General features: G+C 39.7%; 41 protein-coding genes (1 of these 41 running past the window's edge). 3 read left to right on the top strand and 38 right to left on the bottom strand.

Going from position 1 to position 46309, the window contains the following annotated elements:
* Positions 1-604: 604 nt before the first annotated feature.
* On the bottom strand, positions 605-1345 hold the full coding sequence (locus tag EO116_RS05520; RefSeq protein ID WP_127160981.1) for an NADPH-dependent oxidoreductase: 741 nt from the start codon (positions 1343-1345) through the stop codon (positions 605-607).
* A 140-nt stretch (positions 1346-1485) separates the two neighbouring features.
* Here EO116_RS05520 and EO116_RS05515 point away from each other — a divergent pair, with 140 nt between their 5' ends.
* A complete protein-coding gene (locus EO116_RS05515; protein WP_126940692.1) occupies positions 1486-2217 on the top strand; it encodes an SIMPL domain-containing protein in 732 nt (243 codons plus the stop codon).
* A gap of 181 nt (positions 2218-2398) precedes the next feature.
* On the opposite strand, the gene EO116_RS08475 is transcribed toward EO116_RS05515, so the two are convergent.
* The 23 genes from EO116_RS08475 to EO116_RS05405 form a co-directional block, all read right to left on the bottom strand.
* On the bottom strand, positions 2399-2560 hold the full coding sequence (locus EO116_RS08475) for a hypothetical protein (protein ID WP_164726081.1): 162 nt from the start codon (positions 2558-2560) through the stop codon (positions 2399-2401).
* A gap of 196 nt (positions 2561-2756) precedes the next feature.
* Positions 2757-4667, bottom strand: a complete 1911-nt coding sequence (thrS, locus tag EO116_RS05510; protein ID WP_127062078.1) for a threonine--tRNA ligase — start codon at positions 4665-4667, stop codon at positions 2757-2759.
* Positions 4668-5127: 460 nt separating this feature from the next.
* Positions 5128-5763: a sigma-70 family RNA polymerase sigma factor gene (locus tag EO116_RS05505; RefSeq protein WP_127160980.1), complete on the bottom strand. Its 636-nt coding sequence runs from the start codon at positions 5761-5763 to the stop codon at positions 5128-5130.
* 13 nt (positions 5764-5776) lie between these two features.
* Complete coding sequence (locus EO116_RS05500) at positions 5777-10057, bottom strand: translocation/assembly module TamB domain-containing protein (RefSeq protein ID WP_127160979.1); 4281 nt, start codon at positions 10055-10057, stop codon at positions 5777-5779.
* A gap of 25 nt (positions 10058-10082) precedes the next feature.
* Positions 10083-11498: a TolC family protein gene (locus tag EO116_RS05495; RefSeq protein ID WP_127160978.1), complete on the bottom strand. Its 1416-nt coding sequence runs from the start codon at positions 11496-11498 to the stop codon at positions 10083-10085.
* 9 nt (positions 11499-11507) lie between these two features.
* Positions 11508-12812 (bottom strand): MlaD family protein, encoded by a 1305-nt coding sequence (locus EO116_RS05490; RefSeq protein WP_127160977.1) that lies wholly within the window; start codon positions 12810-12812, stop codon positions 11508-11510.
* Positions 12809-13573 carry an ABC transporter ATP-binding protein gene (locus tag EO116_RS05485; protein ID WP_127160976.1) on the bottom strand — a complete coding sequence of 255 codons (765 nt, stop codon included), beginning with the start codon at positions 13571-13573 and terminating at the stop codon, positions 12809-12811. The genes EO116_RS05490 and EO116_RS05485 overlap by 4 nt, the downstream gene beginning before the upstream one ends.
* An 8-nt stretch (positions 13574-13581) precedes the next feature.
* Positions 13582-14343, bottom strand: coding sequence for an ABC transporter permease (locus EO116_RS05480; protein ID WP_127160975.1), 762 nt, complete (start codon positions 14341-14343; stop codon positions 13582-13584).
* A gap of 133 nt (positions 14344-14476) precedes the next feature.
* A complete protein-coding gene (locus EO116_RS05475; protein WP_127160974.1) occupies positions 14477-16366 on the bottom strand; it encodes a SpoIVB peptidase S55 domain-containing protein in 1890 nt (629 codons plus the stop codon).
* Positions 16367-16398: 32 nt separating this feature from the next.
* On the bottom strand, positions 16399-16689 hold the full coding sequence (locus EO116_RS05470) for a biotin/lipoyl-containing protein (protein WP_127160973.1): 291 nt from the start codon (positions 16687-16689) through the stop codon (positions 16399-16401).
* Positions 16690-16849: 160 nt separating this feature from the next.
* Positions 16850-17866, bottom strand: a complete 1017-nt coding sequence (locus tag EO116_RS05465; protein ID WP_164726080.1) for a rod shape-determining protein — start codon at positions 17864-17866, stop codon at positions 16850-16852.
* Positions 17867-17993: 127 nt separating this feature from the next.
* Positions 17994-19250: a UDP-N-acetylglucosamine 1-carboxyvinyltransferase gene (murA, locus tag EO116_RS05460; RefSeq protein WP_062401434.1), complete on the bottom strand. Its 1257-nt coding sequence runs from the start codon at positions 19248-19250 to the stop codon at positions 17994-17996.
* Between the two features lie 174 nt (positions 19251-19424).
* Complete coding sequence (glpX, locus tag EO116_RS05455) at positions 19425-20387, bottom strand: class II fructose-bisphosphatase (protein ID WP_062401433.1); 963 nt, start codon at positions 20385-20387, stop codon at positions 19425-19427.
* A 23-nt stretch (positions 20388-20410) separates the two neighbouring features.
* Entirely contained in the window at positions 20411-21055 is a 645-nt protein-coding gene (gene fsa, locus EO116_RS05450; protein ID WP_127160971.1) for a fructose-6-phosphate aldolase, read from the bottom strand.
* 13 nt (positions 21056-21068) lie between these two features.
* Positions 21069-22346: a serine--tRNA ligase gene (serS, locus tag EO116_RS05445; RefSeq protein ID WP_009353820.1), complete on the bottom strand. Its 1278-nt coding sequence runs from the start codon at positions 22344-22346 to the stop codon at positions 21069-21071.
* Between the two features lie 217 nt (positions 22347-22563).
* Complete coding sequence (lysS, locus tag EO116_RS05440; RefSeq protein ID WP_009353797.1) at positions 22564-24084, bottom strand: lysine--tRNA ligase; 1521 nt, start codon at positions 24082-24084, stop codon at positions 22564-22566.
* A 27-nt stretch (positions 24085-24111) separates the two neighbouring features.
* The gene (gene greA / locus EO116_RS05435; protein ID WP_062401428.1) at positions 24112-24585 is read right to left on the bottom strand and encodes a transcription elongation factor GreA; all 474 of its coding nucleotides are present in this window, start codon (positions 24583-24585) and stop codon (positions 24112-24114) included.
* A 172-nt stretch (positions 24586-24757) separates the two neighbouring features.
* Positions 24758-25933 carry an iron-containing alcohol dehydrogenase gene (locus EO116_RS05430; RefSeq protein WP_127160970.1) on the bottom strand — a complete coding sequence of 392 codons (1176 nt, stop codon included), beginning with the start codon at positions 25931-25933 and terminating at the stop codon, positions 24758-24760.
* Between the two features lie 31 nt (positions 25934-25964).
* Positions 25965-26987 carry an aldose epimerase family protein gene (locus EO116_RS05425; protein WP_164726079.1) on the bottom strand — a complete coding sequence of 341 codons (1023 nt, stop codon included), beginning with the start codon at positions 26985-26987 and terminating at the stop codon, positions 25965-25967.
* A gap of 8 nt (positions 26988-26995) precedes the next feature.
* The gene (locus EO116_RS05420) at positions 26996-27958 is read right to left on the bottom strand and encodes a GTP 3',8-cyclase MoaA (protein ID WP_127160968.1); all 963 of its coding nucleotides are present in this window, start codon (positions 27956-27958) and stop codon (positions 26996-26998) included.
* The gene (locus EO116_RS05415; protein WP_127160967.1) at positions 27951-28403 is read right to left on the bottom strand and encodes an MOSC domain-containing protein; all 453 of its coding nucleotides are present in this window, start codon (positions 28401-28403) and stop codon (positions 27951-27953) included. The genes EO116_RS05420 and EO116_RS05415 overlap by 8 nt, the downstream gene beginning before the upstream one ends.
* A gap of 161 nt (positions 28404-28564) precedes the next feature.
* Positions 28565-29884, bottom strand: coding sequence for a nucleobase:cation symporter-2 family protein (locus EO116_RS05410; RefSeq protein WP_127160966.1), 1320 nt, complete (start codon positions 29882-29884; stop codon positions 28565-28567).
* Between the two features lie 125 nt (positions 29885-30009).
* Entirely contained in the window at positions 30010-30600 is a 591-nt protein-coding gene (locus tag EO116_RS05405) for a hypothetical protein (RefSeq protein ID WP_127160965.1), read from the bottom strand.
* Between the two features lie 212 nt (positions 30601-30812).
* Between EO116_RS05405 and EO116_RS05400 the strand changes: the two genes are divergently transcribed.
* The gene (locus tag EO116_RS05400) at positions 30813-31445 is read left to right on the top strand and encodes a superoxide dismutase (RefSeq protein ID WP_164726078.1); all 633 of its coding nucleotides are present in this window, start codon (positions 30813-30815) and stop codon (positions 31443-31445) included.
* A 46-nt stretch (positions 31446-31491) separates the two neighbouring features.
* Here EO116_RS05400 and EO116_RS05395 read toward each other — a convergent pair whose 3' ends face one another.
* A complete protein-coding gene (locus EO116_RS05395) occupies positions 31492-32244 on the bottom strand; it encodes a class I SAM-dependent methyltransferase (RefSeq protein WP_127160963.1) in 753 nt (250 codons plus the stop codon).
* A gap of 145 nt (positions 32245-32389) precedes the next feature.
* Here EO116_RS05395 and sstT point away from each other — a divergent pair, with 145 nt between their 5' ends.
* Positions 32390-33610 (top strand): serine/threonine transporter SstT, encoded by a 1221-nt coding sequence (gene sstT / locus EO116_RS05390; protein WP_127160962.1) that lies wholly within the window; start codon positions 32390-32392, stop codon positions 33608-33610.
* 388 nt (positions 33611-33998) lie between these two features.
* Here sstT and EO116_RS05385 read toward each other — a convergent pair whose 3' ends face one another.
* From EO116_RS05385 to EO116_RS05325, 13 genes are all read right to left on the bottom strand, one after another.
* Positions 33999-35162, bottom strand: a complete 1164-nt coding sequence (locus EO116_RS05385; RefSeq protein ID WP_240629140.1) for a cation diffusion facilitator family transporter — start codon at positions 35160-35162, stop codon at positions 33999-34001.
* A 397-nt stretch (positions 35163-35559) separates the two neighbouring features.
* Entirely contained in the window at positions 35560-37077 is a 1518-nt protein-coding gene (locus EO116_RS05380; protein ID WP_127160961.1) for an NAD(P)/FAD-dependent oxidoreductase, read from the bottom strand.
* Between the two features lie 89 nt (positions 37078-37166).
* Positions 37167-38486, bottom strand: coding sequence for an amidohydrolase (locus EO116_RS05375; RefSeq protein ID WP_127160960.1), 1320 nt, complete (start codon positions 38484-38486; stop codon positions 37167-37169).
* 162 nt (positions 38487-38648) lie between these two features.
* Entirely contained in the window at positions 38649-39110 is a 462-nt protein-coding gene (locus EO116_RS05370) for a hypothetical protein (RefSeq protein ID WP_038144458.1), read from the bottom strand.
* A gap of 1 nt (position 39111) precedes the next feature.
* Entirely contained in the window at positions 39112-39906 is a 795-nt protein-coding gene (locus tag EO116_RS05365) for a DUF3100 domain-containing protein (protein WP_009353070.1), read from the bottom strand.
* A 191-nt stretch (positions 39907-40097) separates the two neighbouring features.
* Entirely contained in the window at positions 40098-40514 is a 417-nt protein-coding gene (locus EO116_RS05360) for a flavodoxin domain-containing protein (protein ID WP_009353092.1), read from the bottom strand.
* Between the two features lie 11 nt (positions 40515-40525).
* Positions 40526-41092 carry a DUF3793 family protein gene (locus EO116_RS05355; protein WP_127160959.1) on the bottom strand — a complete coding sequence of 189 codons (567 nt, stop codon included), beginning with the start codon at positions 41090-41092 and terminating at the stop codon, positions 40526-40528.
* A gap of 258 nt (positions 41093-41350) precedes the next feature.
* Positions 41351-41893, bottom strand: coding sequence for a hypothetical protein (locus tag EO116_RS05350; protein WP_127160958.1), 543 nt, complete (start codon positions 41891-41893; stop codon positions 41351-41353).
* A 72-nt stretch (positions 41894-41965) separates the two neighbouring features.
* Positions 41966-43669 (bottom strand): glutamine--tRNA ligase/YqeY domain fusion protein, encoded by a 1704-nt coding sequence (locus tag EO116_RS05345; RefSeq protein ID WP_127160957.1) that lies wholly within the window; start codon positions 43667-43669, stop codon positions 41966-41968.
* A gap of 140 nt (positions 43670-43809) precedes the next feature.
* Positions 43810-44796, bottom strand: a complete 987-nt coding sequence (locus EO116_RS05340) for a D-glycerate dehydrogenase (RefSeq protein ID WP_127160956.1) — start codon at positions 44794-44796, stop codon at positions 43810-43812.
* A 278-nt stretch (positions 44797-45074) separates the two neighbouring features.
* Complete coding sequence (locus EO116_RS05335; protein ID WP_009353094.1) at positions 45075-45434, bottom strand: helix-turn-helix domain-containing protein; 360 nt, start codon at positions 45432-45434, stop codon at positions 45075-45077.
* A 262-nt stretch (positions 45435-45696) separates the two neighbouring features.
* Positions 45697-46161, bottom strand: coding sequence for a hypothetical protein (locus EO116_RS05330; RefSeq protein ID WP_127148323.1), 465 nt, complete (start codon positions 46159-46161; stop codon positions 45697-45699).
* 71 nt (positions 46162-46232) lie between these two features.
* Positions 46233-46309, bottom strand: partial view of a hypothetical protein gene (locus tag EO116_RS05325; protein ID WP_127160955.1) — the final stretch only. Its footprint extends 463 nt past the window's final position; only the last 77 of its 540 coding nucleotides appear in the window; the start codon falls outside the window, past its right edge — the gene reads right to left on this strand; the stop codon is at positions 46233-46235.

The following is a 46309-nucleotide window of genomic DNA, read 5'->3' as shown; positions in this document are numbered from 1 at the left end:
CAACACTGTGTTGTGGCGACTAGATTATAATAACAGATTCACAATTTCGTGTCAACAGTTATTTTAATCTTTTTTAATTTTCTTAGTTAATAACTTTTGAGAAAATTAAAAGTGCTTGTGTCTCAAGCACTAAAAGTATTATATGCTATTTACCAATAATTTGCAACCCCACTTTTTTGTATTTATATATATTTTTTCTATAGAATTCTCCTATATAATCTAGCCCTTCTTAAAACAACTAAATTAAGTACACCTAATCTAAAGCACAATGTACACCTCTTGCTTGTAATTATAATCGTTTTTTTATACCCTCATGTGACGGGACTACTTATGTTTCTTCTGATTAACGTAGTTATACACAGAACAGTTTGTTTGGCTCCTTACTACCTAAATTCCCCAAACATCATAAGAGCACAGCATCCCCCACACTAGAATGCAGTCATGCGTAGTAGTCTTATGACGGTCTTATATCAGTCATATAAACAAAAATATAGAAACGAGCAACATGTTCCTGAACAAACATTACGTAGTGCCGTTTGTGAAGGAATGTGTTGCTCGTTTTCTTTTGCTATATACAGATGAAACCGTCAAAGACTACATAGCATTACAAATGAAACCCTTGAGTTTTTGCCATTTCCACCAAAGCACTGCGTTTCTCATCTTTCATCTGTAATCGTCCCACTACTTGATCTGTAAATTTTGGCAATGGGTAATTCGGGCTACGAAGATCATAATATTGGTTCATTTCTTCATCATAATCTTCTAGTAGTTCATGATAATTATCAAATGTGCTATACGCATCGTCAAACACATTTGCTTCTCTTGGCATACGCGGTTTCAACGCTGGTTTTTGATCTGCCATACCTAAGCCAAGTCCTACCACAGGGAATGTTAATTCAGGTAATTTCAAAATTTCAATCATCTTCTCTGCATCATTTAACACACTACCTAAATATACTGTACCATATCCTGCCAATTCTGCTGCGGTCACCATATTTTGTGCCGCTAGGCAAGCATCAGTCCACCCTTGAAAGAATCGATCCGCATCACTTGCCGTATCAAGGTTTAGCCCTTTTTCTTTCATAATTTGTGCATTGCGATAGGCATCCACCACAAATACAAACAATTCAGGCATATCTTTCACATAGTCTTGTTTACATACTTCTGCAATGGCTGCTTTAATTTCTGGGTTCACAATACGGATGATACTGAATGTTTGCATCCCCATGCTTGTAGCAGTCCGTTTCGCTACATCTAACAAAATACTTAAATGTTGCGGAGATACTCGCATCGGTTTATATTGTCGAATACTTTTATGATCTAACATAATATCAATAGGGTTCATAGTTTTACTCCTAACCTTCATCATACTTTCACATAGTTTATGTAGTATAATAACAAATACTAGATGTACTGTATATATACCATTGTAGGGTACTTATTTTTTCTTTGTCAACAGGTACATCATATAGAAAGGACGATTTTATGAAACATTCATTGCTTTTGAAAGCTTTCACTATCGGCGCACTGATGACATCTGCCACAGTGGGCACTATGGCTGCAGATATGACTGCAAATATGTCCGCTGGAGAAATATCCGTCACAGGCCAAGCTGTTCGCCAAGTGGCACCATCCTATGCATTACTTAACCTTGGGGTATCTAGCAAAAATACGTCTGTTCAATCTGCAAAATCTCAAAATGATGCGATTATGTCTAAACTTATCTCATCCCTACAACATTTAGGCGTATCTAGAAATAATATCCAAACATCTAACATTACTATCAACCCTAATTACGATTACATTGATGGGAACTCAAAATTAAATGGTTATAATGTAAACAACACTGTTGTTGTAAGGGTCTATGACACATCCTCTATTGGAAAAGCCATCGACGCAGCTATTGCTAGTGGCGCTTCTGATATCAATTCCCTTACCTTCCAAACCGATGTATCCCAAGAGATAGAAGATCAATTATCTGCATCTGCCATTAGTGATGCACGCCACCAAGCGGAAGTGATTGCAAAATCTCTTGGCCGCGAACTAGGTCCTGTTAAATCCGCAAGCTTAGGAACTACACGCACACAGACTATGGAGGTAAACCCTAGATATGCTATGCTTGCAGTAAAATCTATGGATTTATCTAGCTCTACACCTATAGAGAAGGGAGATATGTCCGCTAACAAAACAGCAAATGTAGTATTCTATCTGCAATAGAATCTATATCTCTTGATACAACTATCTGATTGCCAAAATATGTGCATTCACATACACCTCTAATGATGCAGTTGTACATATCACTTACTATATAAATATAGCCCCCACAAGAAACGTCATCCTATGTATGGCGTTTCTTCATTTTTCTAAAAAAAGCTGTAGCGAACCTAATCATCGGTCGCTACGGCTTTTTCTTAGGCACAACTTTAAAGCTATCATGCATTTGCTTTTTCATATCATCTGATAATGGACACGGCCATTCATTGATATCATTATGCTTCTTTAATTTTTTTAAATCCTCAGGACTTAATTTTTGCTTTTCTGCATCGTCAAATGTAATCATGATTCCATCACCTCTACTTGGAATACTAGAAAAGGAAAGACCAATTTCTTTCTAATTGTATTATATGATGAAAAGCACCTTCTTGTGAAGATGCTTTTCATATGTATACACAATACTTATATCATCAAAAATCCACTAGGATCCATGTATCAGATTCACGCAAAGTGCCTCCATACTATCCTGTTTATTTTAGTGATTATGCACGATCTTTAATTTCTTGTTGGATATTTGCCAAGAATTCTTCCCAAGGAATCGCCCCTTGTTCACCAACACCACGTTTACGAACAGCTACTTTTCCTTCTTCCACTTCTTTGTCACCTACCACAAGCATGTAGGATACTTTTTCCATTTGTGCTTGACGGATTTTGTAACCGATCTTTTCGCTGCGATCATCTAGTTCCACACGCACATAGGCATCTTTAAATGCTTTGCGTAATTTTTCAGCATATTCGACATGTTTTTCACTGATTGGAAGGATTTTCACTTGTACTGGTGCCATCCAAGTTGGGAACGCCCCTGCAAAGTGTTCAATCAAGATACCAATGAAACGTTCCATAGAACCAAAGCATGCACGGTGAATCATGATTGGACGATGTTTTTGACCATCTTCTGCGATATATTCCAAGTTAAAACGTTCTGGCAAGTTCATATCCAATTGGATAGTACCACATTGCCATGTACGGCCGATAGAATCGCGAATATGGAAATCTAGTTTAGGGCCATAGAACGCACCATCACCTTCGTTGATACGATATGGAATACCTTTTGCTTCAATCGCTTCACGCAATGCTTCTGTTGCTAATTCCCAGATTGCATCGTCGCCAATAGCGCCTTCTGGTTTTGTACTTAACTCTACATGATAGGACAAGCCAAATTGAGAGTAGATACGACCGAATAAGTCGATAACGCTCATTAACTCTTCTTTAATTTGAGATGGAGTCATGAATACATGGGCATCATCTTGTGTAAAGCTACGTACACGGAATAAACCATGTAAAGCACCGCTCAATTCATGGCGATGCACTAAACCAAGTTCTGCCATACGAATCGGCAAATCACGATAGGAATGCATATCGTTTGCATACACCAAGATACCGCCTGGGCAGTTCATTGGTTTTATGGCATATTCTGCTCCGTCGATTTGTGTTGTGTACATATTTTCACGGTAATGGAACCAGTGACCAGATGTTTCCCACAAATGTTGGCTTAAGATGATTGGAGTACGAACCTCTTCATAATCATAGTCATGATGTACTTCACGCCAGAAATCTTCTAAGGCATTTCGTACTGCCATACCTTTTGGCAAGAAGAATGGGAATCCTGGTCCTTCTTCTTTGATAACGAATAAGCCAAGCTCTTTGCCTAATTTACGATGATCACGACGAGCTGCTTCTTCTAATAAGTGTAAGTATTCCTCTAGTTCTTCTTTCTTTTCAAAAGCAGTACCATAAATACGTTGCAACATTTTATTTTTTTCATCGCCACGCCAGTATGCACCTGCAATACTTTGTAATTTGAAAGCCTTTACTTTACCAGTGCTTGCTAAGTGTGGACCTGCGCAAAGGTCAGTGAACTCACCTTGTTTGTACGCAGAAATCACTGCATCAGCAGGCAAATCATTGATTAACTCTACTTTATAATTTTCATGTTTAGCTGCGAAGAAATCTAGTGCCTCTTGGCGTTCCATCAATACTTTTTCGATAGGTAAGTTTTCTTTTACAATACGGCTCATTTCCGCTTCGATTTTCGGTAAATCTTCTGGCACTAATTTATGTTCCATATCGATGTCATAGTAGAAACCGTTCTCGATAGCTGGTCCAATGGCCAATTGCGCATCAGGCCACAAACGTTTTACTGCTTGCGCCATCACATGAGATGCTGTATGACGGAATGCATGTTTACCACCATCTTCTGCAAATGTTAAAAAGCTTACCTTAGAACCTTCCACCAATACTTCACGAAGGTCTGTTAATTCTCCATTTACATCAGCGGCTAATACTTTTTTTGCTAAGCTGTTTGATAGTTGTTTTACTGCTTCACCCAATGTAGTTCCCGCTGCAAAGGCTTTAGAACTTCCATCAGGTAAAATGATATTTACTTCACTCATAGGTTACCTCCCTAGGTCTAATACTACTATGCCATTGGGGATGGCAATACTTTTTACCAACAAAAAAAGACCTTCTCCCACACAAGGGACGAAGATCTTCGCGGTTCCACCCTAGTTAGCCCCTATTGATAGGACTCACTCTTACGGACGATAACGGGTCCACACGGATTTGATTACAAGCTAAGCCTTCACCAAACCAGTTTGAAGGTGGTAACGTCTAAGTCTACACTAGATACTCACAGCCAAGGTATCTTTCTCTGAAAGTATAGATGGTTAGGGTCATGTCCTTCGCATCACTGTTGCTTATATAATAATATAATTATAATAAACAAAAACCCTATCTATGTCAAGGGAGTTTTTTCGATATATCCTTGTAGACAAAAAGCACTGCCCTTGTCATCAACGAATCAGTTGACACTTAGGTAGTGCTTTATAGTCAGATAGTCTCTATTCACCAAAATTAACTTTTATCCCATGTCTCTTTAGCTGTTTCTAATAAACCTTTGAGCCGGGCTAATCCTTTTCTTCGCAATCGATGGATATAACTATGACTGCATTCCAAGGTATCTGCAATAGAGGCTACACTATGGTCCTTGTAATACACTTCTTCCACTACGTGCTGCTCCGCCAAGGGCAACTGTTTCATAGCTGATGTGACCATATCACCATACATGCGTTCCTCACAAACGCTTTCTGTAGAAGGGCCCTCAGCAGGTAATTGTTCCCACCAAGTTTCACCATCTTCCGTTTCCGATTGTAGCACAATCCCTTCCTTACCTTCCTTACGAAGATAGTCCAAGATACGTCCTCGAATACGATGTACTGCATAGAGGGAGAAGGCTACACCTTTCTTAGAATCATATCGCTCTACCGCTTCAATGAGCCCAATGGTCCCCTCTTGAATGCAATCCATCCTATCTACCTTAGAAGATTGGTACACATTAGCTTCTTTCAATACTAAAGGTTGGTAATGCTCAATGATCGTCATACGAGCCTCCAAGTCTCCTTCTTCTTCATAAGCCTTCCAGAGCCTCTGTTCTTCTTCCCAGGTCAATAAATCAATTGTATCCACACTGGCGATATAATCATTGAGCATACTTTCACCTCCTTTAGAATCGATAGCGCCACTGCGCCCCTAAATAGTGTTTATTTTCATTATTAATCCACCCTGTAGCACTAATACTACGATTGATATCATACTGAAAGCCATACGACACATGGTCGTTCTTAAGACCTCTAGTTAAGGTGATCATCAAATCCGGTACTACATATTTACCGATGGTAACGTTAAAATTATTTTTTTCCTGCAAATCACGAGAGTCTTTTCCGTCTAAAGAACCTGTGGTAAAATTCACCAAATCTAATCCCAGTGTATCTTGCAACACATCTTCGATATAGCCAAATGCCAAAGACTGTAAACTAGATGTCAGTAAAGCATTGGCATCTTCTGATGTAACTCCACTAGCATTGCCCACATTCCGACCAAATGTCAACAGTGAAATAATTTGACGTTCCGACAAATTAGGTTCAGACGTTAATTTTAATTTCATCTGCGTAGCAGGTCCTTCCGCTTGTAGAGATATGCGATAATTTTTCACATTTGCCATACTCCGTACATTGAGTTCAGGAATGATACTACCTGTAACAAACTTTGCCTGTCCTTCTGTGATTTTAAAACGATTTTTTAAATATTTCACATGCCCTTTGTTGACGGATAACTTACCACTCGCCTTCGGTTCTCCTACCGTTCCTTCAAATTTAACCTTACCTTGCAAGAACATATCGTAGAGCAATGGATTATAAAGACGTACATTATCTTTCGCATCAATGGTTAAGTCTAAGCCTAATGGAATGGATGTATCTGAACTTTCAAAGCTCAATGGAATCGAAGCTACCACATCATGCAGTGTAATACCCCCCACCAATGTCGGCATATCCTGTTTGTCGACGATGTACAGTTCTCCATCTAACGGGCCTGTATAGAAGGCATGACCAATTTCGATGCCTTTCATCTGCAACGCACCGTAGTAGGACGTAATGCCAGAGCCCATCCAACCAATATTCCCAGATAGACCTGCATTACCCTTACCCATTGTGGTGCTACCTGTAATATCTACATGATTGCCTCGGAACAACAGCTGTCCTTTTAATTGGGTCACCGGCTTTTTCAAAGATTGTAATTGCATAGATCCATTAGCGAGCTCTACAGTACCATTGGCTAAAATATTCGACGAATTACCTGTCACATGAACAACACCATGAATAGCGCCGTCAGCAGACTGCACTTCTTTAAACATCAGTGGTAGAACAGACAAGTTTGCCTCATTCATGTCCACGTACACATCAAACTGTTTCGTCATATCATCGGTTACGTATTCATTGGTTACAAAAGCCCCCAATGGTATCTTGCCGCGAACTTTAATAGAAGAGTCTGATTTTTTAATCATTCCTTGTTGGATATTCACTACTTGGTCTTCCATGGTTCCTAAGATACTCAACTGATCTAGGCTAATACCATTGATGACTGCTTGTTCCACTTCACTGGAAAATTCTACCTTTGGTGATTTCGTAAGTCCATGCACATTGATGATAAAATTCCAATTTCCCTGTGCATTTACATTTTTGGTTACTAGAGGCAGTACGGTTTGTACCGGCACTTTCGATGCCACCAACTGAATATCCGTAGAGCCATCCAAATCGGCTTTCCCTTTGCCCACAATAAGGCCTTCTTTAATAGGTAATTTGAAGGTCCGAATATCAATCGTCCGCCCACCATAACCTAGGTCTAGCGTAGCCGTCCCTACCACTTCATCGCGAATAGTCGTATCCTCAAGAGTTCCTTTTACGTCCAGTCTCGGACTGTCACTAGTACCACCTAACTCAATGGTAGCCTGCAACTTTCCATTCACATCTGGTACTTGTGCGTTGGTTAACGCCAATAATTGATGTAAATCTCCATCTTTGACATGCACATACCCAAATAAGCGTTTTGGATTCTCTAATTGAACTCCACCTTTCACTTCATAGCGACTAGTGCCACTGCCTGTGAAAGTCAACCCTTGTAGATGCACTACCTGTGGTGTAATGTACACAGAACCTGTTATATCATGCAAGGTAGTATCTTTCACCTGCATCGTATCGGACTGCACATTTCCTTCAAAGATTGGGGCATCTACAGTACCACCGAGATGACCTTCTGCACCAACATAGCCAACTATGTCAAGACCCGCATCACGAACGAATGGTTCAATGGGTACCGCATCGCCTACAAAATTAATATCTAGCTGCTTATCTTGTATATCTCCATCTACAATGATAGAGGAGCCATAGGTACTGATATCTAACCTTGGCAAATGGAGATGACCATTATGATATGTATAGGCCCCTTCAATGGATGAAAAGAGTTTACCGTATGCGGAACCATCCCAAGCTTTCAGATGCCCTTCTATTTGCGGGCGTTGTACTGTTCCTTGTACATGAACATCCGTATTAAGCCATCCTGTCATAGGAATATCTGTAAAGTTTGGCAACACATCTTCGATACGCACATCCTTTGCAGAACCTTTGATATCTATCGTTTGTTCACCGTCTAATCGGATAAATCCGTCTAGATCATAGGTGCTTTTTCTATATTCCAAATCACCTTCAAGAATATGGAGGATAGTATCCTCTAACTTAGTCTTAACAAAAGCACGGTCAAACTTGGTTGTTCCATAGGAAAGCGTTTCACCAGCAATCATAACCGTTCCCGTCGGATTTTCTAGGGACCCTTGTAAGTTAGCCTCTAAAGAAACAGTGCCGCCCAACGGTTTAGAGCTCCACTCATTGAATTGTTCTAATCCAATATTAATGCCATGCAAATTAATACCAAATATACCATTGCCGAATCGACCACTACCCGTGAAAGTACCTCGACCCCAAGTACCATTCATATACGGCACCACTAGCTGTGTACCATCCCAAGATACACTAGCATCCAAGGCCTCTACTAAGATAGATTGATACTCAATATGGTGTCCATGTACAGATCCGTTTATATTGGAAATCGCCCCTTGTTTCCCTTCAATGGTTAAGGACCCACTCACTGTGCCATGTACAGAAGGTAGTCCCTCAAGAGGCATTCCATACAAGGATACATCTTGTACTTCCAATTGTGCTGAGAAATCTTCTGTATCCATATGATAAGAGCCAGCACCCCTCACGGCTCCCCCTTGGGTACTCAGTTCTGCATCTTCCACATGAATCACTTGGTCTCCATAGGAAAGATGTCCTTTCCCTCGATTCACTGTGATTCCTTCATAGGTCACATCTCGCAACTCTACATCGGCACTGGCTTTTACATTCGACACAGGACCTGTTAGGAGTGCATCTGCCGTAATAGTTCCTGTGAGTGGCAGTTGACTAAAGGAGGCTAGATTCCATCCTTTTAATCCTACGTTGACATGTAATGTAGGATCCTCATCAAAGACATGGTGTACAGTACCATTCATACGGAGGTGTTCGTCATTCACATTTGCCTCGATTCCGTCCAAGAACAACACATCTCCATGGATTTGAAGTGTTCCTTTCCCAGATGTTAACCGATAGTCTTGAAGCGTTGTTCCTACGTTTTGGAAGGAAAGACCCCCTTCACCATACCAGAAGCCGCCACGTTGTGTTACTGTCAACGCCATATCTGTCAGCTCACCCGTCATAGAGCTTACTGCATTTGGCAGAGAAATGCGACTTACTATAGGAGCTATATCTAAATGTGGTGTTTCCACATAAAACAAACGATTACCGCTGTCATCCAACGCCCATTGTATCTTGGAATGGATGTGATCCTTTCCTAATTGGGCATCTACAACTCCATCTAGCATATGTCCACCATCCCCTAAGACAGTGACATTCACATCTGATAGTTGCAATGGTTCTGCCTGCGGCAAGAATAAGGATAGAGATCCTTTTTCTAATCGCAACAGTCCACTAAATTGACTAGGACTATCTGACTCTCGCTCCTTTACTAACTGTAGTACATTCCATTGTCCCTGCTCATCTTGCACCACATTCACATGTGGTGAGATAACAGTAATGGTACCTAGCAGTGCATCTGGTGATACCTGCCCAAAAGGATATTGTAATACTTTTAGCCATTGAATGGATACCGTCAACGCATCTGCAGTAAGCACAGGTTGCCCCTTCGCATCATTTACGACAAGGTCTTTCATTTGAACGGACCCATCCCAACCAATGTGAAATGATGAATAGGAAACAGTTCCATTCAGTGCTGTATGTAATTGTTCTTGCACATAGGGTCCTACATAGGTTTCACTCAGTGGTTGTAAGCCAAATCCAATGCCTGCTACACATCCACTCAGTACAACACCTAGTAGCCAGTGTTTCCTCTTCATGATTCACCTCATATCGGTATGATCACTATCCTTGATTCACAATAGTTGCGCCACTTCCCACTGTGGCTTCTACAGGAATTCCCATTGCTTTTTCTAAAGTAGCCATGCTTAAGTTATAGTTATATAGAGCATCTACATAATTATTACGCGCTGTAGCTAAGGCCGTTTCTGCGTCAAGCACATCCACATTAGTGCCTACTCCAGAACGATAACGCAATGTTTTAATGCGGAAGTCCTCTTGTCCTGCTTCTACTGCTGCATGCGTACTTTGAATTTTTTGTTCTGCTGCTTTTAAATTTAAATATGCCTCTTGCACTTGTAACTCCACCGTATCAATCGTTTGTGCGTAGGCTTCTTTTGCCTTCTCTAAGTTTGCTTTGGCAGCGTTCACATTGGCTTTAGATTGTCCACCATCCCATAGATTCCAAGATAAGGTAGCGCCTACAGACCAGTCTTTGCTATCGTTTCCAGACCATTGAGCTCCTTTCATTCCACGGCTAGCGCTTGCATTCACTGTAGGAATATCTGATGCATCCGCACGGCTCACATTTTCTTCTGCTGATTTCACTACCATTGCGGCTTGTACAATACTACCACGATGTGCTACTCCATAGGATTTAGCTGATTTCAATGAAATACCATATGGTGCATAGGTTAATTCTTTATCTGCCGTTACAATTGGTGTAGATACAGGTAGGCTTACATGGTTATTAAACTTTGCCTCTGCCAAACTAGCCGCATTTTTCGCTTCTACTAAGGCTGTTTTGGCATTGGCTAATCTCGTATTCGTTGCTAATACATCTGATTTAGAGACAATACCTACTTCATATTGTAAGTTTGCATTTTTCAAATGTTCTTCATAATCACGAACGGTTTGTTCCGCTACACTTACTTTATTACGAGACATAATTAAGGATAAATAATTCGTTGTGGCTGTTAACTTTGCCGTTTGTGCCGCTTCGGTCAAAGCAGCACCACTACCATCACGGCTATATTTAGCCGCTTCAATTTGTGCATCCAAGGCGCGATTAAATAGGGATAATCCTACCCCTAATTGATGATAAAAAGCATTGCCAGTTTTGCTAACACCATTCGTTTCACTTCCTGTATGGTTAGCTCTATATTGATAGGTTACTGCTGGATTTTTGCCGCTTCTTGCAACCCCTACTTGTGCTACTGCCACTTCATAATCCCATTGGGATTGATGTAAGGTTCTATTATTTTGCAATGCTAATGCGATGGATTGTGGCAATGTAACCGACACTGATTGACCTTTTGTTTGCACTTGATTTTTATAATCCTTCGTCATCATTGCTGCTTGAGCCGTCGCTTTTTGTTGATACTCCACTAATTTCACTGTATCTGTTTGTGGCGCTGCCGCTCCTACTGTGCATGCATAGGCTGCTAACATCGCTGCTACTGTCATTATTTTTGTATTCATTAGGTCCTCCTAAAATGTCTTTCTTAACCCAAAATAATTCACACGATGATGATCACGACCATACCAAGTCCATTGACCTACCGCATAAGTATCTTTCCATAATTGAATGTCCGAACGAATCCGATAGGAACCATGGTGGATATCAAATAGCGCACCTGATAGTGAAAGTGATTTTCCAAAGCCCACATTGGCTCCTACACCTAATTTTCCATCAAATAGTCCACCTCGTAAGTATACTTGATCTAACACTTGTTTCCCATAGGTGAGATCCAAATTTGATCCATTTCCTAGATTGGAAATCCCCAAAGTATACATGGCATCATTATGCATAAGGCGCACATCCGCATCGGTACGAACCTTTTTATCGTCTGGATTATATAGTACCTCTGCTCCTATTTGCGTCTTAAGATCCGACTTTTTTCCATCAGAACCTGCTTTCACATCTCCTCCTGTGAGACGATTTAACTTAGTCGTCAATTGTGCTGTATTATGTAAGGTTTCCTTAATATCGGCGGCACTCTTAGGGTCTGTCACAACCCCTTCCATAGCACCTGCCATTTTCGAAATGCTATCTGTAGTCGTTTTTAAATTATTTACAATTTGGCGCATCTCTGTTCCAGCTTGACCATCTGCATTAAATTGCTTCATATTCGTATCCATTTGGTTCGTCAAGGATTCCATATTTCGCGTAATACCCACCATATTTGCTGTTAAGGCAGAAATATTATCACTATTATTCGCTAACATAGCATTCATTTGGGCCGTTAAATTCGCTGTATTTTGAGCAATCAGTTCTGTAGATTGCAAAGCATTCCGCAAGGCGCTTTGTGTTTTTTCATCTCCAATGATACCGTTCATAGATTGTAACGTAGTAGTGGCCGCTTCCATTAATTTCGTGGCTTGTGCCATCGTTTTATCAATTTCACTTTTTCCATCCCCTGTAATGAAAGCCCCGTCATCTAAATACAAAGTACTACGACCCGGTGTAATTTGTATGAATTTATCCCCTAAAATACCATCACTTTCCATGGTAAACGCAGAATCTGTAGGAATTTTTACATCTTTGTCAATGTCCATAGACACTGTAATCCCTTTATCAGTCACTTGCATGGATTTAACTTTTCCAACTTTCACTCCTGAAAATCGTACTGTATTTCCTTCTTTCAAACCAGTCACAGATTGAAAGTTTCCTGCAATATGCATGGTAGGAGCTGCAAATATATCAAATCGTCCTAAGAACACAATGCAAACAGCAAATAGGACTACTCCCACCACAGTAAATAGACCTACTTTCGCTTCTGTTGTCCACTTCATGGCATATCTCCTTCTTCTTGTATCTCTGTTTTTACAGATTTACGTCCCTCTATAAATTGCTGCACCTTCGGATTCTTTGAATGTCTAAATTCTTCCGTTGGTGACACTTCAATAAATTTTCCTTTATCTAATAAAGCAATGCGATCCGCCACAAAAAAGGCTGAATTCATATCGTGAGTGACCACGATAGAGCTACATTGCAAATGAGATTGCATACTTCGTATTAAACGACTAATAGTTCCCGATGTAATAGGATCCAATCCTGAAGTCGGTTCATCATAGAGAATGATATTTGGATCTAATGCAATAGCACGAGCCAGACTAATCCGTTTTTTCATACCTCCCGACAGTTCGCTAGGCATATAATGCTCCGTTTTTGGTAATCCTACCATGCGTAGTTTTCTAGCTACGGTACGCTGAATTTCCTCTTCACTCATAGTAGTATGTTGACGTAATCCAAATGCTACATTCTCTCCTACATTCATAGAATCGAATAAGGCAGAGTATTGAAAGACCATTCCCATAGTTTGCCGTAATTTGTCGAACTCATTTTCATCAATTTGCGTAATATCTACGCCATTGACCAAAATGGTGCCACTAGTAGGACGTAACAAACCGATAATCAACTTGAGCAATGTACTTTTACCCGCTCCAGAGCCCCCTAAAATAGCAAGGGTTTCTCCATCATGGATGGTTAAATCTACATGGTCTAAAATCGTTCTATTCTCATAGGCTAGGACCACATTTTGTAATTCAATCATAGGTCCTCCTAGAATAATAAGACTGATAAAAAGTAATTTAATATAAACACTAAGATAATACTAGTTACGACAGAACTAGTAGTAGCATACCCAACAGCAGTCGCCCCCATATCTGTGTACATTCCTTTATAGGATCCCACTAAGGCAATCACCGCTCCGAACACACAGGATTTAATTAATCCGTACGTCAAATCAGATAGGATAGCAAAAATTTGTATGGAATCTAAGTAGGTAGAACCGGCTAGTCCTTTCACCATGGTAGCTACTAAGTAACCTCCGCCAGTTCCAATGAGAACTCCATAAAATGTCAGGATTGGTACCATAATCATACAAGCCACGACACGAGGCACTACAAGATATCCGATAGGGTTCACTGCCATCACCTTAAGCGCATCAATTTGTTCTGTCACTTTCATCGTTCCTAGCTCTGCCGTTATAGCTGCACCCACACGACCTGCTAAGACAACGCCCACTAAAACGGGACCCAATTCACGCCCCATGGCAATGGCCATAATACCGCCTACGGTTCCCTGTGCTCCATAACGAATCAGTACATCCGCTACTTGTAATGTCATAACAGCGCCTGCAAAAAACATAGTCAGTGATAAAATCGGCAAGGAATGCACTCCTAAGTGCGCCATTTGTTCAATTGTCAGCTTCCAATTTATTTTTGGTAATTGTCCTATGGTCCTCCATAGTAACAGCATGGCCTCTCCTATTTGCGATAGGAAAAAGATTATTTGCTTACCAATCCATGTTAACCAAATCATAATTCCTCCTGAGTATTTGTATCAACTTTCAGTATATCACAAAACTCTTTGAATGTGCAGTAGTACCATAAGAGTTTTCAAAAATAAGAGCAGGAAATGATGAGGTATCACTTCCTGCTCTCTTCAGATGAGACTATTTAGTTTTCTTTTTGTCTGACTCTTCTGCTTTTACTTTTTCTTTTAACTTTGAAAGTTTTTCTTTGATACGTTGTTTACGTAAATGATCTCGATCTTTTTTATCTACCACTTGTACCGTAAACTGTCCATCACCTAAGACAACATAATCCACTACTACTCTTGTAGCTTCATTATTTTCTTTTTCGTCGTCATCAGATGCTTTCAACCCTTTTTTATGTTTTCCCCCATTTGGCAACTCATCATCGTCCACATCTTCCTCATCTGCTTCTAAGCGTTGCTTTTTCGCCTTGTCCCCAGACTCTTCCACCATACTGATATCGTCGGCTAAAAACTCTACCACAATTTGGTTATTCTGATCATCTTCACTGAGATCTTTGAAGTATTCATCAAAGTTTTTATGCACTTTCAATCGCTCTACAATTTCATCAGTCAAATTATATTTTTGTTTTTCAAACAAATATGGCAAAGGAATAACGCCACCGCCACGCACTTCAAGCGTATAGCTTCCTAGCTTTTGATCGTCTGGCACTTTAAAGATAATTTCTCGTTGAATCTTTCCTTCACGGTAAGCTTGTAAGTTTGCAGTAATTACAATATTATCACCAGGAGATACAATAACTTGGTCTGCACTAGCATCGATAATCGTAGCTGTACGTTTTGCTTCTTCCACTTGTACATCCACTTGAATATCACGGATTTCATAGTCTTTGAAAGCATTGTTCATTAAGCTTTCTACAATATCGAATAATTCATCGATGGATTTTTCAGACACGGAATTACTAGAATACACCATATTGCGGCGTTCTAAAGTAGGTAACTTTGGATCTACTGGTGTGATCTTAATATTGATCTTAGCCGTACCACCACCGACACGGTCTAATGTTTTATTCAGTAAACTATACACAGAGGTAGCCACTAAGGTTGGTGTCAATTTAGAAGATTCCACCACAGTCACAGCTGCATTTCGCTCTACTCCACGATCTAAATCCCGAAGCTGCATGCGCACAGGAACACCTTTCCCAAATACCCCAACAGTACCCGCAATACCTGCCCCACGGTCTTCTGTAATGACACCTACTTCTCGACCTAAGGACCCCAATTTAAAACCAGAGTCCATACTTTTTACGACAGTAAAGATACTAGAATTATTCATGAAGTATCCAGTAGAGCCCCGTTTGTCAAATGGATGACCAAAGGCAACCACTTTATCCTTATCTACATAAGTAACGGTGCCTACTGCACCCATCTTCAAATCACCTTTTACAAGCAACGCTGCTATGGAGCCACCAGGCACCATTGGTTTCACAATGTCATCTGTACTATCACTAGCCGTAGCATATCCTTTATAACCAAAATCCTTAAATTTTGTACCTAGATACGATAGGGAGGCTTCATCATAGCCATCCGCCATCAATGGTGTTCCCAATGGAATCAACTGTGTATCTTTCCAAGGATTTGGTAAATCTTTTTGGTACTTCTCATCCCATAGTTTTACCATTTGATCGATCGGTGTGACCATTCCCAAAGTACCATCTGTAAATCCCCAGCCATAAGCAACGGCACCTACCAATTTTCCATCAATGTATACAGGGCTACCGCTCATACCATGAACAATACCACCAGATGCATCAATGATAGGACCTGATACTTTTACCAAGATTAAATCTCCTGAAGGACCACGTTGTTTCATCACCCCTAGAACTTCAACTTGGAAGGAATCAATCTTGTCACCTTGTACTACTGTATCCGCATGTCCTACCATGCCACGATGTAAATCTTCTACTTTCATAAATTCTATTGCATGAGCACTTGTAAAAGTAGCCCCACACAATAAGAGCGCCAGCACACCCTTCGTGTACCGACGCCAAAAACGATGTAATTGCATCTATATCGCCTCTTCTTATTGATTATTAATGATTAGTTATTGATCACTGTTATAATTTGACCACGTTCCACTGTAGCACCTGGCTCCACAGAGACTGTTTGTACCACACCATTCACAGTGGCACGGGATGCTACCATAGGTCCCCCTAATGTTTGCACTGTAAGCAAAGGATCTCCTTCTTTCACAGAAGTTCCTACACTGACCACAGACACTACTTCACCAGATAACACTGTTTCATGATTCACTGGTGCTGCTTCTGCCGTAGCTGTCACAAATAATGCTGCTAACAATACCCCCAAACTATATAGAAAAACTTTTTTCATATATATACACCTCCTACATTTTTCTTCCATGTATAGTATATCATATTTTCAAGAGTTCGAACAATTAATTCCTAGTAAAACAGTGCACTTTGCACATTATCACTTTTACTAGCTATAGTATATACCCCTTATATGAAAGAATCATGAATACAAGCATATACTATCGCAATTCTTCCAAGGTATCTCGCAACTGATTCAACTCTGATAAAGCTTTTCCTGTACCTAAAATGACAGAATATCTAGGATGCTCCACCACATAAGCAGGACGCCCCGTTTTTTCTGTAATCATACGATCTAAGCCACGAAGCAAAGAGCCTCCTCCGGTCAAGATAATACCATGATCATTAATTTGCGCTAATAACTCTGGCGGTGTTTTTTCTAAAATACCAATAATCCCTTCAATAATATCTTGCACAGGTCTATCCAAAGCAAACTTCATATCTTTTGAGGTAATTTCCACAGCACGCGGTAATCCTGTCACACTGTGCCGACCTCTAACGATAGCACGTTCCTCTCCAGATCTTGGATCTACGGTACCCACTTCAATTTTTAGATCTTCTGCCGTCAAGGGACCTATAAGAAGCTTTTTCTTCCGCTTCATGTATTGTAGTAACGCTTCATCAAAGGTATCGCTACCGATGCGTAAACTTTCACTGACTACCACGCCAGAATCACAAATGACAGCAATATCTGTGGTACCACCGCCTATATCGACCACCATAGCGCCCACTTGTTCAGCCTTATCTAAGCCAGTGCCAATAGCCGCTGCTAAGGGTTCTTCCATAAGCACTATTTTACGAGCTCCTGCTTGTAAGAGCACTTCTAAAACAGCCCGCTTTTCCACGGGTGTAATACTGGAGGGAACACAAGCAATCATACGGGATCGAATTAGCCCAGATACAGGCACTACACGACGAATAAAGTAACGCAACATATAAGCCGTTGTATCATAATCGGCAATGACGCCCCCTTTTAAGGGCTGAATCACTTCAATGCCCTCTGGCGTCCTACCTAAAATGGCTCGCGCTTCATGACCTACGGCAATCACTTCTCTAGTCTTTGTATCACAAGCCACAAACCCTGGCTCATCTAAAACTATACCTCGGCCTTTGACATACATCACTACGTTAGTGGTACCCAAATCGATACCAATATCAGTAGTCCATAGAAGGCTCATTTTTTCAAGAAATGATAGAGAGCGACTTTCGCGCTTAAAGGACGTTTGCTTGGTAGTCGTTCCTATTGGTTTTCTACGTACACGACGTTGTTTCCGTCTATCCTCTCTAGTTTGAGGCTGTTTTGGCTTACTCGTCCACCCGAACAATGTTAGCACCTATTCCTTTTAATTTTGTAACTAAATTATCATAGCCACGATCAATATGCGTCAATTGCCCCACTTTGGTCACCCCAGAAGCAGCTAAGCCTGCGCACACAAGAGCCGCACCACAACGTAAATCAGTCGCTTCTACTTCAGCACCTACCAATTGTTCAACACCGGTTACGATAGCTTTACGATCATCTACCTCAATGGAAGCACCCATTTTTTTCAACTCATCCACATGCATAAAACGATTTTCAAAGACTGTTTCCATCACAGTACTTGTACCTTTGGCAATCGTCGTCATAGCCATAAATTGAGCCTGCATATCTGTAGGGAATCCAGGGTATGGCAAGGTTTTAATAGATGTTGCTTTCAACTGTCCATTACTGATAACACGAATACCATCAATATCTTCTTCTACCGTAACACCAGCTTCTTTTAACTTAGCTACCACTGGCTTTAAATGCTCCGAAAGGGCATTTTCTACATATACATCGCCACCAGCCATAGCTGCAGCAATTAAATAAGTACCCGCTTCAATGCGGTCTGGAATCACTGTATGCACAGCACCTTTTAATTCTTTGACGCCTTCAATACGAATCACATCTGTACCAGCACCGCGAATATTAGCACCCATACTATTTAAGAAGGTAGCTAAATCAACAATTTCTGGTTCTTCTGCAGCATTTTCAATGATTGTTTTGCCTTCTGCAAAAGTCGCTGCCATAATTACATTTTCAGTGGCCCCTACACTTGGGAAGTCTAAATAAATTAAATTACCTTTTAATCCTTCTGGAGCCTTTGCTTCTACAAAACCTTCTCCCATAGTGATAGTCGCACCTAGTGCTTCAAAAGCTTTTAAATGCAAATCGATTGGACGACTACCAATCGCACAACCACCTGGTAAGGCAATACGAGCTTCTCCTTTGCGCGCCAATAAAGGTCCCATCACTAAAAAGGAAGCACGCATACGACGCACTAGATCATAAGGCGCCTCAGTAGCAGAAATTGTAGACGCATCAAAAGTAATATTTTCTCCATCTTTTGTTACTTTCACACCAAGGGATGCAATCACATCGCAAATAGTATGAACATCTTCCAAATCTGGAATTTCAAGCAGGGTGCTTGGAGTAGACGCCAATAAAGTCGCTGCAATAATTGGTAGTACCGCATTTTTTGCACTACTTACTCGAATACGACCTTCTAAAGGTGTACCTCCTTGAATAATAAGCTTTTCCAACTGAATTCCTCCTAATCTTATTTATAGTTATCGTTTAACGGTGATACCCTATCACCTTTCAAACATGTTTTGACTGACAAACATTCATACTCTAGTATACTAAATCTTTCCTCTATACGCAAGAAAAAGACCGCCTTTAGACGGTCCTTTCTATAACAGTTATGTGTATTCTATTTATTTTACTTTCATAGATAATTTTTTATCCAATCGATGGATAGTATCTACAAAACGAACGGTTCCCGTTTTATACCGCATCACTACGGAGTGAGTACGAGCACCACCAGGGAAGTATTTAATAGAAGATAATACATTGCCTTCTGTAATGGCTGTGGCAGAGAAGATAACATCATCACCACTTACTAAATCATCGATGGTCAATACTTTGTTAAGGTCAGTAATACCCATTTCATGACAACGACGAATTTCTTCATCTGTAGCTGGTTTTAAACGAGCTTGCATGTCCCCACCTGTACATTTTAAAGCAGCCGCTGCCAGTACCCCTTCTGGAGCTCCACCAGTACCTACAACCATGTGAATACCAGAGCCTTCTAAACCACATTCCATAGCTGGGTTTACATCACCGTCTGTAATTAAACGAATACGAGCTCCGACAGCACGACATTCATCCATCAACCCTTGGTGACGTTCACGATCCAACATAACGACTGTTAAATCATCGATAGCACGTTCCATTTTTGCGGCAACACGGCGCAAGTTTTCAGTCATGGATTCATTCAAGTCGATTACACCTTTGGCGCGTGGTCCTACACACAATTTTTCCATATACATATCTGGAGCATGCAATAAACCGCCTTTTGGTGCAATGGCCAATACAGCAATGGCACCATTTTGACCTTTTGCAATTAGATTCGTGCCTTCAATAGGGTCTACGGCGATATCTACTTCTTCTCCGCCTGCCCCAACACGTTCACCAATATATAACATTGGTGCTTCATCAATTTCACCTTCTCCAATCACAACAGTACCAGAAATTGGCACTGTATCGAAGGTTTGTCGCATGCCATCAACAGCTAATTGATCCGCTGCATCTTTGGCTCCACGACCACATAAACGACCACTTTTTAATGCCGCTGCTTCTGTAACACGAACAAACTCTAAGGCTAATGTGCGATCCATTTTGACCCTCCCACTTGTGTCTACTATTTATTGGCTGCTTCCCAGTCCGCTAGAAAACGTTCTAATCCTGCATCTGTTAATGGATGTTTTAAAGATTGTTGTAACACATTAAACGGTACTGTAGCAATATGTGCACCTGCTTTGGCACATTGTGTCATATGCATAGGCGTACGAACGCTAGCCGCAATGATTTCTGTTGAAATATTATGAATCATAAAAATTTCAGCAATATCTTCGATTAATTGGATTCCGTCCATAGAAATATCATCTACTCGACCAACGAAAGGGCTTACATAGGTAGCACCTGCACGGGCTGCCAACAAAGCTTGGTTAGCGGAGAAAATTAATGTTACATTCGTTTTAATTCCCTCTTTAGAAAGCACAGCTACTGCTTTTAACCCCTCTGCTGTCATTGGCACTTTAATCACTACATTATCACCCAACTTAATTAATTCATGGGCTTCTTTCACCATTTCTGGTGCTGTTGTAGCAATGACCTCTGCGCTCACTGGTCCCTCTACAAGATCAGCAATTTGTTGAATCACTTCGTGTAAGTCACGTTTTTCTTTCACGATTAAAGACGGGTTTGTTGTTACCCCTGCAATAAAGCCCATTTCATAGGCTGCTTTAATATCATCAAAATTAGCTGTATCAATGAAGAATTTCATAGCGGACTCCTTTCTAAGCCTCTGGATGAATATGAGTTAAACCACCCATATATGGTTGAAGCGCTGTTGGAATGCGTACAGAGCCATCTGCTTCTTGATTATTTTCCAAAATCGCAGCCACTGTACGACCTACAGCTAAACCAGATCCATTTAATGTATGTACAAATTCTGGTTTACCTTTTTGTTCACGACGGAATTTAATATTACCACGACGTGCTTGAAAATCCGTCATGTTTGAGCAAGAAGAAATTTCACGATATACCCCTTGGCTTGGCATCCAAACTTCGATATCGTACGTTTTAGCAGAACCAAATCCCATATCACCTGTGCACAATGTAATAACACGATGTGGTAATTCTAACACTTGCAAAATACTTTCTGCTTGCGCTGTTAACGTTTCTAATTCTGCAAAAGATTCTTCTGGTTTTGCAAATTTCACTAATTCTACTTTATTAAATTGATGCTGGCGGATTAAGCCACGTGTATCACGGCCAGCAGACCCTGCTTCGGCACGGAAACAAGCTGTAAATGCTGTATAATATTTAGGCAATTCATCAGCTGACAAAATTTCATTGGCATGATAGTTTGTCAATGTAACTTCTGCGGTCGGAATGAGGAAGTAATTTTCCCCTTCCACTTTATACATATCTTCAGCAAATTTTGGCAACTGACCTGTATTCGTCAAAGTTTCACGAGTGACAATGTAAGGCGTCATCATCTCTGTGAAGCCAGCACTACCATGCATATCTAACATAAAGTTAATCAATGCACGTTCTAATCGTGCACCAATCCCTTTGTAAATAGTGAAACGAGCACCACTTTCTTTAGCAGCTCTTTCAAAATCTAAAATTCCTAAGGATTCTCCTAGGTCCCAATGCGCTTTTACGTCAAAGTCAAAAGAGCGAGGCGTACCCCAACGGCGTTGTTCGATATTTTCGTTTTCATCAGCCCCTACTGGTACAGAAGCATCACACATATTAGGTAACATCAAAGCCACTTGTTGTAATTCTGTTTCCACGTCACGCAATTTAGTATCCAATGCACCGATTTCATCACCTACACGTTGCATTTCTGCAATTTTATCATCTGCATTTTCTTTATTGCGTTTTAATTGGCTGATTTCTGCCGTTACTGCATTACGCACTGCTTTCAATTGTTCTACTTCTTGGATGATAGCGCGTCTTTCATCGTAGAACTTCACAAAGCTAGCTAGGTCGCCTGTTGTATGACGACGATCTAAGTTTTCTTGTACCGTTTCAATATTCTCACGGACAAATTTTAAATCCAACATAATCATGACCTCATAGAATTCATTTAAGTACTTAATTAATCTACCTTTAATATTAGCACATTTGCTATTACTTTTCTACCTTAATAGGCATTTACTTGGGCAATTTCCCCTTACCCTTTCTCCATCTCTGAAAGGATAACAAAACAGCGACCAAACTCATTTCTGTTTAGTCGCTGTCCATCTACGCACCTCACAACATCCTGTGCGTATACATATATTATTCTTCTGCTGTTTCTTCCTCTTCTACTTTCACCGCTTCTGGTTTCATGAGAGGGAATAACAATACATCACGAATGGATGCAGAGTCCGTTAAGAACATGACTAGACGGTCGATACCGATACCCAAACCTGCAGTTGGCGGCAAACCGTATTCCAAAGCTGTGACAAAGTCTTCATCCATACGATGGGCTTCATCATCACCCGCTTCACGTTCTTTTAATTGATTTTCAAAACGTTGTTTTTGATCGATTGGGTCATTTAACTCGGAATAGCCATTTGCCAATTCACGACCATAAATAAAGATTTCAAAACGTTCTGTAGTCAATGGTTTCTCACGATTTTGTTTTGCTAGTGGGGAAATTTCAACTGGATGTCCATATACTACAGTTGGTTGCATCAAGTTTTCTTCTACATATTCTTCAAAACACAAATTCATGATTTTACCAATACCATCGGCTTCACCATATTCTACATTTAAGCGATCTGCAATTGCACGTGCTTCACTCAAGGTTTCAATAGCATCAAAGTCTTCCCCAGTGTATTGTTTAATACCTTCTTGCATAGTGATGCGATTCCATGGTGGAGTCAAATCAATATCCATGCCTTGGTAGTTAATTTTTGTTGTACCAAGTACTTCTTGTGCACAGTAGGAAACAACCCCTTCTGTCAATGCAATAGCATCTTCAAAGTTACCATAGGCCTGGTAGGATTCCATCATAGTAAATTCTGGGTTATGACGAATAGATACGCCTTCATTACGGAAAGAACGGTTAATTTCATATACGCGCTCTAAACCGCCAACGATCAAACGTTTTAAGTATAATTCAGGGGAAATACGCATATAGATATCAATGTCTAAGGCATTATGATGCGTAATGAATGGGCGTGCTGCCGCACCGCCCGGAATAGCATGCATCATAGGAGTTTCTACTTCCATGAATTGCTTGCTGTTTAAATACTCTCTAATTTTCGCTACGATTTTCGTACGTTTTACAAATGTATCACGAACGCTTGGATTTACAATTAAATCCACATAGCGTTGGCGATAGCGAAGTTCTGTATCTTTCAACCCATGCCATTTTTCTGGTAATGGACGAAGGGATTTAGACAATAAAGTCAATTTGTTGACTTTCACTGTAATTTCGCCTTTTTGTGTTTTAAACACATGGCCCTCGATACCTACAATATCTCCCATATCAAGCATTTTTACATATTTGTAATCCTCTTCTCCCATAACATCTTTACGGAAGTATACTTGAATATCGCCAGATAAATCGCGCAAATTAGCGAAGGCTGTTTTACCATGAGAACGAATTGTCATCAATCGACCAGCAATCACTACTGGTTGACCATCAAAATCACGGAATTCATCCTTAATTTGGAGTGCCTTATGTTGAACAACAAATCGTTGTCCAAATGGATAGATATTATCCTCTTCATATTGCGCCAACTTTTCGCGGCGTACCAACATTTGATCGTTTAAATCCAATTGTTCTGGCACATGTTTTTCTTCGCTCATGAGGGGCCTCCTTATACTTCTTTACCCTTATTGAATGCTTAATATTTTGAAACTCACCATACCATCTGGTGTATTCACTTCTACTTTGTCACCTTTCGCTTTTCCTAAAATCGCCACGCCTACAGGGGATTCATTAGAAATACGATTGTTGAAAGGATCTGCTTCAGAAGAACCTACAATAGTGTAGTCTAATTCTTCATTAAACTCTTCGTCTAACAAAGTTACTTTACTACCTACTGTCACTGTATCGCCTTTTACATTTTCATCAATGATTTTAGCCGTATTAATTTTATTTTCCAATTCAATAATGTGACCTTCGATGAAAGCTTGTTCATTTTTCGCATCATCATATTCAGAGTTCTCTGAAATATCACCGTAGGAAATAGCAATTTTAATACGCTCTGCCACTTCGATTCGACGTACAGATTTATAATAATTTAATTCTTCTTCCAGCTTCTTCAACCCTTCGGCTGTAAGTAAGGTTTCTTTTACCTCTGCCATGTATGTCTCTCCATTTCTATTCCTCATATACAGAAAACAGTGCCACATGACACTGCCTCCCTTATGAAAAAGTTACTTAAATTTCTTATTAACAATAGCTATAATTATACTGACTTCTCTTGTAAATGTCAATGTGAAAGCCTATACTTGTACGACACACATGGAGTTTACCCTATTTTTTATAGACACTTTCATAGATAGCTAACGCATCCTTAGGTGTAAGATTACTATATGCTGTAGGATAACGAACACAACTATTAGCAATATCCGATAAGGATTCTTTTGGAATCCCTACTTCTTCCAAAGTAGATGGCACCCCTATTTCTTTGAAATATGCTTCTAAGGCTTCGATACCAGCTAATGCATAGTCTGTATCACTCATAGTGCCTTGTTCAATGCCCCACACTTCCTTAGCAAAACGCATCAACCGCGCTGTAGCATTGGGCAAAATCCAACGCAAATACGCTGGATGCATAATCGCCAGACCTGCGCCATGAGGAATATCATAAAAAGCTGACAGGGCATGCTCTAAGGCATGCGTCATCCAGTCTTGATCTTTGCCTAATCCTAAGGAACGATTCAAGGCTAAGGTAGCCCCCCACATAATGTTAGAACGAGCTTCATAATCTTCTAAGTGTTCCATGGATTTTCTGCCATTGCGCACGATATTTTTAAAAATTCCCTCGATGGCAGAATCTGTCAAATTATCATCATCAGGTGTAGATACATATTGTTCCAATAAATGGGACAACATATCTACGATGCCATAGGCAACTTGCTCTCTCGGTAACGTGTAGGTATAGGTAGGGTCTAACATAGAAAATTGTGGAAACAAAGCCGGTCCATAACCGCTTAATTTTTTCTGTGTTTCCCAATCTGTAATAACACCACCATTATTCATTTCACTGCCAGTAGCTGCCATAGTTAATACTACACCAAATGGCAATGCCTCCATCACAGGCTGATGGTCTAAAAAGAAAGTTTGCCAAAAGTCAACCGTATCTGGTAAGGTAGCACCACCTGCAATGAATTTAGTGCAATCAATAACAGAACCACCACCGACGGCTAGAATAAAATCAATAGTATGTTCTTTGCATAAGGCAATACCTTCACGCACTTTCGTAGTTCGTGGATTTGACATAATACCACTTAACTCAAACACTTCCTTACCTGCTTGTTGTAAGGCTTCTTTTACCGTATGATAAATACCATTCTTTTTAATACTACCTCCACCATAGGTAAGTAGCACTCGTGTTCCATAGTGACTTAATTCAGCTGTTAGTGATTCCTTCACGCAGTCTTTGCCAAACACTATTTTGGTTGGATTATGGTAAATAAATGATTTCATTCGACCCTTGTCTCCTTACTAGTAAATACGCCTATCGATGATAGAATGAATAGGCAATTGTTCTTTCATAGACTGCATCTGCTTTAGTCTTGCTTTCACCATTCATATTAATATCATTCGGCACAAATTGTGGCTCAATGGCAATGCCTGCATGACTGCCATAATGGCGTTCTCGGCCATCTTCGTTTAACCAATTCCCTGTATATACCTGAAAGTGTGGCGCATCTGTATGGAATACCGCTGTCACATCCTTACCTTGCAACACTGCAAAAGGCACAACAGAATCTTCTGTACTATGTCCTTCTACTGGAGCCGTTAGAAAATCATGATCATATCCTTTATATTGACTTAAATCATCAGCATAATACTCCAACGCTTTTTGAAGATCCATTCCTTTTCTAAAGTCAAATGGTGTTCCATCCACAGACGCCGGTTCCAATCGCGGGATTTGGTGGTCTCCAAATGGCATATACTGCTGAGCACCTAATTCTAATACATGGTTCGATAAGTCACCTTCTCCATGTAAATTGAAGTATACATGATTCGTCAAATTCACAAAGGAATCTTCTGAAGTTGTGTAGGCATACGTGACTACTAACGTCTGTTCTACTAATTTAAACACCGCTTCTACATAGAGATCACCTGGGAATCCATCTTCTTCAGATGTAATAGAATGCGATAGATGTACCACTGTATCAGTACAATTTTCCTCCACTACATCCCATAGACGATGTCCAATATTGCCTTTGCCACTATGTAATAAGTTGGGGCCATTATTAGCTGTTAGCTGATGAACTGTACCATTCCACGTATAGGCAGCATTGGCAATACGATTCGCCACACGCCCTACAGTAGCACCTAGTTGTCCATGCTTTGTTTCATACTCTTGTACAGAATCATAGCCCAATGCTAAATGGCGCTGCAACACTTTATCATAGACAGCGACAATGGTAGCACCATAATTGCTAATTTGTACTTGCAGTACATCATTTTCTATTGTATAGACATGAGCCTCTTGGCCTGTTTGTAGTTGTCCAAAAGATTCTACTTTCATCATAACTCCTAACCGCCGATACGCCACATAGGACGTTCCACTTTTTCAATGGAATTTCCATCATGACTCGCATATCGACCTTGTAATGCCTCTTCAATGCAATGCAATATAGTGTGTGGCGTTCCGCCATTTTGTATAAGTCCACGCAAGTCTAGATCGTCATCACGTAACAAACATAAGCGTAGTGAGCCATCAGCAGTGAAACGAATGCGATTGCACGAGGAGCAATATTGATTGGACAAAGGAAAAATAAAGCCAATTCGTTGTCCATCTGGCAATTGGAAGTATTGAGCTGGTCCAAATCCCAATCTATCTGTAACCGGCATTAACTCAGATCCCACAATACGTTCAATCTGTGCCTTCCACTCTCCAAAGGTAGGCACATGACTTTGTTTCCCTTGGAATGGCATATATTCAATAAATCGCCACACCACATCCCATTCTTTTCCATAATGCAACAAGGTTTCCACTTCCTTGTCAGAAAATGGTGCTTGCACTACAGTATTGATTTTTATATTTTGAAAACCCGCCGTCTTTGCAGCATCTATACCACGAAGCACGCCAGCTAATTGTCCATTACGACCTACAGCTTTGGCAAAACCCTCTTCTTCCACAGAATCTAAACTAATATTTAATCGCTGTACCCCTGCTATAAATAAACGTTTCGCCTGAGTTTCTAATAGACTACCATTTGTAGTCATAGAAATATCGGTAAACCATTGGCGTTCCTGTATATGCTCTAACAAGTCATATAGATGTGGATACAATAAGGGCTCTCCCCCTGTTAAGCGCAAAGCTTTGACGCCTCCTAAGTGCAACGCCTCTAACAAAGGCAACCAAAAGCTTGGAGGCAACACAGGCGCCATAGCTTCTGTAATCTCCTGAGGACGACAATAGGCACAACAAAAGTTGCACGCTTCCGTTAAGGAGATACGTGCATACTCAATAACACGCCCTTGGCTATCACGCATTGACTGGCTCCTCAACAATACGAACTGCATCGCCTACTTGAATCTTTCCGCCTTCTAGAACTCGGCCAAAAATTCCTTGTGTAGGCATAATGCAACTTCCTACTTGTTGCATAATTTCGCAACCTTGATGGCACTCTTTACCGATTTGAGTCACTTCTACAATCGTTTTACCTAAGGCTAATTTAGTGCCCACTGGTAATTGGAATAAAGTCAATCCTTCTACAGTAATATTTTCTGCAAAATCTCCAGGGTTCACATCAGCCCCACTTCTACGCATTAATTCGATACTTTCAATACCAAGCAAGCTCAATTGACGATGCCACGGGCCTGCATGAGCATCTCCTTCAATACCATGATTGACTACTAACTCCGCTTCAGGGATATTTGTTTTCTTTTGTCCTTTTGCTCTGCTAATTGAAATAGCAATAATTTTTGCGTCCATTATATCTCCTTAGATTATTATATTTAAAAATACCTATATAGTTCTTATTATATCACGTTTACGCAGTAAATCTATAATAAAAAGCACGTCATCTTGAGAAATAGCCAACGCATTTTCTTTAGAGACGTGCTCATTCTTTCAGAGCCCTTTACAGGTGAAAGCAATTATTCTTTTGTATCTGTATGACCTAGTCCGTTAAAGACCATGTTTAATACAACAGCTAAGATGCTGCCAAAGGTAATGCCGCTTTCAAAAATAATCTTCGCAGCAGGTGGAAAATTATGATAAAACTGAGGAGCTCCGATAGGAATCATAGCCACACCAATGCTTAAAGCCACAATCACTAAGTTATGATTATCCTCATACTCAACCTTTCCTAATGAACGGATACCACTAGCAATAATCATACCAAACATAGCAATCCCTGCACCTCCAAGCACTGGGCTAGGAATGGATGCTACCACGGCAGCCAATTTAGGGAACAATCCTAAGACCATTAAGATCACACCAGATGTAGCTACCACGAAACGGCTTTTCACATTAGTCACTGCAATCAAGCCAATGTTTTGTGCAAATGCCGTATAAGGAAAACTATTTAAAACGCCACCAATACAAGTAGACAACCCATCCGCTTGTAAACAAGAACTTAGTGTTTTCTTGTCCACTTTTTTATCTACGATTTCACCTATGGCAATGGCGTCTCCTGTGGTCTCTACCATACAAACAGACATTACCACAAGCATGGCGATGATAGAACTCACATCAAAGGTAGGTATACCGAAAGCAAGTGGTGTCACTAAGCCTAACCAGTCGGACTGGCTCACCTCAATAAAATTCACTTCCCCTAAGGCATAGGCAATCATAGTTCCACCTAATAACCCAATAAGAACTGACAAATTACTTACAAATCCTTTAGCAAATCGATTCACTAACACTACGATGAGTAAGGTTAACCCGGATAGCCACAAGTTAGTAGCGCTCGCATAGTTCGGATCTTCTGGATTGACACCAGCGATCCACATAATCGCTACGGGCATTAAACTAATGCCAATAATCGTAACGATAGTCCCCGTTACCACCGGCGGAAATAATCGAATAAGACGACTAAAATAAGGGGCGATGAAAAAAGTAAATATTCCTGCCACTATAATAGCGCCATACACAGCTGGTAAACCATGTTCTGTTCCGATAATAATCATAGGTGCTACTGATGCAAAGGTAACCCCTTGAATCATAGGAATGCGTGCACCCACAGATCCTACTCCCAAGGTTTGAATCAGTGTGGCAATACCACAGGCAAATAAATCAGCATTAATGAGGCGAATTAAATCCTGCGTAGGTAAGCCTAATGCATTTGCTAGAATGATAGGAACAGCTACCGCCCCTGCATACATAGCCAATACGTGTTGCAATCCATAGGAAAACAACTTAGATAGGGGTAACATTTCGTCAACAGGATGGACCTGCTTAGCGATTTCACTCATGCCATTTCTCCATTCTTTAATACATTTTATTAAGAAGTTATACTAATTATAATACTTTTATATTAAATCATAACTTATATAATTTGTCAAAAAAATAGCCTACTCTATAACGAGTAGGCTAATGCTTATTTACCTTTGTATTCTTTTACAGAAGGATTATGATCTTTCATGGCTTGTTCTAAACCAAAGATAACCATCTCATTCATATATGTACGCAATTCATCATTGTGCACTCTCTCAGCATGACGAGCTAAAATTCCTAAGAACTCTTCTTTATAAGTATCCACTTCATTGGCTGGCACATAGCGATGACTATTCAAATAATTTTGGTAATCTGCATATAAATTATTTAATACTTTTCTTCCGTAGCTATCCTTTTTCCAGCGATGGCTTTCAATGTAAAAGTTTTTCCGCACATTCATATAATACAATGCATTAATCACATCCAATTGCCCTGCAGAGATAACTTGGTGTGTTTGTAATTCAAATAATTGTTTACTATGATCTTGACCATAGTTAGCAAAGGTATCCACCACTTGCTTTACTTCCCAGTTGGGACTTTCCACTGTAATCTTAGCTTGTATTTCTGAAATAACTTGTAAGCCTTCTTGCTCTGGTAACATTAACGGATCTTGTGCCGCATACGCAGTTTGACCAAACGCGATAACACCTACCATAACAGCTCCTAGCATCCAACGTTTACTTTGTGTTTTCATACAAAACTCCTTTCAACTATTGATGTAACTCGATTGATTTTGATTCTATACCCTTATTATACAGATTCTATCTTTTTTATTCAACGTGTAATTCTATATTGAACAAATCTATGTGAAAGTCTTTCTATCTTGACTTTTATAGTCTTATCTATTACGATATAACTAACTGTGATAATATCTATCATTATCAAATCTTTGTGATGGAGGTGTCCATGAAATATTTTGAACTAGAACCACTGCCTTATTCTGATCATGCCTTAGAGCCTGTCATCGGCAGAGAAACACTCACATCTTTGTATACTGATGTATACAGCCATTCCGTATCTCAACTTAATCAACTAGTAGAAGACTATCCGGACCTTCGTTTCGGTCATATAGACTGTCTACTGGGTGGTCTAAGTCATGTACCACAAGAAATTCGTCAAGACATTCAGCGCTATGGTGGAGCCTATAAGAATGTAACCTTATTTTTGCACACGTTGACAAGCCCTAATACAAATACCATCAACGGACCAATCAAAGATGCTATCAACCGCTCTTTTGGATCCTTAGAAAAGTTCCAACAACAATTCACAGAGGCGGCTCACACTCATGTTGGTAATGGTTGGACTTGGCTTGTGCTCAACCCAGACAATACGCTTGCTATTACTTCTACAAAAGAACAAATCAATCCGATTATGAACATGCAAACTGCAATCTTAGGCATCAATCTATGGGATTACATGTACGTCCATTCCAGCCGTGAAGAATATATTAATAACTTCTTCTCCATCGTAAACTGGAAGATTGTAAATCATATCTATGAAGAGACATTAAAAAATCCAAACCGCTTTGGACACGAATAAAATAAATAAAAGCTGTCACCACCTCGTCGTGGATGACAGCTTTTTTCTATTCTTCTGGTACAGTGCCCACATGGACTGCTACAATGCCACCTGTAAGTTCATAATACTTAGCATCTTGTAGTCCCACATCTTTAAAAATTTGAAGAACACCTTCTTGCCCCACATAGCGGCGCAGTGATTCTGGGAGCCATGCATAGGAGGATTGATCTCGACTCAATTTCCCCAATACAGGAAGAATCTTTTCAAAATATAGATAATAGGCTTGCTTAAAACCAAACATAGTCGGCTTCGCCAATTCCAAAGTAACTACTTTACCACCTGGTTTAACAACACGTTTCATTTCACGAATGGTTTGCTCAATGCTTGGCACATTGCGCAAAGCAAAACCAGATACAGCCCCATCAAAGGTATTGCTATCATAAGGTAAATCCATCGCATCTCCTTGGGTCAAGGTCACTCGATCTGTATATCCTTCTTTCTCTAATCGATTTCGTCCAACCGCTAACATTTCAGGACTAAAGTCAAGTCCTTCCACATGTAAAGACGGAATTTCTTGTAATGCTGTTTTTGTTAACATACACGTACCACAAGCAATATCCGCTAATCGCATACCTTCCGTTAATTCTAATTGTTCTATGGCAAATCTACGCCACCGTGCATCTTGGTTAAAACTCAATAATGTATTCATCACATCATAATGCTTCGCAATATGAGAGAATACATCTTGCACGTAAGCTTTTTTATCTTCATGTGTTTTAAATTCCACAATATACCTCCAGTTATTTATACTGCTATTCATTATACACGAATGGATGAGGATATTCCATAATTTGTGATTTTTTTCTCTTGCCAAAAGTATATATTCCGTTTATAATGTCTTTATGTCTTTTATGAGTAGATATTTGTACTCGATTTTAAGTATTTATAAGTATAAGGAGTTTTCTATGAGGGCATTATTTCAATTCATCAATAGATTTAGCCTCATCCAGCAAATCTGCGTAGGTCTCTTAATCGGCACTGGTATTGCCGTATGGTCTCCAGAACATGCTGTGAAGTTATCTTTATTAGGTACCATCTTCGTAGGTGCATTAAAAGGTGTAGCACCTGTATTAGTATTTTTCTTAGTCATCGCAGCAGTCAGCCGTCATCGTTCCGGTCAAAAAACTGGCATGCGTTCCATCATTGTGTTGTACTTAATCGGCACATTTGCATCTGCAGCCATTGCTGTAGTTGGTAGTTTCTTATTTCCTACTACGTTATTATTAACAGCTTCTCCTGCTGATACAGCACCTCCTAGCGGTATTACTGCGGTGCTTTCTACCTTATTAACAAATATCGTAGAAAACCCTGTAAAAGCCATCTTAGGTGGTAACTACATTGGTATTCTTGGTTGGGCTCTGCTATTTGGTTTCGCTCTTCGTCATGCAGCAAATGAAACGAAAGATGTGATGGCTTCCATCTCTGATGCGATTACACTAGCTGTACAATGGATTATTAAATTTGCTCCTCTTGGTATCATGGGCTTAGTAGCTCAATCCATCGGTGAAAATGGGTTAGGCGCTTTACTGACTTACGGCAAATTGTTATTAGTCCTATTAGGCTGCATGTTTGCAGTAGCACTCATCATCAACCCATTGATCGTAGCTATCGTCATGAAACGCAATCCATATCCATTGGTATTCCGTTGCCTTCGTGAATCTGGTGTGACAGCCTTCTTCACTCGTAGTTCCGCTGCGAACATTCCAGTTAACATGGATTTAGCTAAACGTTTAGGCATTACACCTGATACCTATTCCATTTCCATTCCACTAGGCGCTACTATCAACATGGGTGGTGCAGCTATTACCATCACTGTTATGGCATTAGCAGCTGTATCTACATTGGGTATTCAAGTAGACCTAGCGACCGCAATCTTACTTAGCATTATCGCTACTATCTCCGCTTGTGGTGCCTCTGGTGTAGCTGGTGGTTCTCTCTTATTGATTCCATTAGCTTGTTCCCTATTCGGTATTTCCAACGACGTGGCTATGCAAGTAGTAGGTGTTGGTTTCATCATCGGCGTTATCCAAGACTCCACCGAAACAGCATTAAACTCTTCTACAGATATCTTATTTACAGCAGCTGTAGATTATGCGCGTCACGGCTACCCAACAGACAAAGTATAAACGTATACTTCACACAACTGTTTGAAAGGTCTATTTGTTCTTTGGTATGGGATGCCCAATAGAATATGCAATACAATATAGCTTATGAAAGTAAGCAAAAAAGGACTGGTACAATCTGTATCAGTCCTTTTTTATTTGTGTCATCACTTATATTGCAAAGCAAACTGAATAATATGTTTATTTTTATACACAAAAAGTATACCTTGGGAAGATGCCTTTTGCTGCCCCCAATATACTATAGAACCATTTTTTCTATACTATATTTCAGTAACAGCATTAGGCATCCCAAAAAATTAGAGGCAAGTTGATATCCATTGTTCAACTTGCCTCTTGTGTATTTGTGTACTTTATGTATCTTGTATAGTTTGTAGATTTTCTCTACTTTCCCTTATACCCCAGTGTATCCGTGTACTACATTCGGTTTCACTACGAATGTTGGCAGTACTGCTTCTACTAATTGGCTCAATTTTTGTGAAAGTTCCTCTTTCGTATATTTCACATCATGCGGTACTTGTACGTCAAAGCCTATCTTTCTATTCTCCACATCGATTCGGATATCGTATAAAGAAAAACTGTCATCATAGGCTTGAATCACTGCCACTAAGCGCTGTTGTAAAGCTAGTGTTTGTTCATTGACAACGATTGGATCCATATGGATGGTCAATTTTAACTGCAATTCTTTCAAAGCTTGTCGTTCTACACGATCAATCATATTATGGATGGTCATCGCATCTTGTTTCGCATCTACTTCTACGTGGATAGAAGCATACTCATGTCCTGGACCATAATCGTGAATCATTAAATCATGAGTTCCTAAAATACCCGGTTTAGATTCCACAAAATCAATAATTTCTTGTACACGTTCTGTAGTAGGTTCAAATCCTAATAAACGATCTGTCGCTTCTTTCAGCACTTCAAAACCAGCTTTGGCAATGATCAGTGCCACAATTAAGCCTAAATACCCATCAACGCTCAATTGGAATATACCGCCCAACAATAAACCAATAGCAATCGCTGCGGTCGCCCATACATCGGATAAAGCTTCTTTCCCATTGGCACGCAAGATAGGAGAATCAATACGATTACCAATGGAACGCAAAAAGAAGGATAGCCAAATCTTTAAAGCCATAGCACCCAACATTACAGCCAAAGCAGACATAGAAAACTCTACTACCTCGGGATTCATAATGTGCTCTACCGCTTCAATACCTAATTGAGCAGCTACAACAAACAGTAAGATAGAAAAACCAATGGATAATAGATATTCCATTCGACCATGTCCGTATGGATGCTCTGCATCTGCTTTACGTCCAGATAATTTAAAACTCAAAAAGGATACTAAGGATCCCCCTGCATCAGCCACATTATGGATAGCATCACTAATCATGGCAATGGAGCCGATAAGAAAACCAATGATCAATTCCCCTAAACAAACTAACACATTCACCATAATGCCTGTGATACTCGCCATAATCCCATATTGTTGGCGTACATTAATATCTTTTACTTCATCTTTGTTGTTTACAAATAAACGGATTAATACTTCTGTCATACTACACCTCTTTCATCCATTTAACATATACTTACAATTCTACCCCCTCATAATCTGCTATATCTCAGAGGTAGTATTTTATTCTCATTTACTTTCTCATTATATCCTATTATTTAACTATTATCAACTATAATTTTAATTGAGAACTCTTGATTTCAAAATTCTTATAACCTATGTCATAGACTCATACAACATAGTACATATATTTCTTTATACTATCTTGCCTGTCTAACGTTACTAGCATTTCATATCATACTCATATCTGCCTATACAGAATAGACGCATTCTATTTATAGGTACTGCACAATATATCAATTATCATCATATATTAGCATAAAAAAACTGCAGTGATAGTATCCCCATCACTACAGTTTTTACTATGTATCTTTTTAATAGATTACCATTTATGTTCGTAGAACACTTGTGTCCACATAGACACTTCTGACAATGTTGGATGCGGAGCCATTGCCTCACCAATGGAGATAACAGATTGTGGATCCAAGTACCGTGTCAAACCTTGTGCACGTAGTTCTTTTGTTGTAGTAGAGCCGATTTCTTCATGAATAGGAACTAATTTCACTTCACCACTATTCATTAAATGTACATATGGTTGGAACAAGATCGATGCTTGTGGTCCCACGATATGAGCCCCTAATAGACGATTCGTAGCTTTGTCGACTACCACTTTGATGAATCCATCGTGTACATCGCCTTTATCAATGCCAAGAGCCATACCTTTGGCAGAATTAGAATAATGATTGATACCAACTCCTACATCATAACCAGCTTCTTTAGCTTCTGCTTCTGTCATACCAATACGACCTACTTCTGGATACGTGAACGTCACCATAGGAATCAAATCATATCGTGCCCAACGATAGTCTGTTGGAGATGTAGCACGATATAAATTATGAGAGATAATATCTCCTTCATAGTTGGCACGATGACGGAAGGCTGCATTACCATTCACATCACCTAATGCATACACACCTTCTACAGATGTTTCTAAAAATTCATTAGTTTTAATCCAGCCACCTGGTAATTGTTCAATATGAGTATTTTCTAGATGCAAATCTTCTACAGACGGAGCAATCCCAGTAGCCACCAAAATTTCATCTACACGGATTTCAGATACTTCACCTGTAGTACGGTTTTTCACAGTGATTACTTTATCACCATTATCCACACGTACATTATCACATACAGTATCTGTTAATACGTTCACTCCAATGGCTTTCATTTCTTCTAAAATATGAGCAGAAATCGCTTCATCTTCTTTTGGCAATAAACGCACATTGCGTTGGATTAACGTCACTTCCGTACCTGCTGCGGCAAACACACCAGCAAATTCTGTACCAATAGGACCACCACCAAATACAGCTAGTCGTTTATATGGTACTTTTGGATATTCACTGCCAAAGAATTTTTCACTTGTAATATAACCAGCTTCTTCTAAGCCATCTACATGGTTCACTTTAGAATGACCGCCTGTACCAATGATAATAGTAGGTGCTGTAATTTCTTCTGTTTTTGCACCATCTTGTAATGTTACATATAATACTTTATCACTTACAAACGTAGCTGCCCCATGGTATACATCAGCATTATCAAAGCTTTCATAAAACTCTTTGACCCCTTTGCTTTTATTGATAGCTTTCCAAACCCGTTCACTCACTACATCCCAGTTAAGAGTCGGTGTGGCAGTTTCTACACCAATTTTTTTCCAACCATGGCTTTCATGTACTACATCTGCTGCCGTAACCATTACTTTTGTTGGAATACAGCCACGTGTTAAACAAGTACCACCAAATCCTGTTTTTTCAATAACAGCTACACGTTTACCTGCTTTTAATGCCGCATCAGCTACTAAGCTAGCACCACCAGTACCAATTACGATTACATCATATTGTTTCATTTACGTCATCCTTTCTAAACCAATGGATAATCTTTATTCTTTATATATAGTATATCATACATCGACTATTTTAGATATGAGAATTTTTACTATTTTCCACTGGCAATGGAATCTAACAATTCAATATATGTTTCTTTTGTTAAAGGAGCTTCAAAGTTTTCTAGAATCTCTTCCGCTACCTGTGCCTCATCATATAATAAATCAACAATCGTCATGGCTAAGGCTTGAGCCGTTTTAATATAGGCTACATCTGGTACGGTAATATTGTACTCTGCACTATGGAGCACCCCTTCAATACATCCCACCCAAGGATGGATAACTGGCATTAAATGGGATACATCCCCCATGTCTGTACTTGCTGTCATATGCACCCGTTGCCGTACATTGTCTGTACCAAATAGCGGTTCTGAGTTGGACCGTAACAAATTGTTCATATCTGGATTGTCACGCATCGGTAAATAGCCCGGTAGATCATGAATGACACAAGTGGCACCCACTGCATCTCCACCAGCTTTCAAGGCACGATTGACACGTTGATTGCCATCCACAATCGCTTGTACATTAGAAGCTCGTACATAGCTTTCTACTTGCACATAATCCGGTACACAGTTGACCAAGGTTCCCCCTTGATTAATGATAGGATGGAAACGGAAATAATCACTCTCTTTGAAAGTCTCACGAATGGCATGGACTCCCATTACCCCCATCAAAGCTGCATTTAATGCGTTAATTCCTTCATGAGGAGATGCCGCTGCATGGGCAATTTTACCATGGTATTCAATCAATTTTGCCACAAATCCATTGGAGGTACTACCCAAATTCATTTCTCCCGTAGGTGTGTCCGCAGTTTCCACATGCATTTGCATAGCCATATGGATATCATCAAAAGCTCCTTCATAAATCAGCTGTTGTTTACCACCTAAGTATTTAATGGTTCCTTTTTCACGCAATGTATTGCGATAATCCACTTCAATCATCTCTTCTGCTGGGACTGCAAATAAAACTACATCCCCACCAAGAGCTTCCATAACGCCTTCCGCTTGTAAGCCCATGGCTACTGCAAATAAATTGGCAATTTGCACATTATGTCCACAACAATGGGCCGCCCCTGTCATAGGATCTGCCTTTGGATGACGGTGACATACAATGGCATCCAATTCACCGATCATGGCGACAGTTTTTTTAGATTTACCACCTTGCAAACGGCCTTTCACACCTGTAATCGCATGACCAGTCGTAAAAGGAATCCCTAATTCCGTAAACATATCTTGTACTTTTTGAGATGTTTTATGCTCTTTATAACCCAATTCTGGTTCATCCATAATGGCGCTCGCTAATCCACGCAATCGATCTTGCCCTGCTACAATAGCATCACACACACGTTGTTTTACTTCTTCTTTCGTTAACATAATCTATCTCCTTTTACATTGTATGAACATACCTTTTGCTATAAGGTATTTATATATGACTCTTACATCTTATTGTACCATGAAATCAAAAAGAGAGTTGATAAGAATTCATCAACTCTCTTTCATTCGGTTCAACTATAACCTATATAGTTATATTCAAGTTTAAATAACCCCTTGCATATGTAATACAAAATGAGCTACTGCAGCAGCACAAATAAAGGTACCTGCCGTTACCGCTAAGGCTACTGGAATAATTCTCCAAGATAGACGACGGAATGCTCCTAAGTCTTTTCCCAAGGAGAGACCTGCATAGGCTAGCACTGGTGTTGTTGTAGCCAAGAATGTTACTTCTTTTGTTTGTGCAATAATCCATGCTTGCCCTGGCATGATAGGCAAGGAGGCAATGACACCTACTAAAGACACCCAGAAGACCATAGGGAATCGATTAGCTAATGGCAAATAGGAAATAATCGCACCAATAATTGCTAACCCAGCAATCACAAAGACCCCTACAAGGCTTGGGCCCAATAGATGCTTGCCATCAATGATATTACCCAGAGCAGTCATAATAGCTGCAATGCATATAACAATGACAAATTGTGTAATTTTTTCACTCATAGTCATCTTATTGTCCCTCCTCTGCCAAATCTTGTTCACGTGTACGACCTGTAAAGAAATTATATGTTTTTTCCATCACAGGCAAAGATACGAAAATACCAAAGTAAACGCCTAGTACAGTAGTCAGCAAATTAGCTGCCCCTGCTAAAGCTGCAATTTGAGCTTCATATTCTGGATATACTGCAATGATAGGGGCAGTAGAAGCAGCCATCATACTAGCACTACCTACACCCGCACCCATAGCCAAGGCCAGTGGATGGAACCAGCCCATTTGAGCAAAAAATCCTGCTAGTACAGACGCCCACATAGCACCAATCAATACGCCACAAATATACATGCCCATAACGCCACGGCCTTCAGGAGAGCTAAAGCCAAATTTATCAATAATAATCGCTACATTAGGTTCCCGGTCTACAGAGTAACAAGCACCCACCGCTTCACGGCGCATTCCTACTAATAATGCCACTGGCAAGCCGAATAAAATAGTACCAAAGAAATGACCTAACTCTTGTAACATAAGAGCCAACCCAGCAGTAGAAAGAATTTCTAAATTAGGGCCAATCCCTAAGCCTACTTTAACCATTAAGAGCATCACTGCAATCCCAAGATAATCCGCTGATTTTTCCATGGTTTCTACTGTTAAAATTTTGAATGATGGAATGGATACAAACAAACCCATAATCAACGCGTAGAGAAGCGGTAAGAATACCACAGCTCCAAATCGTTGGATTCCGATCATTTCTGCAATGATGGTAATCACAAGAGCCAATGCATGTAATTTCCAGTTTTGTAATACTTGCATACAATACCTCCTATACTAATAACTATAACTATTTCTTTATTATAGTAAAGTTTAACGTGTACGGTCAATGTGTGAGTGATTCCGAATTAGCAATAGGGTTGCAAAAATAAAATAAGAGGTGAATAGATGTACTATCCGCCTCTTATGATTAAGAGCTAGTATATTGAGTTATCATATGCCGTATAGTTGGCTTATGCGTTTACTAATGCTTTTCCTAATGCTTCACATTGTTCTTTACCAGAATCATCAGGTTCGCCCATAACTGGTAATTTGTCAACTACAACGCCATTCGCGCCTTCTACGCGACCAGCCCAGTCATCTAACCAAGAGCCACCCCAACCATAGGAGCCAAACAATACTACTTTTTTACCTGCCAATTTAGGTTCTAATGCTTCATAGAATGGTGCAAATTCACCGTCTTCCAATTCTTCAGCACCCATATCAGCGCAACCTAATGCTAATTTTTCATAATTAGCAGCTTCATCAGCAGTGATTTCAGAAACGGATTTTACTACCACTTCTTGACCAGCATCAGCGATACCTTTACCTACAGCTTCTGCCATTGCAGCTGTGTTACCTGTTCCAGACCAATAAATTACAGCGATCATAATGTTACCTCCTAGCATGCCGTTACGGCAACCAAAGACTCTAAAGATTTTCCTTTATTCAACTGTGCGTGACAGTAGTCACGACACATTCGAAAACAATGAAATGCGTGCATAGCTGACGCTTGATTTCCATATACCTTCCAGTCGCCACAGACTTTATAGCCTGCTCCGCGGAATTGGATAAACGCTTTTACATCTTCTAATGGATATCCTAAAAACACACCGATTTCATGAGGAAACACATCGCTCATTTCAATGCGCTCACGCAAATGTAATAGCCAATCTGCCAATGTTTCATAGGATTTATATCCATAATTTTGTAAAAATGCTAGCACTTCAGGTTGTCGCAAATAGTCCTCAAGCATACGTTCACGAAATACGAGTAATAATTTTCGTTTTTCACAATGGCACAGTTCATAAAAGAACAGTCCTTTTTGATTAAATTTATCATTATACTCATGTGTTTTTTCTACCATCGTTGCCCCTAAATGCTGAGGTAATGCAACAAGATTTGCTACTTTAATACCTCTAATTGCGGGCGCACAATGGTAACCAATAATCTGCTCGATGGATTCCATTTGTCGTACCTGCCTTTTTACGTATTTTGGGGAGAACACTTGCTCTCACAGCAAATAGATAATCCGGATATATATCATCTCGAAAGATGAATCAAAATAATGAAAATTATTTCTATTATTATAATACAAATAATCCTACCATATGTCAATAAGCATGAGAAGTTTTTTCATTTTAAAAAGAAAAGTTGCATCCTTTGCAATTTCACTATCCCACAGCCTCCCATGGTAATAGCCAATCTCAAAGTTTGCAACTTTTTCTTATAATACATATTGTAATTGTTTTCTCAGCATGTCGTCCTTCACATGGGTCACGATATATCGCAAACGTGGAGCCCCTGTGCTATCAGCTAGGAACGCAATCTGCACATACATAGGATATTCTACTTGCTTAAACCATGTATTCACGATGATTTCACCAACATAGATATTCTTTCTTGTTTCACGGAAAGGAGCGACTAGTGTAAATGTTTCTGGATGCTCCTGTACATATGCTTCATAATCTTGAATCATAGATAGGGTATACTTAGATCCCACTGGCACCGTAGTAGGATGCCAACTATCTTTCTGTGGACCAAACCCATAGAGCAAAGTTCCTTCCCCGTATCGCGCATAGTAATAATTATTACCTCGCTTATCCAATATCTGATAGGATATACTCATATCAATTCCAATATCACGCAATCTAGCTTCTAATGGTTGTGCTACCCCAGACGAAAGAATACTGCTACTAGACCCTTCCTGCACTAGCATCGTAGACGGCCATTTTATAGATGCCTTATCCGCTGCTTCAACGCTAGTCATTATGCTAGTTAAGATACAAGTAAGAACTAGCCCCCATGAAATAGATCTTATATTTCTACTCATAGTATTTGCCTAACCTTGTTTCTTTTGCATTTTAGCCCAAGTATCGCGCATGCCTACTGTACGATTCATTACGATATGATCTGCTGTGCTGTCTTTATCTGTTACAAAATACCCTGTACGCAAGAAATGATAATGGTCTCCTGCTTGTGTAGAACGGAATGCTGCTTCCCCTTTAGCAGATTTTACTTCTAAGGAGTTTGGATTCAACTGTTGTAAGAAGTCCTTATCTGCTGTTTCATCATCTTCTGTAGATAATAGATAATCATAGAGACGTACTTCCATATCTACCGCTGTAGAGGCTTCTACCCAATGTAAGATACCTTTTACTTTCTTTTGACAGCCTGTTCCAGATTTTGTAGCTGGATCGTATGTACAATGGATTTCGGTAATATTACCATTGTCATCTTTTACTACAGATTGACATTCAATGATGTAGGCACCTTTTAAGCGCACTTCTTTACCTGGTGCTAAGCGGAAGAATTTTTTCACTGGTTCTTCCATAAAGTCACCACGCTCAATGTACACTTCTCGACCAAATGTCACTTCACGTGTGCCCATTGCTTCATTTTCTGTATTGTTCTCGATCACTAAGGTTTCTGTTTGTCCCTCTGGATAGTTTGTGATAACAACTTTCACAGGGTCTAATACCGCCATATATCGTGGCGCTTTTAATTTCAAATCTTCACGGATACAGAACTCTAATAGACCTACTTCTACCATGCTATCTGCCTTTGCTACACCAATGCGTTCACAGAAATCACGAATAGCCTCTGGTGTATAGCCACGACGACGTAACCCAGAAATCGTTGGCATACGAGGATCATCCCAACCACTTACAAGATTCAACTCAACTAATTGACGCAATTTACGTTTACTCATAACCATATTTGTTACATTTAAACGAGCAAATTCAATCTGTTTTGGTTTTTCTGTATCTCCCCAATCTTCTAATACCCAATTGTACAATGGGCGATGTACTTCAAATTCTAAGGTACATACAGAATGGGTAATACGTTCTATCGCATCAGATACCGGATGGGCATAGTCATACATAGGGTAAATATTCCATTCAGAACCTGTACGATGATGATCAGCATGTAAAATACGATACAATACAGGATCTCGCATTACGATATTAGGGTCTGCCATGTCAATTTTGGCACGTAATACTTTTTCCCCATCTTTATATTTGCCTGCTTTCATTTCTTCAAAAAGTCGCAAATTTTCTTCTACACTACGATCACGGTAAGGACTATTCGTACCTGGAGTTATAAAATCGCCACGAGTAGCACGGATTTCTTCTGGTGTTTGATCATCTACATAGGCTTTACCTTTTTTAATCAACACTTGAGCATATTCATATAGTTTACCGAAATAGTCAGATGCATAATGTACATCCCCATACCACTCAAAGCCTAACCATTTTACATCTTCTTCAATGGATTCTACATATTCCACATCTTCTTTGACCGGATTCGTATCATCAAAACGCAAGTTTGTTAAGCCTTGGTATGATTTGCCAAGACCAAAGTTAAGGCAAATAGATTTCGCATGTCCAATATGCAAATATCCATTTGGCTCCGGAGGGAATCGTGTATGAACACGTTTTCCATAGGTATTTTCTTCATTGTCTGTATTAATAATCGCTTCAATAAAATTTACAGTTTGAGGCGTTGTTTCTTCCGTACTCATCATCGTCTCTTTCGATTCCATGTGATTCTTCCTCTCTTAGATTGATTATACACAAGTGCACGTTCTGCACATTCTCTTCATTATACCACAGGAATAGCTATGTTTCATCGATTTCTTGCAAATCCTATCATTTCTTAGCGCACCTGCAAGATTGTAACGACCTATTCTTCAGTGGTCTTATAATTAACACTTTCATTGACACATGTCAATAATGGTTTACCTTGTACACCAGCAATCAGATTATTGGCTGTTAACATAGCCATCTCTTTACGAGTACGATCCGTGAAAGACCCAATATGTGGCACCACTAAGCATTTACCTGTTTTAAGCAATGGATGGTCTGCCCCAATTGGTTCTGGATCTACTACGTCAAGAGCAGCATAATCGATTTGACCTGTTTCTAATGCGTGCACCAATGCATCTGTATCCACAATTTTTCCACGACCTACATTCACAAATAAAGCCGTTTCCTTCATCATTTCAAAGGCTTCTGCATCAATTAAATGATAGGTTTCTTCCGTCAATGGCGCCATGACCAAGATAATGTCACTAGTGGTCAACAATTTGCCTAATGACACGTAGGTGGTCATGAGCAAGCTATCATCATTGCGACGGTTACGATTATGATATTGTACAGTCATCCCAAAAGCACGTGCTCTACGGGATACGGACACACCAATCTTACCCATACCAATAATACCCAATGTCATACGGCTTAAATCCTTTCCTTTTATATTAGAAGGACGTTCCGCCCATTTACCATCCTTAACGAACTGAGCATTTTCATAAATTCTACGGCTCGCTGCTGCCATCAATGTGAAAGCCAACTCCGCCGTGGTTTCTGTTAATACATCTGGCGTATTGCCATAAGGTATATGACGTGCTGTTAACGCATCGATATCGATATTATCATAACCTACAGAGGCTTGAGCAATGACCTTTAAATTAGGTGCCTCCTTCACTAAATCCTCATCCACTGTAAAGTGATTAATACTCCACAAACCATCTGCGTCACGCAGCCATTCTTTTAATAGTTCTTTAGGCATTTTTTCTTTTTCTGTCCACTGGCGTACTGTCACATGTTCGCTCAAATAGGATACTGCATCTTTACGCACCAATCCTGGCACTACTACAACTGGTTTCTTCATAGTTCAACCTCGCTTTCACTCGTCTTATCTATCTACATACAGTATATATGTATTTTATAAGGACCCCATTCCTGGTGCTACCAACGACCATGAGCCCTTCCTGTAAATTATATCATATTCTCTCTTAGACAATAAAAAAGACAGTCCTATTTTCATAGAACTGTGCTTTTCATTTTGTAGATACAGTAACTTGCACTCTCAAACGTACCCGAGAGCTTCTGCGCTTTCTATACGATGATATGCTATTCCACAAACGTTCCTAGAATAACATGTTTATCCTACCAATTGGATTTTCCTTCATTGAACATTTCAAATGCATGCGCAATTTGGCGTCTCAATTTTAATCGTTGTGAATCACTTAATACATATTCTACACCATTATGTGCGATACGCCCATTTTTTACAATGCTACTCAAATCGTAAAGAATTTCTCTAGCCATGCTTGCATTGCCAGCTAATTCATCAATTGTCACATCATAATAATTAGCTAATCGCTTTAAGGTTTCCAGATCAGGCTCTCTATATCCTGTTTCGTAATTTGACAGGGCAGCATTACTAATGCCGATATCTCGAGCCACATCTAGCTGACTCCGCCCAATCCGTTTACGGGCATGTCTTAAATTTTCACCTAATGCCATTGTATCACCCCTTATACTACGTGAATCTATAGTATAAATAACCTATCTCTATTATAGCATGAGATACAATAGATATGCTATAGAAAACCACTATTTCACATCTCACGAATTGTGTATCTCTCTATATTTTTTAGCATTTTTGAATTGTATTACACGAATTGAATTGTTTATCCCATCTGCGCATGCATAGTTTTGATTTATTTTAATCAAAATCGATAGATTTTATCCTATTTTAATCATTTTCGCTCATAAACTATTTATATTATTCATGCGCATGTTCAGGTGGTGGTAACTGTTCAACTTGGAATACCTCACCAATAGTTTGAATTTTTCCAGGGATATATTCCACAATTTGAGTCATCAATACATATAACAGTCGTGGATCAAAGTTAGAATTAGCACTTTGATTGATACAATCCAAATACACGCTATCATCATCTTCTTCGATATAGTATTTAAAGCTTTTATAGGTACTATTTTCACGGTTAATGAATGTCAAAATATCTTGACGATTTTCCTTGGTCACAACGCCTGCACCGATCAATAAGCGAATCGTAGCATAAATTGTGTCATCTAACAACAGAAACACAGGAATATCCCCTAATTCGGTTTGTACATAGGAGCGAAATACAACGGTATGATCTTCATCTCCCACTTCACGTTTCTCAAAACATGTCAATTTCTCATCAATGAGAAATTGCTCAAACACTCTAGCCTTTTCATTCATAGGTATCACCCCTCGTTAAAAAAAGGGCATTGTTTGTCACAATGCCCATATGAATCGATTCTTACTACATATTAACCTTTTTTAGATTTTGTAGTTTTACGTGGTTTGCTTTCTTTTTTAGCTGGTTCTTCTACTGCTGGCGCTTCTT

Source organism: Veillonella sp. VA137 (assembly GCF_003992015.1).
Taxonomy (GTDB): Bacteria; Bacillota; Negativicutes; order Veillonellales; family Veillonellaceae; genus F0422.
Note: the sequence above shows the minus strand (reverse complement) of the source record. Positions and strands in the feature narration are given on the sequence as shown.

What these genes read in the sequence shown, in the direction of transcription:
- EO116_RS05520 (WP_127160981.1), bottom strand. Translation starts at nt 1,345, where the DNA reads ATGAACCCTATTGATATTATGTTAGATCATAAAAGTATTCGACAATAT.
- EO116_RS05515 (WP_126940692.1), top strand. Translation starts at nt 1,486, where the DNA reads ATGAAACATTCATTGCTTTTGAAAGCTTTCACTATCGGCGCACTGATG.
- EO116_RS08475 (WP_164726081.1), bottom strand. Translation starts at nt 2,560, where the DNA reads ATGATTACATTTGACGATGCAGAAAAGCAAAAATTAAGTCCTGAGGAT.
- thrS (WP_127062078.1), bottom strand. Translation starts at nt 4,667, where the DNA reads ATGAGTGAAGTAAATATCATTTTACCTGATGGAAGTTCTAAAGCCTTT.
- EO116_RS05505 (WP_127160980.1), bottom strand. Translation starts at nt 5,763, where the DNA reads ATGCTCAATGATTATATCGCCAGTGTGGATACAATTGATTTATTGACC.
- EO116_RS05500 (WP_127160979.1), bottom strand. Translation starts at nt 10,057, where the DNA reads ATGAAGAGGAAACACTGGCTACTAGGTGTTGTACTGAGTGGATGTGTA.
- EO116_RS05495 (WP_127160978.1), bottom strand. Translation starts at nt 11,498, where the DNA reads ATGAATACAAAAATAATGACAGTAGCAGCGATGTTAGCAGCCTATGCA.
- EO116_RS05490 (WP_127160977.1), bottom strand. Translation starts at nt 12,812, where the DNA reads ATGAAGTGGACAACAGAAGCGAAAGTAGGTCTATTTACTGTGGTGGGA.
- EO116_RS05485 (WP_127160976.1), bottom strand. Translation starts at nt 13,573, where the DNA reads ATGATTGAATTACAAAATGTGGTCCTAGCCTATGAGAATAGAACGATT.
- EO116_RS05480 (WP_127160975.1), bottom strand. Translation starts at nt 14,343, where the DNA reads ATGATTTGGTTAACATGGATTGGTAAGCAAATAATCTTTTTCCTATCG.
- EO116_RS05475 (WP_127160974.1), bottom strand. Translation starts at nt 16,366, where the DNA reads ATGCAATTACATCGTTTTTGGCGTCGGTACACGAAGGGTGTGCTGGCG.
- EO116_RS05470 (WP_127160973.1), bottom strand. Translation starts at nt 16,689, where the DNA reads ATGAAAAAAGTTTTTCTATATAGTTTGGGGGTATTGTTAGCAGCATTA.
- EO116_RS05465 (WP_164726080.1), bottom strand. Translation starts at nt 17,866, where the DNA reads ATGAGCCTTCTATGGACTACTGATATTGGTATCGATTTGGGTACCACT.
- glpX (WP_062401433.1), bottom strand. Translation starts at nt 20,387, where the DNA reads ATGGATCGCACATTAGCCTTAGAGTTTGTTCGTGTTACAGAAGCAGCG.
- fsa (WP_127160971.1), bottom strand. Translation starts at nt 21,055, where the DNA reads ATGAAATTCTTCATTGATACAGCTAATTTTGATGATATTAAAGCAGCC.
- serS (WP_009353820.1), bottom strand. Translation starts at nt 22,346, where the DNA reads ATGTTGGATTTAAAATTTGTCCGTGAGAATATTGAAACGGTACAAGAA.
- lysS (WP_009353797.1), bottom strand. Translation starts at nt 24,084, where the DNA reads ATGAGCGAAGAAAAACATGTGCCAGAACAATTGGATTTAAACGATCAA.
- greA (WP_062401428.1), bottom strand. Translation starts at nt 24,585, where the DNA reads ATGGCAGAGGTAAAAGAAACCTTACTTACAGCCGAAGGGTTGAAGAAG.
- EO116_RS05430 (WP_127160970.1), bottom strand. Translation starts at nt 25,933, where the DNA reads ATGAAATCATTTATTTACCATAATCCAACCAAAATAGTGTTTGGCAAA.
- EO116_RS05425 (WP_164726079.1), bottom strand. Translation starts at nt 26,987, where the DNA reads ATGAAAGTAGAATCTTTTGGACAACTACAAACAGGCCAAGAGGCTCAT.
- EO116_RS05420 (WP_127160968.1), bottom strand. Translation starts at nt 27,958, where the DNA reads ATGCGTGATAGCCAAGGGCGTGTTATTGAGTATGCACGTATCTCCTTA.
- EO116_RS05410 (WP_127160966.1), bottom strand. Translation starts at nt 29,884, where the DNA reads ATGAGTGAAATCGCTAAGCAGGTCCATCCTGTTGACGAAATGTTACCC.
- EO116_RS05405 (WP_127160965.1), bottom strand. Translation starts at nt 30,600, where the DNA reads ATGAAAACACAAAGTAAACGTTGGATGCTAGGAGCTGTTATGGTAGGT.
- EO116_RS05400 (WP_164726078.1), top strand. Translation starts at nt 30,813, where the DNA reads ATGAAATATTTTGAACTAGAACCACTGCCTTATTCTGATCATGCCTTA.
- EO116_RS05395 (WP_127160963.1), bottom strand. Translation starts at nt 32,244, where the DNA reads ATGAATAGCAGTATAAATAACTGGAGGTATATTGTGGAATTTAAAACA.
- sstT (WP_127160962.1), top strand. Translation starts at nt 32,390, where the DNA reads ATGAGGGCATTATTTCAATTCATCAATAGATTTAGCCTCATCCAGCAA.
- EO116_RS05385 (WP_240629140.1), bottom strand. Translation starts at nt 35,162, where the DNA reads ATGACAGAAGTATTAATCCGTTTATTTGTAAACAACAAAGATGAAGTA.
- EO116_RS05380 (WP_127160961.1), bottom strand. Translation starts at nt 37,077, where the DNA reads ATGAAACAATATGATGTAATCGTAATTGGTACTGGTGGTGCTAGCTTA.
- EO116_RS05375 (WP_127160960.1), bottom strand. Translation starts at nt 38,486, where the DNA reads ATGTTAACGAAAGAAGAAGTAAAACAACGTGTGTGTGATGCTATTGTA.
- EO116_RS05370 (WP_038144458.1), bottom strand. Translation starts at nt 39,110, where the DNA reads ATGACTATGAGTGAAAAAATTACACAATTTGTCATTGTTATATGCATT.
- EO116_RS05365 (WP_009353070.1), bottom strand. Translation starts at nt 39,906, where the DNA reads ATGCAAGTATTACAAAACTGGAAATTACATGCATTGGCTCTTGTGATT.
- EO116_RS05360 (WP_009353092.1), bottom strand. Translation starts at nt 40,514, where the DNA reads ATGATCGCTGTAATTTATTGGTCTGGAACAGGTAACACAGCTGCAATG.
- EO116_RS05355 (WP_127160959.1), bottom strand. Translation starts at nt 41,092, where the DNA reads ATGGAATCCATCGAGCAGATTATTGGTTACCATTGTGCGCCCGCAATT.
- EO116_RS05350 (WP_127160958.1), bottom strand. Translation starts at nt 41,893, where the DNA reads ATGACTAGCGTTGAAGCAGCGGATAAGGCATCTATAAAATGGCCGTCT.
- EO116_RS05345 (WP_127160957.1), bottom strand. Translation starts at nt 43,669, where the DNA reads ATGGAATCGAAAGAGACGATGATGAGTACGGAAGAAACAACGCCTCAA.
- EO116_RS05340 (WP_127160956.1), bottom strand. Translation starts at nt 44,796, where the DNA reads ATGAAGAAACCAGTTGTAGTAGTGCCAGGATTGGTGCGTAAAGATGCA.
- EO116_RS05335 (WP_009353094.1), bottom strand. Translation starts at nt 45,434, where the DNA reads ATGGCATTAGGTGAAAATTTAAGACATGCCCGTAAACGGATTGGGCGG.
- EO116_RS05330 (WP_127148323.1), bottom strand. Translation starts at nt 46,161, where the DNA reads ATGAATGAAAAGGCTAGAGTGTTTGAGCAATTTCTCATTGATGAGAAA.